The organism is Paraburkholderia humisilvae (assembly GCF_902859855.1).
GTDB classification, from domain to species: Bacteria; Pseudomonadota; Gammaproteobacteria; order Burkholderiales; family Burkholderiaceae; genus Paraburkholderia; species Paraburkholderia humisilvae.
This window is the reverse complement of sequence record NZ_CADIKH010000054.1, coordinates 1-43,106: the sequence shown is the minus strand read 5'-3', so window position 1 is coordinate 43,106 and position 43,106 is coordinate 1. Positions and strand designations below refer to the sequence as shown.

The following is a 43,106-nucleotide window of genomic DNA, read 5'->3' as shown; positions in this document are numbered from 1 at the left end:
GCCCAATAAACCTTGACATGAAGCAGACAGGAAAGCCGGGTGCGGGAAAACCGCACGCCCGGTTTGACGTGGCGGGAGCTGGAAACGTGACCATGGCAGCCGGACTGAGGTCCAACCGCGAAAGCGGTGGAGAGACCACCGGAGCCTACCGTGCGCGCGCCAGTTCTCGACCCTACCTTCGGGGGCTCCGCTGCCGAGAGGCAGTGGGGCTACCCACTCATTTGTGTGTTCTTAATGCTGAGCAGATCGGAAACCGCACCGCCACGCTGCGCCGCGAGAAGTTTTGCCGCGGCTCAGCGTGGCGGCTAACCCTATGTGTCAGGCGATGCGGGGGTCTTCGTGTCCTGGCGCCAGCAGCTTAACCAGTTCGGCGGCCAGTGCCGGGTGATGCACGATGCTGGTGTGCGTCGCGTCGAGGTCGTAGCCATGCAGCCGGCCGGCGGTGTGCGGCGCCCATGTCATGTGCCGACGTGGGTCCGCTGTGTTGCGCAACGCGCGCCACAGATGCAGATCGGAGGCGATGCGCGGCAGAGCGTGGTGCACCATCAGTTCGACATGCAATGCGTCGACGTCGAACGCAGCGCCGAGCAGCGATGGCTCGGCGCGCGCGAACAACGCTGGATCGAGTGCAGCAGCCTCATCGTTGCTGCGGCGAGGCTCGGGGCCCTCGTCGCGATGCGTGGCGGTATCGACCATGCCGACGAACGACACGTGTTCGCCGCGTCGCTCCAGCAATTCGGCGATCGCGATCGCCAGCCTCCCGCCGAACGACCAGCCGAGCAACGCGTAGCCCTGAGACGGCTGCCATGCCGCGATGCACGCGGCGTAGTGCGCGGCGAGCGCTTCGAAGGTCGCGCCGCGCCACGGTGCGCCGCGCAGGGCGGGCGCCTGTAGCGCAATAAGCGTGATGCGGCCGTTCAGCGCCTGAGCGAGCGTGCGGTACTCACCGACCATGCCGTAGCCGGGGTGCAGGCAGAACAGCGTGGCGGGCGCATCGAGCGCGTTCAGCGGGATGGCGGGCAATAGCAGCGTTTCGCGTGAGGGCGTGGTGAGTGGGTCGTGTGAGCTGTGAGCATTGTGTAAGGCATGCGTGGTCGGCGTGCCATAACGCTCGCTCGACTTGTCTGCATCGGCTGGGACGCTGTGGCGCCGCGAGAGCCAATTCGAAAGTGCTTCGCATGACGGCACCGGCAAGCTCGCTTCGAAAGACGCCCGCGACACCCAACTGGCCGCGACCGTGTCGTCACGAGCGAGCGCTTCGAGCGCGGCCGGCACCGGCGCGAGCCGCACGGTGCCGTCAGCCTGTCCGGACCCGGCTACTGACGGCTCGGCGTCACGCAGATGGTCAAGCAGCGCCTGAAGCGTGCGCTCGAACGAGCTGGCGAGCCGTTCGGCAAGCGCATCCGGGATGAACTGTGGCGCGTAGTCCCACGTGATCACCAGCGAGTCCGCAATTATCCAGCTGTTGATATCGAGCGCACGATCTGGCATGCGCGCGTGCAACGCGATAGCCGCACCGGAGGATTCGTTTGTGAAACCGAAGCGGCTCGTGTTATTGAAAGTCTGGTCAAACCGGCCCAGATAGTTGAAGCCGATTTCCGCAACGGGCAACACCGCGAGCGCTGCACGGCTCGCAGCATCTGCACATTGTTCGAGCAATCCCCAGCCGAAGCCGCGCTGCGGCACACTGGCGACACGCGCATGCACACATTGCAAGAGTGCCGCAGGTTCCGCCGCGCACGGCAGCGCAAGCGGGTATTGCGTGGTGAACCAGCCGACCGTGCGGCTCATGTCAACGCTGTCGAGTACATCCTCGCGGCCGTGGGCTTCGAGCTCGACCAGCACTTCGTCGCGCGCCGTGATGGTGCCGATCGCACTCGTGAGCGCGGCAAGCAGCACTTCGTCGACGCGCATCCGGTAAGCGCGCGGTGCTTCGCGCAGCAGCGTCGCGGTCAATTGCGGCGACAGGTTTGTGCGTAACGTCTTTTGGACCTCGGCATGCGGCTTGAGCGGCGGAAAAAGCGGGCCATCGCGCAATGAAGGTGCGTCGAGCGCGGTCTGCCACCACGCAAGTTCAGCGATGCGTGCGGATGATTTCGCGTAACGATGTAGTGCGCGCACCCATGTGCGCCACGGTGTCGATGCGGCAGGCAGCGTGACGGGCTCGTTGCGTGCGGCCTGTTCGTACGCTTTCTGCAGCTCGTCGAGCAGGACCCGCCATGACACGCCGTCCACTGACAGGTGGTGAATCGCCACCAGCAGACGTGTGTCGCCCTGCGCCGTCTCGAAGTAACCGACCCGCCACAGCGGACCTCGCCCAATGTCCAGGCTCGACTGGATGCGCTCGCACGCGGCTTCCAGTTCTTCCAGCGAGGTGAGGCATTCGTGGCGTACCAGTTGTTCCGCTTCGCCTGCTTCTGCCGCTGCCAGCCCCTGCTTCCAGCCGTCCGCTTCCTTTATGAACCGCAAACGCAATGCATCGTGACGCGCTGCGATCGCCTGCACTGCATGCTCAAGTGCTTTCACCTGCAGCGGCCCGCGTACCTTCAGCAGCACCGCCTGGTTCCAGTGCGACTCGCCTTCCGGGTAGCGTGCAAAGAACTGCTGCTGGATCGGCGTGAGTGGCAGTGCCGCACCATCGTCATGTGCCTCATCCGAGCCGGCTTCCAGCTGCTGCGCGCGTTGTGCCTGGCCAGCCACCGTCGGGTGCTCGAACACCTGCGCCGGCGTCAGCTTCAGGCCCACTTCCCGTGCCCGCGCGATGATCTGCAGGCTCTGGATCGAATCGCCTCCGGCTTCGAAGAAGTTGTCCGTCACGCCGAGATCGCTGCGCCCCAGTACCGCGGACCAGATCGACAGCAGCTGTGCCTCGGTTTCGTTCGACGGTTCAACCCGTTCGCGTTCCCTTTGCTGTGGCTGCGGCAATCCCCCGCGGTCCAGCTTGCCGTTGGGCATCAACGGCAGACGTTCGAGCCACGTCAGCGTCGAGGGCACCATGTACGCTGGCAGCTTCTGCTCCAGCCGCCGCTGCAGCGACGGCACGTCCAGCTCGTTCGCGCTGCCCGCCACGTACGCTGCCAGCCGCTGCTTCGCTCCTTCACCCTTGACGATCACCGCCGCCTCGCGCACCCCGCTGCCCTGGCGCAGCACCGCCTCGATCTCGCCCAGCTCGATACGCTGTCCGCGCAGTTTCACCTGCTGGTCCAGCCGCCCGAGAAACTCCACCGTACCGTCCTCGCGCATACGGCATAGATCGCCACTGCGGTACTGGCGCGCGCCCGGGCCGCCCTGCGGGTCCGGTACGAAACGTTCTGCCGTCAGCCCCGCGCGGCCCAGATAGCCGCGTGCAACCGTCGGCCCGCCAATGCACAGTTCACCCACACCACCAGCAGGTGCCTCGTCGCCGAAGGCATCGAGCACCCGTGCGCTGCGACCCGGGTAAGGCACGCCGATCGGGACCGTCACCTCATGTACGTCCTGCGCCCCGGTACGCCGGTACAGGGCCGCGACCGTCGTCTCGGTCGGTCCGTACAGGTTGTCCAGTGCGATGTCCGACAGGGCGCCCGCGCGCCAGTGCGCGAGCGCATCGCCTGGCAGCGCCTCGCCGCCCACCGTCACCTGGCGCAACGCCAGTGCCGAGCGCGGCGGGGCGTGACGCTGCCACTGCTGCCACAGCGCGGTCGGAATCCGGGCAAACGTCACCCGGCGGCTGACCAGACGCTCGCTCAGGCTTTGCAGGTCCCACGGTGCTTCGCCGCGCATTTCCACCGTCGCGCCCGTGAGCAGCGCCGGCAGCGTTTCATGCAGGGCCACGTCGAAGTTGATCGTCGATGAGTGCAGTACTGTGTCAGCTGCACTAATGCCGTAGGTAGTGAGGAAGTCCTGCAGGTGGGTCCACAGTGCACCGTGGCTGACCGCTACGCCCTTGGGTTTGCCTGTCGACCCCGACGTGTACAGCACGTAGGCCAGCTGGTCGGGGTGCAGCGGCGCCGGGGAGAAACGCGTATCGCCCGGCGCACACCGCGCATCGTGCGGCTGCTGCGCGCCATTCACATCGATCACCTCACAACCGGCCAGCACATCCGACAAACCATCCGCGCTTTGCGCATCGGCCAGCACCTGCACGATGCCCGCGTCTTCGATCATCTGTGTGAGGCGTGCTGCCGGGTACGACGGATCAAGTGGCACGAATGCGCCGCCCGAGCGGATCACCCCCAGCAACGCCGCGATCATCGCCGGCCCCCGGCGCACGCATAGCCCCACGCGCCGCTCTGCGCACACACCATGCGATACGAGCCGCGCCGCCAGTACCGTTGCCCACGCATCGAGCTGCGCATAGCTCAGCGACTCATCCTCACAACGCAGTGCCGTCGCCTCTGGCGTACGCCACGCCTGCTCAACAAGCCCCGCCCCCAGCGACGCAAACCCATACTCCCGAGCCACCTGCCCCTCGCGCCCCGCCAGCACCAGCTCCCCAACCCGCTTCCTTCCATCCTCAGCCAGTTGCCTCAGCAACGATTCATACTGCGCCGCGATTCGCTCCACCGTCGCCGTATTGAACACGTCCTTCGCATGGTTGAACATCAGCCTCAGCCCGCGCCCATCGTCGACGACGTTCAGCACCAGATCGAACCGCGCAGTCTGCGTGCCGCCCTCCTCGGCTTCGACGATGAGACCTGGCATCGTCACGTCCGCTGCGCGTGTCGCATGCTCGAGGTTGAACATCACCTGGAACAGCGGCGAGCGGCCGAGATCGCGCTCGACCTCGAGCGTGTCGAGCACGCGCCCGAACGGCACTGCCTGATGCGCGTGCGCTTCGAGAACACGCTGGTGCAAACCGGCCAGCAATGCGTCAAAGCGCAACGCGCCATCGACGTCCGCCTCCAGCACCAGCGTATTCGCGAAATAGCCAATCAACGCCTCGGTCTCACGGCGCTGACGTCCCGCCGACGGCACGCCGATGCGCACCGTCGTCTGCCCGCCATAGCGATACAACAGTGCGGCATGCACGCCGAGCAGCACGGTGAAAAGCGTCGTACGCTGCGCGCGCGCGAATTCGCGCAAACGGGCGGCGAGCGCTGCGCCGATGTCGCGCTGGCAGCGACCGCCTTCGATGCCACGTACCGCGCCGCGCGGCCGGTCGAGCGGCAATTCGAGCGCCGGCCGCGCCACGCCAAGCCGCGCGCGCCAGTATGCTAGATCGTCATCGGCTACGGCGTCGAACCACTCCGCCTGCCACGCGGCGACGTCGCCGAAATGAAGCTCGAGCGGCAGCAATGCATCCGCGGGCCTGGCACCTTCGCCTGCTAGCGCAGCGCGATACAAGGTCGCAAGCTCACGCAACAGCAGCGCCTGTGACCAGCCATCCGACACGATGTGGTGCGTGACGAGCTGCAGCACGTGAAGCTGAGCACCAAGCGAGATCAGCTCGACCCGTAGCAGCGGTCCGCGCTCCAGATCGAACGGCTCGCGCGCAGTACTGCGCAATGTGTCGCGCAACCGCGCGGCATCGTCCAGCGAGCGCTCGCGCCACGCATAGCGAGCCTCTTCAGCGATCCGCTGGACTGGCACGCCGCGCGTTTCGACAAAGCACGCACGCAGTGCACCGTGCCGCGCAACCAGCGCATCGAGCGCGCTGCGCAGCGCACGCACGTGGAGTTGACCGGTGACACGCATGGCACGCGCGAGATGGTATGCAGGATTGTGCGGCGCAAGCTTCCACAAAAACCACAGCCGTTCCTGTGCCGGGGCGAGCGGGTACGTGTGCGCGCCCTCTTGCAGCAAAGGCACGATCGGTAAGCGCGCAGGATCGATGCCCTGGTCGCGCGCCTTGTCGCGAAAACGCTGGCGGCGCTCGGCGGGCAGCGCCGCGTATTTGCGGGCGATCGCAAGCGCGTGCTGGGCCGCGGCGTTGTCGATGGCGGGTTGAGTGGTGCCGGCGGCGCCGTGCGGCGCGACGGGGAACTCGACGCTCCGTGGCGAACCCGACCGCGCCGTTGCCTCCATTGACGATGTCGCCGCTGCCATGCGTGGCGTTGAAGTCTCAACCGCGGAAGCGGCCTCAGACACCGTCGCCGTTACAAACGCAGGCACCGCAACCTCACCCGAATCCGCGGCAGCCGTTCCATTCGCCTCTTCCTGCGAGGCGCTCGCCAACCTGTCGTCAATTCGCATTCGTCAACTCACAATCATTTGCACGGACCAGACCGTATTCCGGCACGCGCGCACAACCCCCGTCGCCGTCGCCGCCCGTAATCTGGTGTGATCTATCAGTCCAGCTCATCGAACAGCCCGTCCAATGCCTGAAGTTCGTCGCCATTTCGCTCGCCGCGCGTCGCAGCGCCATCGGCATCGCGCGCCAATGCGGCCGCGAGTGATGCCGGCGTCGGCGCATCGAACAGCATCGCGATGGCGACCTTGTAGCCGAGCCGCTCCGACAGCCGCGCGCTCAGGCGCACCGCCGTCAGCGAATGGCCGCCAAGCGCAAAGAAGTCGTCGTGCGCGCCAATCCGGGCGAGGCCGAGCAACTCGCCGAACAACTGTGCGACGAGTGTCTCGGTCGCCCCCGATGGCTCGACCCACGCGATTTCGTCGGCAGCAGGCACTTCGCAGCGCGCGAGCGCATTGCGATCGAGCTTGCCGTTTGCGGTGCGTGGCAACGCCGTCAACGCATACAGCGCGCCCGGCACCATGTACGTGGGCAAACGCGCGGCGAGCGTTTGCCGCCAGCCAGTCGGCACAGCCCCCACCTGACCGGCGCTGTCACCGGCGACCACCACATAGCCGACCAGCCGTGTCTGTACCTCGCCCGTTCCGTGAACGACTGCAACAGCTGCATCGGCGACGCCGACGCAGCCGCGCAGCGCGGTCTCGATCTCGCCGAGTTCGATACGGTAACCGCGCAGCTTGACCTGCTGATCGATGCGGCCGAGGCACTCGAACGCGCCATCGGGCAATTCGCGGGCAAGGTCGCCCGTGCGATACATGCGTGCGCCCGGCGGCCCATACGGATCGGGCACGAAACGCTCGGCGCTCAGCCCCGGCCGGCCGAGGTAGCCGCGCGCGAGATTGACGCCGCCAATGCACAGCTCGCCGGTGCCGCCCGCCGGCGTCAACGCGCCGCTTGCATCGACGATGCGCAGCGCGTTCGCGTGCAGCGCGCGACCGATCGTGACCGGTGCGCCTTCAGAAATTTTCATGCAGGCCGACCAGATCGTCGTCTCGGTCGGCCCGTACAGGTTCCAGAGGGCGACGTCGCGCCCGGTGAGTTGCTGCGCGAGGTCAGCCGGTAACGCCTCACCGCCCGCGAAGCCTGTCATCTGCCCGCGTGCCGGGCCACGCCAGCCGGATTCGACCAGCAGACGCCAGGCGCTCGGCGTCGCCTGCATCACGGTTGCGCCGCTCGTGTCGATCAGCCGCGCAAGCGCGGTGCCGTCGGTCGCGGTGGCGGCATCGGCCAGTTCGACGGTGGCGCCTTTGATCAACGGCAGACAGAACTCGAGTAGTGAGATGTCGAACGACGCAGTGGTTACCGATAACAGCACATCGTCTTCGGCCAGTCCCGGCGCAATGCCGACGCTGTCGAGCAGACGCGCGAGCGCACCGTGAGAGACCGCGACGCCTTTGGGCTTGCCGGTCGAACCGGATGTGTAGATCACGTAGGCGAGCTGTGCTTCGCTGACGGCATGCACGGACCACACGTCCTGGGCGGCGGACACAGTGTGCGAGGCGTTTGACATGTTTGACGCGTCTGCGAAACTTGCAATGTCCAGTTCGTCCGCGGCCCCTGCAGTACGCACCGCGTGCGCCGTATCGACAGCATTTGCGGCATTGCTCGCTGTCGCCTCCCCCGCGTCGATCACCACGCGCCCCACCAGCGCCTCTGCCAACCGCGCGCGTCCATCCGCATCGGCAATCACACGCGTGATGCCGGCATCGTCGAGCATGTCGGCCAGACGCGCCGCCGGAAACGCCGGATCGAGCGGCACATAAGCCGCGCCGCTGCGCCACACGCCAAGCATCGAGGCCAGTAGCGCCGGCGAGCGCCGCATGGACACGCCGATGCGTTCCTCTCGCTGCACACCGCTATCGTGCAAACGCGCACCGATACGCGCCGCCCAGCGCGCGAGCGTCCCGTAGTCGAACGCCTCGCCGTGTTGACGCAGCGCGATACGCGCCGGTGAGCGTATCGCCATATCGGCAAACCGCTGGTGGCATGCGCGGAACGCGGCATCGGGCAACGCCGCAGCGCGCGCCGCATCCGCCCGCACCGCAAGTTCGCCGACGCAGTGCACCGCGTGCTCGCCCTCTGCTGCCATGGCGGCGAGCAGGGTCACGTATTGCCGCTGCAGCCTTTCGACCTGCTGTTGCGACAAACGCCGCTGATCCCAGCCCCATTGCAGTTCGAGCCGCGCTGCCGGCAGAATCGTCAGCGTCAACGGATAGTGCGTGCGCTCCGCGTTGGCGACACCGTCGACGCGCACGCCCTGCTCCGCGTCCCGCGCCGGCCGCGCCGCCACCGGATAGTTTTCGAACACGATCAGACTGTCGAACAGCGCATCGCCGCTGCGGCCGGCCCACTGCTGCAGCGCCGCCAGCGGGGTGTGTTCGACCTCACGCATCTGCGTGTTGTACGTCTGCAATTCGCCAAGCCATTCCGGTACCGTGGCAGCGCCGGGCACGCGCAGCAACACCGGCAGGCTGTTGATGAACAGGCCAAACATGTCCTCGGCGCCCACGAGCGACGCCGGCCGCCCCGACACCGTCACACCGAACGCGACCGCTGGCTTGCCGGATAGCCGGGCCAGCAGCACGGCCCACGCACCTTGCATCAGCGTGTTGAGCGTCACGCGATAGCGCCGCGCGGCTTGCCGCACCTGCGTGTCGAGCGCAGTATCGAGCGTCAGCGAAAGTTTCGGCGGTGCGAGTTTCGGCAGGACATCGGCCGGCATGTCGAGCGGCGCGGCAAGACTCGCGGTCAGCGTGCCGGCGTCGGCGGCGGCAGCGAGGCGCGCCCGCCACCAGTCGCGTGTATCGGGTTGCCGCGCCAGCCACTCGACGTAGCGGCGATACGGCGGCGCCACGCTTGCCGCAACCCGCGCTGCAGGGCCGCGCACGCCGAGCGCCTGCTCGTAATGATCGAACACTTCCGCGAGCAGCCGCGAGCCGCTCCAGCCGTCGGTCAGCACGTGATGATGCGTGCGCACCATGTCGAAACGGCCATCCGGGCGACGGAACACGTTGACCCGCATCAGCGGTGCCTGCGACGTATCGACGCCCGCAGCCAGATCGGCCGCGCGCCATCGAGCGAGGCGCGTGTCGTAATCAGGCGCGTCGTGCCAGTCGTGCACCGAGAATGGCAATACCGCGTCGCGCTCGACGATCTGCAAAGCGTGGTCGCCATGCCGCCATTCGAAGCGCGTGCGCAGCATCTCGTGCCGCGCCAGCGCGGCCTGCCATGCGTTACGCAGCGCACCGGCATCGAACGGACCGGCGAGTGTCAGCTGCAACTGGTTCACGTAGACGCCTTCACCGCACTGCCGTTCGCTGTGGTAAAGCAGCCCTTGCTGCAACGGGGTAGCCGGATAGATATCCGCGATGCGGCCGAGCGGCAGCGCGAGCGCGCGCAATTGCGTGTCGTCGAGGCCGGCGAGCGGGAAATCCGATGCGCTTGCACCTGGCGGCGCCGCAACGCAATGCGCGAGCAGCGCGCCGACCTCGCGGTCGAATGCGGCAACGAGGCGCTCCACCGTCTCACGGTCGACGCGCGCCGGATCGAAGCGCCAGCGCAGCAGCAGTCGATCGCCGGTGATCAGGCCGTTCAGATCGAGGGCGTAGTCGAGCCGTGCGTCCGCGCCCTGGCTTTGGCCCAGCGCTTCGTTGCTGAACGCGAAGCGGGCATCGGAATCGAGCGCCTGGTCGAAACGGCCGAGATAGTTGAAGCTGACGGCGGGCCAGCGCTGCGTGCGGCTCGCGTCGAGTAGCCCCCAGTGCAGGCCCTTGTACGGCACTGCGCGCAGGCGCGTCTTGACGGCGACCAGCGCGTCGCCGGGCAAGGCGGGCGCGGCGGGTAGCGCGACCGGAAAGCGTGTGGTGAACCAGCCGACCGTGCAGCTCAGGTCGACGTCGTCGAGCACGCTCTCGCGGCCATGGCCTTCGAGATCGACGGCTACTTCCGATGCGCCGCTCCATGCGCCGAGCGCCTGCGCGAGCGCAGCGAGCAGCAACTCATCGACGCGTGTGCGATACGCGTGCGATGTGTTGTGCAGCAGGTCGCGCGTGCGCGAAGCGTCGAGTGTCCATTCGACTGTGCCGCTGTCGGTAAAGCGCGTGTGCGCTGCTGCGCGCAGTGGCAGATCGGGGACGGCATCAAGTGTGGCCAACGCGCATTGCCACCATGATGCTTCGGCCTGCACCTTGTCTGATTTCGCGTAACGATGTAGTGCGCGCACCCATGTGCGCCACGGTGTCGATGCGGCAGGCAGCGTGACGGGCTCGTTGCGTGCGGCCTGTTCGTACGCTTTCTGCAGCTCGTCGAGCAGGACCCGCCATGACACGCCGTCCACTGACAGGTGGTGAATCGCCACCAGCAGACGTGTGTCGCCCTGCGCCGTCTCGAAGTAACCGACCCGCCACAGCGGACCTCGCCCAATGTCCAGGCTCGACTGGATGCGCTCGCACGCGGCTTCCAGTTCTTCCAGCGAGGTGAGGCATTCGTGGCGTACCAGTTGTTCCGCTTCGCCTGCTTCTGCCGCTGCCAGCCCCTGCTTCCAGCCGTCCGCTTCCTTTATGAACCGCAAACGCAATGCATCGTGACGCGCTGCGATCGCCTGCACTGCATGCTCAAGTGCTTTCACCTGCAGCGGCCCGCGTACCTTCAGCAGCACCGCCTGGTTCCAGTGCGACTCGCCTTCCGGGTAGCGTGCAAAGAACTGCTGCTGGATCGGCGTGAGTGGCAGTGCCGCACCATCGTCATGTGCCTCATCCGAGCCGGCTTCCAGCTGCTGCGCGCGTTGTGCCTGGCCAGCCACCGTCGGGTGCTCGAACACCTGCGCCGGCGTCAGCTTCAGGCCCACTTCCCGTGCCCGCGCGATGATCTGCAGGCTCTGGATCGAATCGCCTCCGGCTTCGAAGAAGTTGTCCGTCACGCCGAGATCGCTGCGCCCCAGTACCGCGGACCAGATCGACAGCAGCTGTGCCTCGGTTTCGTTCGACGGTTCAACCCGTTCGCGTTCCCTTTGCTGTGGCTGCGGCAATCCCCCGCGGTCCAGCTTGCCGTTGGGCATCAACGGCAGACGTTCGAGCCACGTCAGCGTCGAGGGCACCATGTACGCTGGCAGCTTCTGCTCCAGCCGCCGCTGCAGCGACGGCACGTCCAGCTCGTTCGCGCTGCCCGCCACGTACGCTGCCAGCCGCTGCTTCGCTCCTTCACCCTTGACGATCACCGCCGCCTCGCGCACCCCGCTGCCCTGGCGCAGCACCGCCTCGATCTCGCCCAGCTCGATACGCTGTCCGCGCAGTTTCACCTGCTGGTCCAGCCGCCCGAGAAACTCCACCGTACCGTCCTCGCGCATACGGCATAGATCGCCACTGCGGTACTGGCGCGCGCCCGGGCCGCCCTGCGGGTCCGGTACGAAACGTTCTGCCGTCAGCCCCGCGCGGCCCAGATAGCCGCGTGCAACCGTCGGCCCGCCAATGCACAGTTCACCCACACCACCAGCAGGTGCCTCGTCGCCGAAGGCATCGAGCACCCGTGCGCTGCGACCCGGGTAAGGCACGCCGATCGGGACCGTCACCTCATGTACGTCCTGCGCCCCGGTACGCCGGTACAGGGCCGCGACCGTCGTCTCGGTCGGTCCGTACAGGTTGTCCAGTGCGATGTCCGACAGGGCGCCCGCGCGCCAGTGCGCGAGCGCATCGCCTGGCAGCGCCTCGCCGCCCACCGTCACCTGGCGCAACGCCAGTGCCGAGCGCGGCGGGGCGTGACGCTGCCACTGCTGCCACAGCGCGGTCGGAATCCGGGCAAACGTCACCCGGCGGCTGACCAGACGCTCGCTCAGGCTTTGCAGGTCCCACGGTGCTTCGCCGCGCATTTCCACCGTCGCGCCCGTGAGCAGCGCCGGCAGCGTTTCATGCAGGGCCACGTCGAAGTTGATCGTCGATGAGTGCAGTACTGTGTCAGCTGCACTAATGCCGTAGGTAGTGAGGAAGTCCTGCAGGTGGGTCCACAGTGCACCGTGGCTGACCGCTACGCCCTTGGGTTTGCCTGTCGACCCCGACGTGTACAGCACGTAGGCCAGCTGGTCGGGGTGCAGCGGCGCCGGGGAGAAACGCGTATCGCCCGGCGCACACCGCGCATCGTGCGGCTGCTGCGCGCCATTCACATCGATCACCTCACAACCGGCCAGCACATCCGACAAACCATCCGCGCTTTGCGCATCGGCCAGCACCTGCACGATGCCCGCGTCTTCGATCATCTGTGTGAGGCGTGCTGCCGGGTACGACGGATCAAGTGGCACGAATGCGCCGCCCGAGCGGATCACCCCCAGCAACGCCGCGATCATCGCCGGCCCCCGGCGCACGCATAGCCCCACGCGCCGCTCTGCGCACACACCATGCGATACGAGCCGCGCCGCCAGTACCGTTGCCCACGCATCGAGCTGCGCATAGCTCAGCGACTCATCCTCACAACGCAGTGCCGTCGCCTCTGGCGTACGCCACGCCTGCTCAACAAGCCCCGCCCCCAGCGACGCAAACCCATACTCCCGAGCCACCTGCCCCTCGCGCCCCGCCAGCACCAGCTCCCCAACCCGCTTCCTTCCATCCTCAGCCAGTTGCCTCAGCAACGATTCATACTGCGCCGCGATTCGCTCCACCGTCGCGCGATCGATCCGCTCGCCATTCCATGCCCATTCAAGCGCCAGCGCCTGCCCACGCGGAATGATCGCCAGCGCGAGCGGGTAATGCGTGGGATCCACCGAATCCACTGCGGCGACCTTGATCCCCGTATCGTCATCGCGCGCCGCATCGGCCGGATAGTTCTCGAACACGATAAGGCTGTCGAACAACGCGTCGCCGCTGCGGCCGACCCACTGCTGCACCTGCGCCAGCGGCGTGCATTCGTGCTGCCGCAACTCCATCAGTTCGCGTTGCACGTCGCGCAGCCAGGCGCCGATCTCCGCGCGCGCATCGACGTCGACCCACACCGGCAGCGTATTGATGAACAGCCCCAGCATCCGCTCGACACCCGGCAACTGCGCGGGCCTGCCGGCGAGCGTCGTCCCGTAGGCGACGCCGCGCCGGTGTCCATAGCGTGCCAGCAGCACGGCCCAGGCACCTTGCATCAACGTATTGAGCGTCACTTGATGGCGCCGCGCCGCCGCATTCAACCCCTCGGCAAGCGCCGCATCGAGCCGATGCCGCCGCGCGTGCGCGCCGGGTTCTGCACCGCGCGGCTCAGCGAGGCTGGCAGTCAGCGTCGCGGGATCGTCCAGACGCGCGGCACGCTTGCGCCACCAGGCTTCGGTCGTGGCGTCGCCCGCCGCGGCGCGTATCCATTCGACGTAACGCCGGTACGGCGGCACCGGCTCGAACTGCGCCACCGCGCCGCCGATGCGTGCGCGGTAGTCGCGCAGAATCTCGCCGAACAATTGCGTCACGCTCCAGCCATCGAGCAGCAGATGATGATGCGTCCACACCAGATCTGCATGCTGCGCGTCGCGCACGAACAACGCGATGCGCATCAGCGGCGCCGCATCGAGCGCGATGCCCGCCGCGAGATCGCGCTCGCGCCAGTCGGCGAGGCGTGCATCGTAGTCGGTCGCGGCGGACCGGTCGTACGTGTCGAACGGCACGGTGAGCGTGCGTTGCACGATCTGCAGGGCGTTGCCGCCGTGCTGCCACGCAAAGCGTGTGCGCAGAATCGCATGGCGCTCCAGTGCGGCTTGCCATGCGCCACGCAACGCGTCGACATCGAGCGTGCCGGTCAGCGTCACGCATATCTGGTTCAGATAGGCGCGCTCGCCGGGCTGCGCCGCAAGTGTGTGGTACAGCAGACCGCTTTGCAGCGGCGTGGCCGGATAGACGTCCTCGATATGCTCGAGCGTCAAACCGAGCGCGCGCCACAAGTCCGACGAAGCAGCCTCGCTAGCGACGCTGACCGGTGCTTGCGGAGCACCGGCCGTAGTGGATCGCCTCTGCGTGTGTGCCAGCGCCGCGCGCGCCAGTTGCTCGACGCTTGGCGCTTCGAACACTATACGCGGCGTCAGATGCAGACCCGCATCGCGCGCCTTCGCGACGACTTGCAAACTCAGGATCGAATCGCCGCCGACCGCGAAGAAATTGTCGGTCACGCCGATGTCGTCACGCCGCAGCACGGTACGCCAGATCGCGAGCAGCGTAGCTTCGTCAGGGGTTGAAGCCGGGATGGCGCCCGCAGTGCGCGTTGCCGTTGCCGGCGATGGCAACGCGCGGCGGTCGAGCTTGCCGTTTGGTGTCAGCGGCAGGCGCTCGAGTTCGACGTACGCCGATGGAACCATGTGCGCAGGCAGCCGCGTGTTCAGCCATGCCTGCCAGCGCGATGTGTCTTCGCGACCTGCACCCCCTGCTGTCGCCACGTACGCGATGAGTCGCCCCGCACCTTCGTCGACCACCACGGCCGCATCGCTCACGTCCGCATGCGCGAGCAGCGCCGCCCGAATCTCGCCCGGCTCGATGCGGAAACCGCGGATCTTCACCTGCTGGTCGTTGCGTCCCAGATACTCCAGGTCGCCATCCGGCAGACGGCGCGCCAGATCTCCCGACCGGTACAGCCGGGCGCCGGGCGCGCCATACGGGTCCGGTATGAAACGCTCTGCCGTCAGCCCCGGGCGCCCCAGATAGCCGCGCGCCAGACCTGCGCCGCCGACGTACAGTTCACCTACCGCGCCAGCCGGCACACGGTTCAGATCACCGTCCAGCACGTGCAGTGTCAGGTCGGCCAGCGGCGCGCCAATCACGCTGCGCGTGTCGGCAAGTGCTGCTTCGTCGAGCGCACGGTACGTCACGTGCACCGTCGTCTCGGTAATGCCGTACATGTTCACCAGTGCCGGCAGCACGCCGAGCGCTTTCGCGCCCTCAGCCCAGCGCGCCAGCGCCGCCGGCTCCAGACGCTCGCCACCGAAGATCACCGTACGCAGCGACGTCAGCGTGTTGTCGCGATCTGCCTGCGCCAGTTGCACGAATGCCGACGGTGTCTGGTTCAGCACCGTCACCTGCTCGCGCATCAGCAGCGCGTGAAATGCCGATGGTTCACGGGCCGTCCAGTGCGGCACGATCACGAGGCGTCCACCATGCACCAGCGCGCCGAACAGCTCCCATACGGAAAAATCGAATGCGTACGAGTGGAACAGCGTCCACACGTCATCTTCATTGAACGCGAACTGCGTGCGTGTCGCATCGAACAGCCGCGCCACATTTGCGTGCGTCACGCCCACGCCCTTCGGCTCACCCGTCGAACCCGACGTATAGATCACATACGCAAGCTGCTCCGCATGCGGCCGCACGAAGTCATCGTGCAATGCCGCAGCGGGCTCTTCGCGTAACGCTGCAACGTCGAGCGTCGCGCGGCCTGCAAACAGTTCCGCATGCTGCGCGAGGCTCGCTGCATCGACGACAATCGGACCGAGCTGCGCGTCATCGACCCCATGCGCGAGCTGTTGCGGCGGATACGAAGGGTCCAGCGGCACATATGCCGCACCCGCGCGCAGCACGCCGAGCAGCGCAGCGACCAGCGCCGCCGAACGGTTCATCGATACACCGACGCGCATCCCCGGCGTGACGCCCTGCCGCCGCAGCGCATGCGCGATCGCCAGCGACCATGTATCGAGCTGCGCATACGTTACGTGCGCGTCGCCATCGGCAATCGCCATGGCCTTGCCGCGCTGCGCTGCCTGCGCGACGAAGCGCGACACCACGTCGCGCGGCGCGGGCCACGTCTGCACCGCGCGTGGCGCTGCCTCTGCACGATTCTCCGGCAACTCGAACGAAGCGAGCTGCGTATCAGGCGCCACGCTCCACTGCTCGAGCAACCCGGTAAAGTTGCCGGCCAGCCGCGCGAGCGTCGCGGTATCGAATATGTCGACCGCGTAGGTGAAGTTCAGATCAAGCCCGGCGTCCGCTGTTTCGGCGAAATTCAGCATCAGGTCGAATTGCGCCTCGCCGGTCTCCACCGGCTGCACCGTCACACGCAGCGCGTCGCCGAACGACGCGTGCAAATCGTGGCGCTGCTGCTGGCTGACCAGCACCTGGAACAGCGGCGTCTGCGTCAGATCACGCTCGACCTGCAGCGCCTTGACGACGCCGGCAAACGGCACGTCCTGATGGGCATGCGCGTCGAGCAGCCGTTCGCGCACGGCATCGATAAGTTGCGCCGCGCGCATCTCGCCATGCGGCGCGGTGCGCAGCACGACCGTGTTGACGAAGAAGCCAGCCACTTGCGCCGCACCCGGCCAATCGCGGCCGGCGAGCGGCACGCCAATGCGGATGTCGCGCTGCCCGGTGTAGCGGTACAGCAGCGCGTCGAAGGCGGCGACCAGCGTGATGAACAGCGTCGCGCCCCGCGCGCGGGCGAGGGCACGCAGCGCGTCGACGGTGGCGGCCGGCACATGCACGCCGAGGCGCGCGCCCGGCGCGTGACGCGCCCCGCTGCGGGTACGGTCGAACGGCAGCGCGAGCACCGGCATCTGCGCATCGCCGGTAGCGAGTTCTGCACGCCACCAGGCGAGTTGCGCCGCTTCGCGCTCGGGCGTCAAATGTGCGATGCGAGCCTCGATCAGCGTGCGATAGGCATCCGCCGATGCCGCCGCCAGTGCGGCTTCGTCGCCGCGCTGCACGCCGGCTGCGAACTGCCGGTACAGACGTGAAAAATCGTCGAATAGCAGGCCGATCGATGCGTCGTCGCTGACGATGTGATGCAGCACAAGGTGCAGCACATGAAGATGGTCGGCGACGCGGATCAGTGTCGCGCGCACCGGCAGCTCGGCTTCGAGCGCGAAGGGTGCGCGCACGAGGCCGGCTAGCGATTCGGCAAGCTGTGCCTCGAAATCGCCGTCGGCATAGTCGTGCGGCAGATCGACGAGCTGGATCGCGGCGCGGCTTGCCGCATCGATACGTTGAAACGGAACGCCCGCCGTTTCGCCAAAACGCATCCGCAATACCGGATGGCGCGCGCTGAGTGCTGCGAAAGCATCGCGCAGCGCGTCGACGTCGAGCGTGCCGGCGAAACGCAACGCGCCGTTCACGTGATATGCGGCGCTGTGCGGATCCATCTTCCACAGGAACCACAAGCTGGTTTGCGATGCGGATAGAGGCATCGGCGTGGCCCACGCGATGGGCGCCGATGCGGCAGGCGCGCGCGCGGCCGCCTCCAGATCTGAGCCCGTGTTATCGGCGAGGTGTGCGCCACGCAGCGTTGCGGCGAAATCGGCTAACACCGGGTGTTCGAAGACCGTGCGCAGCGTAGGCGCATTGCCGAGTGCGCTGCGCACGGCCGAGATCATGCGGACCGCGAGCAGCGACTGGCCTCCTAGCAGGAAGAAATCGTCGCGCACGCCGACGCGCTCGACGCCGAGGACTTGCTGCCAGATTGCAGCGAGCGTCGTCTCCGTTTCGTTACGTGGGGCGACGAATGCGGCATGTGCGGAGGTGGACGTTGCCGGCGATGGCAACGCGCGGCGGTCGAGCTTGCCGTTTGGTGTCAGCGGCAGGCGCTCGAGTTCGACGTACGCCGATGGAACCATGTGCGCAGGCAGCCGCGTGTTCAGCCATGCCTGCCAGCGCGATGTGTCTTCGCGACCTGCACCCCCTGCTGTCGCCACGTACGCGATGAGTCGCCCCGCACCTTCGTCGACCACCACGGCCGCATCGCTCACGTCCGCATGCGCGAGCAGCGCCGCCCGAATCTCGCCCGGCTCGATGCGGAAACCGCGGATCTTCACCTGCTGGTCGTTGCGTCCCAGATACTCCAGGTCGCCATCCGGCAGACGGCGCGCCAGATCTCCCGACCGGTACAGCCGGGCGCCGGGCGCGCCATACGGGTCCGGTATGAAACGCTCTGCCGTCAGCCCCGGGCGCCCCAGATAGCCGCGCGCCAGACCTGCGCCGCCGACGTACAGTTCACCTACCGCGCCAGCCGGCACACGGTTCAGATCACCGTCCAGCACGTGCAGTGTCAGGTCGGCCAGCGGCGCGCCAATCACGCTGCGCGTGTCGGCAAGTGCTGCTTCGTCGAGCGCACGGTACGTCACGTGCACCGTCGTCTCGGTAATGCCGTACATGTTCACCAGTGCCGGCAGCACGCCGAGCGCTTTCGCGCCCTCAGCCCAGCGCGCCAGCGCCGCCGGCTCCAGACGCTCGCCACCGAAGATCACCGTACGCAGCGACGTCAGCGTGTTGTCGCGATCTGCCTGCGCCAGTTGCACGAATGCCGACGGTGTCTGGTTCAGCACCGTCACCTGCTCGCGCATCAGCAGCGCGTGAAATGCCGATGGTTCACGGGCCGTCCAGTGCGGCACGATCACGAGGCGTCCACCATGCACCAGCGCGCCGAACAGCTCCCATACGGAAAAATCGAATGCGTACGAGTGGAACAGCGTCCACACGTCATCTTCATTGAACGCGAACTGCGTGCGTGTCGCATCGAACAGCCGCGCCACATTTGCGTGCGTCACGCCCACGCCCTTCGGCTCACCCGTCGAACCCGACGTATAGATCACATACGCAAGCTGCTCCGCATGCGGCCGCACGAAGTCATCGTGCAATGCGGCTATTTCTTCGTCCGCAACGGCTACATCGTCGTGCGCAGCCAGTACTTGCGCATCCAGCAACGCCATTCCTGGCAACAGCGCTTCGAAGCGCTCGCGTTGATCCGGCTCGACGATCAGCGCGTCGAGTCGTGCGTCGAGCGCGATGTGACGCAGGCGATCGTCCGGGTAGGCCGGATCGAGCGGCACATACGCAGCACCCGCGCGCAACACACCGAGAATCGTAGCGACCAGCGCGGGCGTGCGCGCCAGTGCAATACCGATGCAGCCTTCGCCGCTACGCGCCAACGCCGCCCGACAGGCGCGTGCGATTCGTGCCGAACGCCGACCAAGCTCACGATACGTCAACGAAGACGACATGCCGTCATCGCCGGCAAACGAGACCGCAAGGGCGTCGGGTCGCGCGGCAATCTGCGCGTCGATGCGCTCTGTCACGGACTTGTACTCGTGCTCAAACGATGCAGTTGCGTTGCTGGCGGGTTGTTGCGCTGTCGCGTCTTCGGCAGCAGCGAGATCGCGCAGCCGCGCACGCGGAGTGCCGGGCGCGGTCAGGGCCTGTACGAGTCGGTCCAGCATCTGTTCGAAATGCGCGGCCAGCAGTGTGGCGTCTTTCGCGGCGACACGCGTCGTATCGAGACACCATTCAAAGCACAGTGCGCCGCGTTTGTCGCGATGCGGCGCAATCACCAGCATCAGCGGCAGATGCGAGCGGTTGTGTGCTTCGATCGCGCGCAACGCGAGCCCGCTGCGGCTTGCATCGAGCGCTTCGTCGAGCGGAAAGTTTTGGAACACGATCAAGCTGTCAAACAGCGCATCGCCGCTGCGCCCAGCCCATTGCTGAAGACTCGCGAGCGGCGTGTGTTCGACCTCTCGCAACTCCGCATTGCGCCGCTGCAGTTCGGCTAGCCATGCCGTGACCGGCAGCGACGGCCCGACGTCGATCCACAACGGCAAGCTGTTGATGAACAGACCGACGGTGGCCTGCGCGTCGGGCAAATCGACTGGACGCCCCGCCACGGTCGTGCCAAACAGCACCTGGCGACGCCCGGAGAAATGCGCCAATGCAAGCGCCCAGGCGCCTTGCACCAGCGTGTTGAGCGTCACCTGCGCGCGTTGCGCGGCACGCCGCAGTTGTGCGGCACGTGGCTCGTCGAGTTCACGGACGATGACTTCGGGCTCGTATGAGGTTGCGGATTCGGTATGCTTTGCGCGCGACGGCGTGCCCAGTCCACCGCCGAGCGCATCGCTGAGAAGCGCAGGTTCGTCGAGTGTTGCAAGACGCGCGTGCCAGAATGCAGCGGTGTCAGGCTGCCGCCGCAGCCAGCGCACATAGTCGGCGTACTGCGGGCCCGGCGTCGCATCCGGCGTGCGGCCCGCGGCCAGCTCTGCGTATGCGCGCGCCACTTCGGCGATCACCTGTGCGGTGCTCCAGCCATCGGTCAGCGCGTGATGGTGCGTCCACAGCACGTCGTACGCGCCGTCGGGACGCTCGAATACGTCCACGCGCATCAGCGGTGCGACGCCCGAGTCGAAACCGCGTTCGACGAGGCACGCACGCTGCTGCGCGAAGGCTGCTTCATAGGCGTCGGCTGGCACGGACAGCGGCTCACGGATGTCGAACGGCATCGTCGCAGCGCGCTCGACCACTTGCAGCGGTTCGCCGCCGGCCGGCCACACGAAGCGCGTGCGCAGCACCGGATGCCGCGCGATCACCGCATTCCACGCGCCGCGTAGCGTGCCGAGCCGCAAGTTGTCGACGGTCAGACGCAGTTGCGAGACGTATGAGCCCGGTGCATCGCCGAGCATGCCGTGAAACAACAGGCCCTGCTGCATGGGGGTAGCCGGGTAAACGGCTTCTGCCGCGTTGCGCGCGACGTTGGCGGCGGAAAAACATGCGTCTTCGTCGAAGGTGTCGGCGGGTTCTGATGTCGGGGGCGCTGTTTGTACGAGCGCGGTGTCGGCTGTGGCAGCCGAGTCTGCTGCGGCGACTTGCTTGGCCGCAGCCATTACCCCGCCCGTTATCGTCGCACTCGCGACCGGCGCTATCGCTACCGCAACGCGTGCGGCTGCCCCGATCGTCGGGTAGTCGAACATCTGCCTGGGCGTCAACTTGAGCCCCGCACGACGCGCCTTGCCGATGATCTGCAAGCTCAGGATCGAATCGCCGCCAATTTCGAAAAAGTTGTCGGTCACCGAGATTGCGTCGCGCTTGAGCACCTGCTGCCAGACCGCCAGCAACGCGCGTTCGGCGTCGTTGCCCGGCGCGCCGTGTGCCTGCGCGGAGGACGCTGCGCCGGCATTCGGCGCTGGCAGCGCCGCGCGGTCGATCTTGCCGTTCGAGGTGAGCGGCAGAGCCGCCAGCACCTGCAGCGATGCCGGCACCATGTAGTCGGGCAACTCGGCGACGAGTTGCGCGCGCAGTGCGGCCAGATCGACCGGCGCGTCCGACGTAATCCATGCGGCGAGGCGCAACGGTGCATCGGGCACGTCGGCATATGCGGCCACCACCGCATCGCGTACGCCATGGTGGGCGCGCAGTCGTGCGGCGATCTCCTCCGGTTCGACGCGAAAGCCGCGGATTTTGACCTGGTCGTCGAGACGGCCGAGAAACGCAAATTCGCCGTTCGGCAAACGCCGGCTCTTGTCGCCGGTGCGATAGCGCCGTGTGCCGTGACCATCCGGATCGGGTACGAAACGCTCGGCGGTCAGCGCGGGTTGATTCAGGTATCCGTACGCGACGCTCGGACCGCCGATGCACAGTTCGCCGGCCATGCCCCTAGGTACGGTGTTGCCGTCGGCGTCGACGATTTTTGCGTCGACGTGCGCGAGCGGCGTGCCGAGCAGCAGTGTGGCGGCGCTGGTTGCGTCGCTCGCACGAGCTGCACTACTCCCACCGTCGACACCCGTTGCGAGCACCCCCACCGCCGTTTCAGTCGGCCCATAGTGGTTGACGATCCGACATTGCGGTCGCAACTGCGCGACCGTCTGTGCCAACCGCGTCGGCGCAGCCTCACCGCCAAGCACAAGGCAGCGGCGCGGCAACGTGTGTTGCGGCGATTGCCCCTGCATCAGCGCATCCAGATGGCTTGGCACGACCTTCAGCAGATCAATCGCGTGGGTATCCATATATGCAGCGAACGCGTCGGGATCGGCGGCAAGTTGCGCGTCGATGGCGTGCAGCGTCCAGCCGTGCCACAGCGCGCCGAACAACGCCGTGTGGCCGAGATCCGCAGCCGGTGTCGAAATCCACGCCGCACTCGCGATGCCGTCCGGCAGGCGCTGCGCGACGCCGCGCAGATACGCGCTGAGCGCAGCGTGGCTCACCATCACACCCTTGGGCCGGCCGCTCGAGCCCGACGTGTAGATCACATACGCCGGCCACACGAAATGATCGCGGCCTGACGGCGCCTGCGGCACCGCCTCCGTTTTGGCGTGGTGCGGCGGTGTCTCGTCCGCTGCGCGCGAGGCACGCGGATCGAATGTGACCATGCCGGCCGGCAGCCGGTCGAGCGCCACCGCATCGGCGGCGACCATGACGCGCGCGCCGCAATCGTCGGCTTGCCAGCGCAGACGCGCAACCGGCAGCGCCGGGTCGAGCGGCACATAGCACGCGCGCACGCGCCACGCGGCTAGCAGACTCGCGACCAGCGCCGCACCGCGCGGCAATGCGAGCGCCACCCGGTCGCCGGGTTGCACGCCGCGCTCGACCAGCGCGGCGGCAAGCCGACTCGACCAGTCCCACAGGTCGCGCCAGGACAGCGGACCGTCGCGATCGATCAGCGCATCCGAATCAGGACGCTCGGCAACAAAACAGGCGACGCGGGCAGGCAGGTAGTCGGTATCGAATTGAATGTCTTGCATGGTTCTCGTGATCCGGTGCGTCTCGGTGATGCTCGCGGCGGCGGCATGCCGCCTGCGGGCTCGATGTGATGGCTGGCGCTGGTCAGGCCGCGCAAGCGCCGGCAGCTCGCGGGGTGTCGCGCGCTGCAGTGTCGCTGTTGCGTGTTTCGCTCTTACATGCGTCGTCGTCGCGTGCTTCGCTCAGCGTGAATTGGCCGATCGCGCGCTGAGGCGTCGCAGCAGCCTCAGCAATCAGTTCGACGTAATGCCGCGCCAGTTGCGCGATGAAGCCTTCGTCGTACAAAGCGGCGGCGTAAGCGAACACGCAGTCGAGGCCGCCCAAGCGGTTGCGCGATACGTCGAGCGCGAGCTCGAAGCGCGCGTCGCTGGCATCCGCGTTGGTGAGCGTGGCGCGCACACCGTCGAGCTCCCGCTCAACGTCGAGCGCGTCGTGCATCACGAATTTGATCTGTGCCAACGGCGTACCGCCCAGCGGCGTGCTTCCGGCCGACGATGCAGCGTCGCGGCGCACTGTGCGCAGCGCAGCGACCACACGGTCGAACGGCACATCTGCATTGCCCTGCGCATCAATGCTGTCATCGCGCACTGCACGCAGCAGCGCTGCAAACGGCTGCGCGCCCTTCACCGATGCACGCATCGCGAGCGTATTGACAAAAAAGCCGATCAGGCCTTCGGTCTCGGGCCGATCGCGACCGGCGACCGGCACCGCCACGACGATGTCCTGTGCCCCGCTGTAGCGATACAGCACCGCATCGAATGCGGCGAGCAGCACCATAAACAGCGTCGCCTGCCCGGCTCGCGCGAGAGCGTCGAGCCGACCCGCCAGCGCGGCGGAAATTGGCACGCACACCCGCCCCGCGTGCGGCTCGAACGGACTGTTGCGATCACGCAGCGCCGGCAGGTCGAGCGGCATGTCGTAGCCCGCGAGCCGCGCACGCCACCAGGCGAGCTGTGCGTCGAGCGCGGCGCGGCCGTCTGCGGCCAAGCGTTCGCGCTGCCACGCCGCGTAGTCGGCGTACTGGATAGGCAGCGGCAAGAGCGCCGGCGTCTCGCCGCGTCGTGCCGCGCGATAGCCCGCCGCGAATTCGCGCAGCAGCACGTCGAACGACCAGCCATCCGCGACGATATGATGCATGACCAGATGCAGCAGATGGCGCTCGAGCCCGAGCGTAACGAGCGTCGCACGCATGAGCGGCCCGTGCGTCAAGTCGAAGGGTGCACGTGCGAGCCGATGCAATTGCACGTCGCATTCCGCCGGGCTCAGGTGTTGCGCGTCGATGCAGTCCCAGTGCCAGGCGTCTTTTGCCTGCGTAAGCGGAACGATGACCTGGCGGGGCTCGTCGTCGATTTCGACAAAACGTGTGCGCAACATCTCGTGGCGTCCGACCAGCATGTCGAGCGCCGCGTGCACTGCCTGCGTATCGAGCGCCCCCCCGAGCGAACCTTCAAGCGACAGCGCCGCCGCGAGGTTGTACGCGGGGCTGTCGGGTTCGAGGCGCCACAGCACCCAGAGTCGTTCCTGCGGCAGCGACAGCGGTGCGTCCGCTGCGGCGCGGCGCACTGGCGCCAGGACCGACCGTCGCGCGCTCAATGGCTCTGCTTGCCGCGTATCAAGCGCAGCGCCGAGCAGAGCGGGCGTCGGATGGCTGAACAGCAGGCCGAGCGGGACGTCGATGGCCAGTGCCGCGCGCAACCGCCAGGCCACCTTCACCGCCAGCAGCGAGCGACCGCCGAGGGTAAAAAAGTCTTCCGATGGCGCGGGCAGCGGTACGTCAAGCATGTCGCGCCAGATTTCAGCGATGATGCGGGAAGTGGGAGTATGGGGCGACTCTTCGAGTGCACACTGCGTTTGCGGTGCGCCGCGCGCCGCCCCGGTGTACGACATCGCCGGAACATTTGCGTCAAACGTCGGTTGCGCTTCGCGTGCCTCCGGCGCGTGCGCATCGCGTACCGCGAACGGCACCAGCGCGCCACTTCGCCACGCGTCGAAACAGGCACTGCGCTGCAATTTCCCGCTCGACGTACGCGGCAAATCTCCAGGCTCCAGCAGCAGCACAAGATCGACCTCGTAACGAAACGCTTCACCTAGCGCCGCCGCAATCGCCGCGACAATCTCGCCTGGCGCGATCTGCCGCGCCCTGCCGCGCGGCACCTCGGCCGCGATCCCGATCGCCTCGGCGCCGTCGCCGGCTTCAACCGGAAACGCCGCAATCCGCCCGCGCCTCAACCATTCGATGCGATCCGCGAGCAGCGCCTCCAGATCCTGCGGGTAAACGTTCTCCCCGCGCAGCACGATCATGTCCTTGTGGCGGCCGCAGATGAACAGCCCGCCACCATCGATGAAACCAAGATCGCCGGTACGCAGCCAGCGCCCCGCAAAACCGGGGACATCGTCGACGAACGCAGCAGACGTCGCCTGCCGATTGTGCCAATAGCCTTGCGCGATGCTCGGGCCACTGCACCACACCTCGCCGACGCGGCCATCGGCAAGCCGCGCACCGGTATGCGGATCGACGATCGCCAGCGAATGCCGCGCCGCCGGCACGCCGCAGCCGACCACCTGCTTCGCGTCGGCGTCACCGGCCGGCGGCAACGCGAGCGGCATCGAAGCCGCCAGCGCGGACGCCGAAAAGCTCCGCTCAGGCGCGCCCGCGCCGATCGTCACGCCGGTGACGAACAGCGTCGCCTCCGCGAGCCCATAACACGGATACAGCGCGCCGCTATCGAACCCATGTGCGGCAAAGCGCGCGGCAAACTGCTCGAAGGTACGCTGCCGAATCGGCTCCGAGCCGCAGAACGCCACCCGCAACGACGCCAGATCGAGCCCTTCGAGTTGCGCATCGCGCACGCGTTCCGCGCACAACCGAAACGCGAAATCGGGCCCGCCGGTGATCGTCGCGCGCTCGCGTGCGACGCCGGCCAACCAGCGCGCCGGCCGCTCGAGGAAGTGCAGCGGCGCCATCAGCGTCAACGGAAAACCGCACAGCACCGGCATCAGCACGCCGTTGATCAGCCCCATGTCGTGATACAGCGGCAGCCACGAGAACATCCGGCCATCGACGCGACAATCCATCGAGCGCGCCATCGCATCGATGTTTTCGCACAGGTTCGCGTGACTCACCATTACGCCCTTGGGCGCCGACGTCGACCCCGACGTGTACTGCAGAAAAGCAATCGCATCGCCTGGCGCGGCGCCGATGCAAAAGCCTTCGCCCTCGTCGGCGTCGTGCGCCACGCCAGCCGACGGCGACACTTGCGCGATGCGCTGCGTACCGGCATCGAACGCGATCGCATCTGCCCAGGCGCGCGATGCATCGTCGAGCACCGCGGCACACGCACCGCAATCCTGCGCGATGCGGCTCAGTCGCTCAGCGTGAGCGCTCGACTGTGCCTGGGGCGGATACGCGGGCACCGCAATCATCCCCGCATACTGGCACGCGAAAAACGCCACGATGTAATCGAGCCCGCTCGGCAACAGCAGCAGCACGCGTTCGCAAGCACCACCGTGCTGACGCAACACTGCAGCAAGGCGTCGCGCGCGCGCATCGAGTTCGGCATAAGTCAGGTGCAGCGCAGCCGTCTCGCCGTCAGCCAAAAAACGCACCGCTACTGCGTGCGGCCGCTGCACTGCGTACAAGCGCGTCACCGAGACCAGATCACCTGCGGGCGTGCAGGCCAGCGGCGCGAGCGCCGTTGCAGCGGCGCCCCCGGCCTGACTCTGAGCGCCGGCGTGACGCTCGATCCCGATCACAGTCATCCCTTCTCTCCTGAGATTCGCCGCACGCTCAGTGCAGCCGCCGTCACTGTCCTTGCGATCTGTGCAGTGCCGACAATGAACCGCCTACGTCGCTTAAGCGCCACCGGCGGCATGAACATCGTCATTGCGGGGAACGTGAGTCGTCTTTGCCGATCGCTCCCGGTTGTCTCGTCGTGTTGCGTCAGATGTGCGGCGCGCTGCGCCGCCGGGCGTTACTTCATCACGCGAAGCTGATCGGCAAGCCGCCACGCCCAAGCCGCGCTGCTGACTAGGGCTGTCTACCGCCCGCTCCGCGAAACGCTGCAGGTCGGTCAATTGCAGTGCTTCATCGACCTTGTCCGCATCGACGCCGGTAAACCGGCCCAGTGCGCCATGCCATGGATAGCGGCCGAACGCGACGAGCTCGCGCACGTTCATGCCGTTAGCGACCGGCGGCTGTTGCGGCAGATACGCGACGCGGCGCGCGAACGAGCGGTTATCCCAGTCGGACAGCGCTCGGCCCGCAAAGCGCAGCGTACCGGCCGCCGGTGGCTGCTGACGCGCGAGCAGCTTGAGCAGCGTCGATTTGCCCGAGCCGTTATGGCCGATCAGGCCGCACACGTGTGCTTGCGGTAGCGTCAGCGTGAGCGGATGCAGCAAGGTACGCCCGTAGGCGAACGACACACCGTCGAGTTCGTACATCGGTTCGGCAGGTGCCACAGGCAACGCGGCAGAAGACAGATTGGTGTTCATGTGTGAGCAAAAATCCCGTGAATCAGGCGGACGCGAGGCCAGCCGGATGCGTCGATGGCGCAGCGCCCGGACCGGTCCAGTCAGCGCCCAGGCCCTGTTCGACAACCTGCCCGAAATCGAGCTTGATAAAGCGGTCGGCCAGATGGAAATAGCGGTCGTCGTGCGTAATCACCAGTACGGTTTTGCCCTTTGCTTTCAGCGCGGGCAGCAGACGCCGGTAAAAGGCTTCCTTGAACAGCGGATCCTGGTCGGCCGCCCATTCGTCGAACACGTAGAACAGCCGATCCTCCAGATACGCGACCAGCAGCGCAAGCCGCTTGCGCTGGCCTTGCGACAGATCGAGTGTCGAGAACGCACCGTCTTTCACGCTGATCTTGTGGTCGAGCTGCAGCTCGACGAGCAACTGCTGCGCGAGCGCATCGAGCCCCTCGGTGCGCAGGCCAAGCAGGCTCTCGAACAGGAAGAAGTCGCTGAACACCACCGAGAAATGCTGGCGGTACGTGTCGCGCGCGGCTTCGTCGACCGGCTTGCCATCAAGCAGAACGTGGCCGCTTTCGGGTACATACAGGCCCACCAGCATCTTGGCGAGGGTGGTTTTTCCGCTGCCGTTACCGCCAATCAGATAGACGAGTTCGCCGGGCCGGAACGTCAGGTCGATCGGCCCAAGCGAGAACACCTCGTTTTCCTTTTCACGGAAGTAACGATGCGTCGCGCCCTCCAGCCCGATAGTCTGGAACGTCCGTGCGGGCTGCCCCACGCGGGTGTTTTCGGGCAGCAGTTCAGCGTTGACCTGCTCGATGCGCTCGAGCGCGACGCGCGCCGACGTAATACCCGGAATCGACGCAAGTACCGCTTCGATTGGCATGATCATGTAGACGAACACGATCGCATAGCCCGACATCACGCGCGAATCGGTCTGGATGTAGCGCGCGAACACAAACAGCGTAAGCCCGATAAACGCGAACAGAATGAAGTTACCCCAGCTCGATGCAGCTGCATACAGCATGTAACCGCGCGTACGCTGCACGCGCACGGCCTCGACGCCCGTTCCGAGCGTCTCGTCGACGAATGCGCGCTTGCGCTCGCGGTGCAGCTTTAGCTCCTTCGCACCGTCGAACAGCGCGAGGAAATATTTGACCAGGTCGTCTTCACGCTTGCGCGATGCACGCAGATGAAACATCGCACGCGTATGCGCATAGCGAACACCGACCATGCCAAGCACGATCGTGAGCACCGCCACCGCGAAAATCGCCAGCGACAGGTAGCCCAGATAGATCAGGCAGCCGACGATCACTGCGCTTTGCATCGCGAGCGCCGGCAGGCCGACGAAGAACACGACGATCGTGTCGAGATCCTGCGTAAGAACCGCCAGCGACTTTGCGGCGCCCTGCTTCTCCAGATGCGCGAATGCCGCGTCACCAATACGGCGGATCGTGCGCATGCGCAGCGTGGCCTTCGCCTTCTGGCCGAGCCACATGAACAGCGACTGCGCCAGCGTGCGCGACGCGAGCGCGACGATACCGACCGCGAGGAACTGCCAGCCCAGTCGTGCAAGCCCGGACGGCGGCGCGAACAGCGCCTGATTGATGAGCGCAAGCAGCGCCGCATTGCCGAGACCGCCGACGAGGCTGGCCGCGAATGCGGCGACGAGCGCCCAGCGGGACTTACTGACCAGATGCAAAAGTAGCGACATGAGTTTCCTTTACTGGCGGCGGCCGTACGTACCGGTCATGCGCAGCAATTCATCGCGACGGATGGCGCAAAGCCTTGCAGCGCGCGCCGCACGTCACGCTGCACCGCCGTCCGTGCGACCTTCCGGGCCGTCCGCATAGACGAAGGCCTGTTGCGTTATGCCGTGCGGGCGCGTCTCGTGCGGTTGGTTCTGGCTGTGTTCGTGCGCGGCGCCGGCCGGCTGCTGCTGTAGTTGCGCCTGTTGCTGTGCTTGTAGTTGCGCTTGCTGCTACGGCCGCTGCTGAAGATGCTGCGCACCGCGCGGTGGCGTTGCTGCGCGCCCTTCGCGCGCCTGCCGGCGGCGCGTCAAAAACGGGCAGCGGTCGTCGGCCGGCAGATTCACATCGTCCAGAAAATATTGCTTCCATTCGAGATTGCCTGGATCTCCGTAAAAGCCCAGATCGGGATGCGCAGGAATTTTGTCCCACGTATCGAGCCGTCTGCGCACCTGGCTACGCGCCTCGCGGCCGATTACCTTGTTCGTTATCGTATCGACGAACACCGCGCGCGGCTGGAACAGCAGCACCATGCCGGGCCCGAGATTGCGGCTGTGGCGCGCGCGAAACGACGGGCACGCGCATACCACGAACATCTGCAGGCCCGCATATGAAAACTCCCACGCTTCGTCCGACGGGTCCGGCTGCGCGTCGGCCGCCGGGTCAGGGTCGACGTCGTGCAGTTGCTGCAGGATCTGCCAGAACAACGTGCGATACGCGTCATGCGCAAGTGGCTCGCGGTCCGGCTCGAAGAACACCGCAATGTTGTTGCGGTGATACGCGGGCTGCGACGCCAGCTCGGCGAAGGTTTGCATCGTCGCCGGCAGATCGTGCGTGTCCTCGCCGTTCACGAACGCGTAGAACATCTCGCCGCGCCGCTCTGCCATCGTGCCGAAAAAACACGGATACGCGGCATCGAGCACCTGCTCGCGCAGCGTCGCATACGATGTATCGAGCCACGCCGGGACCGCAACGGCGGCACCGGTTGCGCGCCCGGCAATGATACGGCTTTTCCAGTCACTTGCCACTAACCGTTCGGAATGCAAATCAAGTTCCGAAGCCGTCGCGCCGACCCTCATTACGCCATTGCCTGCTTGCATCATTCGCTCCCTCTTCCTGTGTCAGGGTTGCGCGCGCCGTGCGCGCGAGCCATCCCGAGCCGTGCAGCCGGGGATGTTCGATCTGTTGTCGTGGGGAAGAGGCACTTGCTTCGATGTAGGTCGACCTTGCATCGCGCTGCGCCTCGAATCGTGCATCGGGACTGCCGTTGCGGCGTCTTGTGGCCTCCTGCAGGTTCGTCAGGCCGCAGCCGGCGCCGGCTGCTCTAGTTCGGCAACCAGCGCGCGCACCCATTCGTCGGGAATAATCGGCTGGTGATACGTGCATATTCCGGACACCACCGTCGAGCCATGTAGACGACCATCCGGAATCAGCACCATGTCGCCCTTGCTCATCTGGAGCTGCATGCCGACGTTGCCCCAGAACAGCATGTCGCCGTCCTCGATCATGACCAGCCGATGGTCGTTATGCACATGTGTGGTCGAACACATTTCGTGCGGCTCGACAAAGGTCTCGCGATCGATGCCGGGGCACTCGGCGTCGATACGTGCGCTGATTCGCTGCGCGAATTCGACGTAGCGGCGAATCGACGACAGCCAGCGCAACTGTTCGCCTAGGTCCCAGCGGCCTCGCCCGGCGAGCCGCTCGCCGGCCACCTGGCCTTCGAGACATTGCGCCAACGCCGTGCTGCCGTGTCGGTCCGCGATGCTGCGCAACGCATTCGCAAAGCGTGCCGCGAGTGCCTGCTTTTGTGCCTCCGCGTCGCGCGGCTCGGCGCTGTCCGGCCGCAGATGCGCGCAGGCACGCTCGAGCGCGACACCAAACGCGAGCGCCTCAGCTTGCGCCGCAAAGGTAGCCCCGGTCAGACCGAATGCGCGATCCGGGCGGCGTGCCAATGCGTGCAGCAAGTTGCATTTCGCGAGGCTGGTGGGGAGGTAGAACTGCCAGTACGCATGCTGTTCGCGCGTCAATTCGCAAAACGTGGCAATGCGTTGCAGCAGCGCTTCGGCGGCGGGCTCGCCGTGCAGTGCGGGGCGCGCAGCTGTCGGCAGAAAATCGAAGAAACCGCTTGCAGCTGCCTGCGCCAGCGCGCGGCGTTTCGACGGCGCGAGGCACCAGCGCTGTACTAACGCAAAGCGCAGGCCCTCCTCGAGGTAATCGTTGCGCATCAGCCGTGCGAAAGTCTGTTCCCAGAACGCGGTTTCGTCGTCGACGATGCGCGTGAGACGCGCACATGCGGTATCGACGTCGATGGCCGGCGTCGCGCCACCCGCCAGATAGCTGAATGCATACGCTTCGAGAAACGGCGCGATCTGCGCACCGAGCACTTGGGTGGCGTCGCTATGGAAGTTCGCGAACTGGCGCCATGCGTCGACATCGTTGCGCGGCACGCGTAACACACCTAGCTCGTAGATCGACAGCAGTGTGCGGTTCGACGCAAGTGCCGGCAGCCGGCTGACGTTATGTTCGCGCACCGGCTTCTGGAACTTCAGAAATTCAAGGTCTTCCGGCCGCAGCGGCCGACGATGATAGTCACCGTCGAGCACCAGTTCTTCGACCGTCGCGCTGCGAAACGGCTCGGCCCCCGCAAACTGCCTGATCAGCGACACGTACTGCGCGCTTTGCCCTTCGAATGGCGCAAAATCGAACAATGGTGAGAGAGCCTGCGTCATGATCGATATTCCTTGCGTTTGAATTGCGTTGCTATCGCGGTTCAAGTGCTTCATGCATGTCGTGCACGCCGCTTTCGTTATGCTCGTCGCACGCGTGATGTGACCTACGCGGTCATCGCGACCAGCACGCGGCGCTTGCCGTCGAACGGCGCGCGTCCGTGCGACATCATTACGTTGTCGAGCACCATCAGGTCTGCTGCACGCCAGTCGAATGCCAGCATCGTGTCCCGATAGACCGCGCGTATCTCGTCGAGCATCGCGCTGCTGATCGGCGAGCCGTCGCCGAAATACGCGTTGCGCGGCAGGCTTTCCTCATCCACCGCTTCGAGCAGCGCTTCGCGCGTGTCGGGCGGCAGGCCCGACACGTGAAACAGATGCGCCTGGTTGAACCAGACCGCTTCGCCCGTTGCCGGATGACGCCACTCGGACTGGCAGATCTGGCGTGTGCGCAGCACGTCACCGTCATCGAGCCATTCGAATGCGATGTCGTGCGCGCGGCAGTAGCGCTCCACTTCATCACGCGCTTCGGTGCCAAACACGCTTTGCCACGGCACATCGAGACCGTTGCCATAGTTGCGCACGTACATCACCTGCTTGCGCGAGAACAACTCGCGCAGCGCCGGTTCGAGCCGTCGATACACCAGCCGGCTATCCGCCACCGGTGTCGCTCCGCCTTGCCGCGCGGCCACATCGCAGTAGAAAAAAATCGAAGCGGGCCACGTGCGCGTGTACGACTGCTCGTTATGCTGATCGATCCACTGCGACGCCGGGTATTCGGTCGACGAGTACACGTTTTTTTCAACCCGGCTGCGTGGCGTCGAGCCGAATTCGTAAGCGAGCAACGGCTGACCGAAGGCCGCTGCAAAGCGGTCGAAGCCTTCGACGCCCAGCGCATCGAAGCCGCGCAACAGCACGCCACCATAGCGGCGCCGCGCCCGCTGGACGAGTTCGCGCAACTGCCCTGCGTCCGCTGCCGTAGCTTCGCCTGCGGCCGGACTCAGCACCAGCAGCGCAGTGCCGTTTTGCTCCAGCACTTCCGTGTAGCACGTGCTTGCGGCGTCGTTGATCATTGCGTGCATGGCCGATACCCTGTCAAGTCCAGTTCCGCCCGGCAGCTGTGCACAACACCGAGCGCGTGCGTCATCGTTTCGATCACCGCCGGTGCGTGCGTGTTGACGAAAAAGTGTCCGGCGTCAAAGCGCCGCACCGTGCACGTTGCATCGGTATGCGCGCTCCATCCGGCAACCGCAGATGCGTCCGCAGTCGCAGCGTCGCGATTGCCGACAAACACGTCGACCGGACAACCGAGCCGCCACGAAGCGTGCAACTCGCGACGCGAGCGCAGAAAATGCGGATATGTCCCGCTCAAATGAAAATCGGCGCGTAACACCGGCCACATGAAATCCATAAAATCGGTATCCTCCAGCAGCTCTTCCGGTGTTCCACCGAGTTCACGCAAGCGCGCCGCCATCTCGTCCACGCCGCAGTCGATCCAGTGTTCGTCCAGCTTCCTCAATTCCGGTGCAATACACGCCGATGCGCCGAACCACAACGGCTTGCGCCCATCGCGCGCTTCGAGCGCACACAGCAGTTCGAAGCCCACCAGCGCGCCGAGGCTATGGCCGAATAGTGCGAACGGCATGCGGCCATCCAGTTCGGACAGGCACTGATCGGCCAGTGTGTCGATCAACGCCGGCCATTGCGTCAGCGCCGGCGTGGTGATGCGCGTGCCGCGGCCAGGCAGATCGAGCGGATGAAGCTGTATTGCCGATGCAAGATGCGGCAGCCACTGCCGGTAAAGCAACGCACTGCCGCCGGCGTGCGCGAGACAAATTAGAGTGACGGGTTCGTCGTCGAGTACGCGAACCGGAACTTGCGCGGACGACTGCGCCAATGCTGAGCCCGCCATTCGTCAGCCGCGGGGTTCGGCTTCTGCGGCCATTGCCTCGCGCAAGCTCAGCGGGCGCATGTCGATCCACACTTCGTCGATGTAGTCGAGACACTCCGCCTTCTTGCCGGATTTACCCGCATCACGCCAGCCCGCGGGCATCGGTTTGTAGTCGGGCCAAATGGAGTACTGCTCTTCGTGATTGATTACCACGCGAAATACCGTGTCTTCGTCGCCCCAACTCATCGATCACTCCAGTTCAATGATGTGCACATGCTTCGGATTACGGATTGATGAAGGTGCTTTGCACTGCGCCGCAGTTCTTCCAATCCGTCAAGCAAACGAAATAGACCTCTCAAATGAGGATTATTGTTTTTAGGCGACAAAGCTAGAGGCAGAATTTGTCTTTGTCAAGGCATTTTGTTTAACGTGGCCGATAGCGTGCGTGACTGACTATTTTTTTACTCATTCTGCATCTTTAAAGCTTCGCATAGCATATTGATTCGACAAAATTGATAAACAGCATAACAACTGATTACGCCATTTATGCGATTTTTTCGTGCGCGCATTGTGGTTTGATGACGGCCGACGAGCCAAATATGGAGATGAAATCTTAAGGTTGGGATGGCTAATTCCTACGACCGCTTTGCAATGCCAATACAATTGCGCGTCACTCAGAGGAAGCTTCAGAATCCGGACAATAGAGCACGTTAAGCGGCAAAGCCCGGTGGTTATTGGCCTTGGGTGTTACCGTGCGGTGAATGCGTTGTTCATTTGTCGTGCCCGCTCGATATCGTCGCCATGCGGGTACATCGAAGTCGTGGCGATCGACGCGTGGCGCAGGTTGTCGCACACCAGGGTAAGTTCCGCTCCGCGCTAGGGGCGTGACTTGCATGGCTATGGCGCATCCAGTTTCGGCTTGAAGGCGTAGTTTTTCAGCGACGGCCGGATGGTCGGACTGGATCACGTGGGCAGCCTGCTCGAAAAAGCCCCGCGTGATGTGCCACAGGCGCCTGCCGACGATACCTGCATCGCTGTCCTCTCCAAGACTGGCACCCAGCGTTGCGGGGTAACCGGCAACCGCCGCTGAATCAGGTACTGGTCTAGCGCACAAAGGGCCAGCGACGGCAGCGCGATTCTTGCACGTTTGCCGCGTTTACCTATCACGCACAGCTCTGGTGCAAATTGCGACGTGAAAACAGTTAAGGTGTTGACTGAACGAACTGATGGTCGTCGATGAGTAAGCTGAAGAGTCTTGACGAGTTGTTTGATGGACCATACTTTGATGCCGAGATCATCATTCTGCGTGTCCGCTGGTACCTGCGCTACAAACTCAGTCTGCGAGAGCTTGTCGAGATGATGGCTGAACGCGGATTGTCACTCGCACACACGACGATCCTGCGCAGGGTAGCAACGCCATGCGCCGGAATTCATCAAGCGCTGGAATCGTTTTGGCACACCTACGGGACAGTCGTGGCGTGTCGACGAGACCTACCTGAAGATTCGTGGCAAGTGGGCGTATCTCTACAGGGCGGTTGATCGGGCTCTGGGCAGACGGTGGACTTCATGCTGCGCGCGCAGCGCGACGTGAAGGCGGCCAAAGCCTTCTTCAGCAAGGCCATCAAACATCAAGGCCAACCGCCGGAGACGATCACGCTCGATGGTGACGCAGCCTCGCACCGCGGGGTGCGCGAAATGAAAGTCGACGGCCTGCTGCCGGAGGATACCGCGATACGATCCTCGAAGTATTTGAATAACCTGATCGAACAGGATCATCGTAACGTCAAGTCCAGAACGAACGTCATGCTCGGGTTCAAACTTTTCGGGAACGCTGCGAGCGCGATTTCAGGGATCGAGCGCATTCGCAAAGGACAAGTTCGTCTTGCCAGCTTGCGACTCAAGGATACGGCGCGCCCGCTGTCTGGAATGTCGTCCTCTCTTCTCAATAAGACATCCTATCTATAAAACATAAGATCGCCCCGTCCGGCGATTTGCACCAGAACCCTTTTTTGATCAGTATGTCAAGCTATTAGTCTTATGAGGGGCCGGCAGCAGAAATGTGATCCCATCATCGTTACGCCTCTATTTCGACGCTTAACACATGCTGCAGCTTTGAACCTCTTTATTGAGAAAATGCGATGGCTTATTCGTTTCGTGTGGTATCCGCGGTTTCGCTGTTCATCATCGTTGCCGTCCCAACCGCGCTGAACGCATGCAGCGGGTCGTCCATTGACGTAGCCTCAACCGCACAGGTTACCGCCTATCGTGCAGACATTCGCCGGACCCAGGATGGCATCCCGCATATTAAGGCCGGTGACTGGGGCAGTCTTGGCTACGGCTATGGCTATGCACAGGCTCAGGACGACCTCTGCACGCTTGCCGACGGGTTTACTACATGGCGCGGCGAGCGCTCCGCCTACTTCGGTGCCGACGCGCGACCGATGTCAGCGGCGACGTTCGGACGGCCACGCAATCTGGATCTCGATTTCTTCATCCACTTCACCGTCGACGATGCCGCAGTGGCGCGCTTTCGCGCGACCCAATCGGCGCAATTGCGGAATCTCGTCACGGGGTTTGCCGATGGCTACAACCGCTATATCGACGACCTGAATCGCGGGCGCTTTCCTGGCGCACACACGGAATGCGCGGGCAAGCCGTGGGTGAAACCAGTATCGGCCGACGATCTTTACCGGCGGCTCATCTCCGCCAACCTTGCGGGCGGGGCGATGCACTTCATCGAAGGGATGGTGCATGCGCGGCCACCTGTCGCGGCGCCAACGGTTACCACGGGTATGCTGCCGCCCCGACTATGGAGCGATGCCAATGTACACGGCACAGCGGCCGGCAATCTGGTCGCCGTGAGGTCGGGGGATGAATCGCAAGGTGATGTCGCGCGGCTCGCAGTCGGTGGCCATGCCGGCATCGGCAGCAATGCGTTCGCGTTCGGCGGAGCCTCGACCCACGACGGTCACAGCCTGCTGTTCGGCAACCCGCACTGGTTCTGGCGGGGCCCGGACCGCCTCTATCAGGCGCAATTGACGATTCCCGGCCAGATCGACGTTGCCGGTGCGTCGTTCCTTGCCTCACCTGTGATCATGCTTGGTTTCAATCGCGACATCGCGTGGACGCACACGACCTCGAGCGCGCGTCGCTTCGGCCTGTTCGAGCTGAAACTCGTGCCCGAAGCACCAACCCGCTACGTGTATGATGGCCGCGAGGAAACGCTGGACGCAGTGCCGGTTACCGTGCAGGTGCGCGATCCTGCGACCGGTGAACTCGAGCCGGTCACGCGTGTTCTGTATCGCTCGCGTTTCGGGCCGATCGTGGATCTGTCGTCGATGTCGCCCGCACTCGGCTGGAGCGCGATGCATGCGTTTGCGCTGCGCGACGTGAACGCGGACAACACACGGGCGTTCGAGAATTTCCTCGCGTGGGGCCAGGCCCGCTCGCTCGATGACTTCATCGCGATCCAGAAGCGTCTCGTGGCGATGCCGTGGGTCAACACGTTTGCGATTGGTCGCAACGATCCGCGGGTCTGGTTCGCCGATATCGGCGCAATGCCGGACGTGCCGGACACGCTCGCTGCAGCCTGCACAACGCCGATGGGCCATGCGCTTGATGTGCGCATGCCAGGAGTACCGGTGCTCGACGGCTCACGTTCCGCATGTATGTGGCCGGGTAACGGCTCACTTGGCGATACGCTGCCCGTCGCAGCGATGCCGAGCCTGCTGCGGCACGATTACGTAGGGAATTTCAACGGCAGTTACTGGCTCACGAATCCACAGGCGCCGCTCACGGGTTTTGCACAGATCACGGGGCAGACAAGTGAGCCCCAATCGCTGCGCACGCGGCTCGGTCACGCGCTCGCGGCGCAATTGATGGCGCAACCCGGCGGCATCACGCGCGATGCACTGGAGCGGACAGTGCTCTCCAGTACGTCAATGTCCGAGCAGCTCTTCCGGCAACCGTTGCTTGATGGGCTGTGCGCGCCAGGAACAAGCGCGCAGGCCACGCAGAGCGTCGATCTGGGCGAAGCGTGCAACGTGCTGCGGACATGGGACGGTGTTGCGAACATCGGGTCACGCGGAGCGAACCTGTGGGGCCAGTTCTGGCGCCACGCGCAGGACATACCGGCAGCGCAGCTCTACACGGTACCGTTCGATCCGGCCCGACCACTCACTACGCCCGCCGGCCTGAATACTGCCAACCCCGCGATCAGCGAGGCGCTAGGTGCGGCCGTGGTGGATATGCGAAATAATGGCTTCGCGCTCGATTCGACGCGCGGCGAACTGCTCTACACGCAGCGCGGTAGCGTCAGGATTCCGCTATACGGCGGCTGCGATCCGGAGGGTTACTTCACGGTAGCCTGCGCACAGCATCCGCTTACAAGGCAGGGCTATCCGCTCGAAGCTGACGCGCATGCCAACAGTTATGTGCAGGTAGTTAGCTTCGGGACGGACGGTCCTGAGGCGGATACGTTACTGTCGTATTCGGAATCGGACGATCCCGCTTCGCCGCACTTCTCGGACGCGACGCTCAGTTATTCGAAGAAGGCGTGGGCGAGGTTCCCATTCACCGAGCAGGCGATTCACGAGGCGCCCGGCGTGAAGCAAACGACGCTGAGTGGGCCTCGAACAGGCAGGTAGGATACGGCAAAAAGTCCTGCGCCTTTCTCCAGCTCTGATGTGATGGACGACTCCCGCTAAGTGGCAAGAGATTGTGTCAAAGTGGGACAAGCCGTGATATCCACGGCAAAGGAGGCGTTCATCATGAACATAGCGACTGTTGGACTGGACCTGGCCAAAAACGTGCTGCAGGTTCACGCCGTCATCAAGGAGCTGGTGTGGAAATTCCGTATCAACCTGCGCGTCGGGCTGACGCAAGGAGCGTAGCCGAGGTCTTCATCGCGTTTCTGAAGCTGGGCCTTACCTCGTTCGGTGGCCCGATCGCACATCTGGGCTACTTCCGGCGTGAATTCGTCGAGCGACGTCGATGGCTCGATGATGAGGCATACAGCGATCTCGTCGCGCTCTGCCAGTTTCTGCCCGGCCCCGCGAGCAGCAAGGTCGGTTTTTCGCTGGGACTGATGCAAGCCGGCGGGTTCGGCGCGCTGGCGGCATGGTTAGCGTTCACCCTGCCATCGGCGCTGCTGCTGATCGCCTTCGCGTACCTCACGCCCGATCTGCACGGACCGGTGGGTCGGGGGTTGACGCACGGACTGAAACTCGTGGCGGTGGTGGTAGTTGCCCAGGCGGTCTGGGATATGGCCCGGAAACTCTGTCCGGACAAGACGCGCGCCGGCATCGGCCTGACCGCACTCGTGATCACCTGTGTGCTTACCACCGGCTATGCACAGCTGATAGTGATCGCACTGGGTGCGGTATTGGGCCTGATGCTCTGCCGCGTCCCGACGCGGCGCGGCTCCAGTCCGGATGGGCGATCCCCCACCCGGTCGGCTGGGCGGCGCTGGTGGTGTTTTTCCTGTTGCTAGTGGGCTCGCCCTTCATGTGCCCTTTGGGCGGACAAGCCTATGCCGTGTTCGACGCCTTCTATCGGTCTGGCGCACTGGTGTTCCACTGGTGTTCGGCGGCGGCCACGTCGTGCTTCCGCTGCTGCAGCCGCAAACGGTCGCACCCGGATGGATGCTCCGGGCGATTTTTTTGCGGGTTATGGGGCCGCGCAGGCGGTGCCAGGACCGCTTTTTTCGCTGGCGGCCTATCTGGGCTGGATGATGCAGTCCGCCCCAAAGGGACTCGCCGGCGCGGCGCTGGCGCTTGTGGCTATCTTTCTTCCGGGCTTGCTGTTGCTTATTGGGGGCGCTACCTCACTGGCAATCGCTGCGGCAGCGCCGTTCGATGGGCGCCGCACTGCATGGGTGTCGACGCGGCTGTCGTCGGACTGCTAGGCGCTGCGCTCTACAATCCGCTGTGGACGAGTGCCGTGCTTTCGCCGGCCGATTTCGGCATCGCGGCAGCCGGTTTTTTCTGCTCACCCGATGGCGCGTGCCGCCTTTGGCGATCGTGCTTCTGTGTGCACTCGCGGGGCTGGGTGAAGCATTGATTCAGTTGTCGGCGCGGGAGCCTGGTCGGTCGACCAGGCTTTACACCAAACGTTGCTCTTGCGGCGAAACCGACCCAGATAGGACACACGCTGCATTCTTGCTGCTGACGCGGTGGAAACCCGCCTCTCGCCATCGTCACACTTTGCGCACTTGCGGAAATCGCTGAGGTCTTCCTGCGTTGAGGCGGGGATCGTCACATGCCAGACATCCCGGGCTCATCTGGAGTAACTACGCCAGACGGGCCCACCACCTCGACAATCCCCATCATGCCCCTGTCCTCGTGATCGACCGCATGGCAGTGGTACACGAAACGGCCGGCTATCACCGGGTCAGTAAACGGGATCACCACCTTGAGCGAACTCGATCCAAGATCGGTCGCCGGCGGAATGGAATAAGTGTCGTGCAAGCTGTCCCTGCGCTGCGCTACGCCATTCACTTCCGTCACGAGAAAGGCGGTCTGGTGAATATGAAAACTGTGGTACTGCTCGTCCGTGTTGACGATGGTCCACTCTTCGGTGTCACCTAGTCGTACAGTCTGGTCGACGCGGCTCTCGTCCATCGTGCGACCATCGATCATAAACATGCTCCGGTCGGGCGTGCGCGAATAGTCGAGCGTCCGGCGACGCGCGATCGTCGCGCTGCGCACGTCTTCAAGCCATCTGGGTCCGCGGACCTTCTGATTTAGCACGTGGTCTTCAATCGGTGAAGTCGGCATCGCGGGACCGGAAGACACGACCGTCGCGATCTGCTGAACGGGCTCCGGTGGTAGCCATGCTTCGTTCTGGAAGGATATTGTGCGCATCGCGTACTCGCCCGCTGGCGGGCCGATGAAGACAATGTCGTATCGCTGGCCCGGACCCATGAAGAACTCAGTGGTTCGCCGTGGTTTCGACAGAACGTGACCGTCGGTGGCAACAACATAAAACGGCAGGCCCTCAAGAGCAAATTTCATGAACAGCGTGGCGCCAATGTGCGCTATGCGCCAGAATTGAAGCTCCCCGGGCCTGGTCGAAACCACGGGATTGATCTGGCCATTGATCGAAACGACCTCGCGTCCTGCGTGTTCCACATGCTTGATGAGAAGGAGGCGCTCGGGCATTCCTTTCAGAATCGGGAAGCGCTCTTCCATGCCTTCTACGATAAGTCCGCCAGACATACCACCGAGTATCTGGGGCGTCACCACGCCGTGCGCGTGCGGGTGGTACCAGAACATCCCCGGCCCCTGCCGGTCATGCGCCGGAATACTCACCAGATAATCAAAGGTGCCGCCGGGCGGAACATGAATGAACACGTTGTCGCTATGGCCACGCGGCGACACGCTCATCCCGTGAAAATGAAGATTGCTTGGCTCGTCTGGAAGGTGATTGTTAAATCTGATTTTCATCACGTCACCCAGTCTGACGCGCAATACCGGTGGGATGTATTCACCGTTGTACAGTCGCCCTGGAAAAGAGAACGAACCAAGCTGCACTTCACCTGTGGCAGCAGTGAGCGTCGTCTCAAGCGTACCATTCTTGCTGCGTGTCTGCGGTGGCTCAAGCAGTGCGTCCCCAAGCCGCGTTTGCGCCTGGACAGATGCACTCAATATTGCGCTTCCTGTCACAACTTCAGCGGTAGCTCGCAAGACGCCGGGAAGCAGCGCAGCTTTGCCTGTGCGCCCAAGGAGCGCAAGAAAATTCCGGCGCTGCCGGTTCAGTAAATTCCTGTACACAGATTTCCAACCCTCAACTATTGAACCAGAACGAGCCTGCGTTCGCACCCCGCCAACCGGTGACAACACGTGTGCGGTATTTAGTCGTTTGTTGTTAGCTTAACCTTAGCTTCGCATGGAGGTGAACGCCCGAACAGATGCTCTATAGATTGTATTGGCTGAGCAGGGGAAACCACGCTGTTCAGTTTCAAGCCGAATGCGGTCAAATTGTCGTCGCCAAATATCGCCATACCCATCCCCGAGGCGTTGTCGTGTGCTGATTATATAGCCACGTTTCGACCAATCTGACGCCGGGCAGCAGGTCCGGCCGGCGGGAAATTGTCGGCGATCTAGCCTGCGACGTCGAGAGGCTGTCTGTGGCCGATCCCTGCCGGATGATGCCGCGACTACATTAAGGATGGCTCTGCAAATGGATTGCTGGTTATTCGCGTTGGCCGTTCGGCTCTGGTGCAAATAGTTTCGGTGAATCGGTTAAAGTAGCCGGCCATCAAACTGGTAGCCGGTGATGAGCAAGCGAAAAGGTCTGGAGGGGCTGTTCGGTGGACGGCATTTTGATCGGGAGATCATCATTCTGTGTGTACGCTGGTATTTGCGCTACAAGCTTAGCCTGCGGGATCTGGTCGAGATGATGGCAGAGCGCGGTTTGTCACTCGCGCACACGACGATCATGCGTTGGGTTCAACGTTACACGCCCGAATTCGTCAAACGGTGGAATCGTTTTAGCTCGCCCACGGGACAGTCGTGGCGTGTCGACGAAACCTGCCTGAAGATCCGCGGCAAGTGGGTCTACCTCTATCGTGCGGTAGATCGGGCCGGCCAGACGGTAGACTTCATGCTGCGCGCAAAACGTGACGTAGCAGCAGCAAAAGCATTTTTCAACAAGGCCATCAAGCACCAGGGGCAGCCACCGAAAAGCATCACACTCGATGGCTATGCGGCCTCGCACCGGGCCGTGCGCGAGATGAAGGTCGACGGCTTGCTGCCTGCCGGCACCGAGGTCAGATCCTCGAAGTATCTGAATAACCTGATCGAGCAAGACCATCGAAACATCAAGTCCCGGACGAAGGTCATGCCGGGTTTCAAGCGGTTTAGAGGCGCCACGACTACGATTTCAGGCATCGAGTTGATGCATCGCATTCGCAAGGGGCAATTCAATGTCGCGACGCCCGACCTCAAAGACACCGCTACGCCGACCGTCTGGAACGCGGTCCTCTTTGCTCAATAAGTCATCCTGTCAAAATTAGTTTCCTTGACTGTTTCCGCCATTTGCACCAGAGCCGTGCGACACGTGTCGCCGTCCGCCGAGCGTTAATCGGCAAGCAGTATGGATGGCAAAGTTCTTTCTTGTCTTGTCACACATTCGATGACCAATGTGTCGGTGGTCGAGGCTGTGACCTGTTGTACGGTCAACAGTTGCCTACCTGGACATGCGCGATGGGTAACCGTCGGGTGTGAAGCTCCGGGGACAATGTACTTCTCGAAAGAAGATTCACCTCGGCGACGAGGAAGGAGTCGACACTGCCAGCAGCCGTGCGGTGTGAAGGCCAGGCAAGTTCCGCACGCACAACGTAAAGTGAACGGTTGTGTCGCGATAACGGTGGGAGGATGAGTGACAGGTTAAAATGAAAAGGACTACTTACATGATCAGCGAATAGAACTGAGCGGCGGGAGTTCTGTTTGCGTCGTCGTGCATCTGCCCTTTGCGGATCATGTGCATGTATATGAACGCCTCCCGTTTGCGAAGCAATTTCGCATGCTTTGACGTCCAGGATCGGCTGCGGCTGTATATACGGCCTTACTGCAAAACGGACGCAGCGGGCCCCTATGAAATTCGCTG

The 43,106-nt window shown here is 64.6% G+C and carries 13 protein-coding genes and 4 pseudogenes; 5 read left to right on the top strand and 12 right to left on the bottom strand.

Going from position 1 to position 43,106, the window contains the following annotated elements:
• Positions 1 to 318 precede the first annotated feature (318 nt).
• The 11 genes and pseudogenes from HV796_RS33120 to HV796_RS44345 all read right to left on the bottom strand — a co-directional run.
• Positions 319 to 6,006, bottom strand: a complete 5,688-nt coding sequence (locus HV796_RS33120) for a non-ribosomal peptide synthetase (protein WP_175232115.1) — start codon at positions 6,004 to 6,006, stop codon at positions 319 to 321.
• 263 nt (positions 6,007 to 6,269) lie between these two features.
• On the bottom strand, positions 6,270 to 22,661 hold the full coding sequence (locus HV796_RS33115) for a non-ribosomal peptide synthetase (RefSeq protein ID WP_175232114.1): 16,392 nt from the start codon (positions 22,659 to 22,661) through the stop codon (positions 6,270 to 6,272).
• 82 nt (positions 22,662 to 22,743) lie between these two features.
• Positions 22,744 to 26,418, bottom strand: coding sequence for a condensation domain-containing protein (locus tag HV796_RS33110; protein ID WP_175232113.1), 3,675 nt, complete (start codon positions 26,416 to 26,418; stop codon positions 22,744 to 22,746).
• A 267-nt stretch (positions 26,419 to 26,685) separates the two neighbouring features.
• Positions 26,686 to 27,150 (bottom strand): annotated as a pseudogene (locus tag HV796_RS33105) (ATP-binding cassette domain-containing protein); the annotation flags it as partial.
• A gap of 22 nt (positions 27,151 to 27,172) precedes the next feature.
• Positions 27,173 to 28,843: a cyclic peptide export ABC transporter gene (locus HV796_RS33100; RefSeq protein WP_175232111.1), complete on the bottom strand. Its 1,671-nt coding sequence runs from the start codon at positions 28,841 to 28,843 to the stop codon at positions 27,173 to 27,175.
• Positions 28,844 to 29,110: 267 nt separating this feature from the next.
• Entirely contained in the window at positions 29,111 to 29,977 is an 867-nt protein-coding gene (locus HV796_RS33095; RefSeq protein ID WP_377692173.1) for a YqcI/YcgG family protein, read from the bottom strand.
• Between the two features lie 198 nt (positions 29,978 to 30,175).
• A complete protein-coding gene (locus HV796_RS33090; RefSeq protein WP_175232110.1) occupies positions 30,176 to 31,609 on the bottom strand; it encodes a cupin domain-containing protein in 1,434 nt (477 codons plus the stop codon).
• Positions 31,610 to 31,713: 104 nt separating this feature from the next.
• Positions 31,714 to 32,688, bottom strand: a complete 975-nt coding sequence (locus HV796_RS33085) for a TauD/TfdA family dioxygenase (RefSeq protein ID WP_246356162.1) — start codon at positions 32,686 to 32,688, stop codon at positions 31,714 to 31,716.
• Entirely contained in the window at positions 32,676 to 33,518 is an 843-nt protein-coding gene (locus HV796_RS33080; protein WP_175232109.1) for a thioesterase II family protein, read from the bottom strand. Before HV796_RS33080 ends, HV796_RS33085 begins: the two co-directional genes overlap by 13 nt.
• Before the next feature lie 3 nt (positions 33,519 to 33,521).
• Complete coding sequence (locus HV796_RS33075; RefSeq protein ID WP_175232108.1) at positions 33,522 to 33,743, bottom strand: MbtH family protein; 222 nt, start codon at positions 33,741 to 33,743, stop codon at positions 33,522 to 33,524.
• 501 nt (positions 33,744 to 34,244) lie between these two features.
• Positions 34,245 to 34,670 (bottom strand): annotated as a pseudogene (locus HV796_RS44345) (integrase); the annotation flags it as partial.
• A 63-nt stretch (positions 34,671 to 34,733) separates the two neighbouring features.
• Between HV796_RS44345 and HV796_RS45955 the strand changes: the two are divergent.
• The 4 genes and pseudogenes from HV796_RS45955 to chrA all read left to right on the top strand — a co-directional run.
• Positions 34,734 to 35,446 (top strand): annotated as a pseudogene (locus HV796_RS45955) (IS6 family transposase).
• 189 nt (positions 35,447 to 35,635) lie between these two features.
• Complete coding sequence (locus tag HV796_RS33065; protein ID WP_175232107.1) at positions 35,636 to 38,143, top strand: penicillin acylase family protein; 2,508 nt, start codon at positions 35,636 to 35,638, stop codon at positions 38,141 to 38,143.
• 123 nt (positions 38,144 to 38,266) lie between these two features.
• Positions 38,267 to 38,389, top strand: coding sequence for a hypothetical protein (locus HV796_RS45500; RefSeq protein ID WP_281369916.1), 123 nt, complete (start codon positions 38,267 to 38,269; stop codon positions 38,387 to 38,389).
• Positions 38,341 to 39,541 (top strand): annotated as a pseudogene (gene chrA, locus HV796_RS45950) (chromate efflux transporter); the annotation flags it as partial. The gene HV796_RS45500 and the pseudogene chrA, both read left to right, overlap by 49 nt.
• 210 nt (positions 39,542 to 39,751) lie before the next feature.
• Here chrA and HV796_RS33055 read toward each other — a convergent pair.
• Positions 39,752 to 41,143, bottom strand: coding sequence for a multicopper oxidase family protein (locus tag HV796_RS33055; protein ID WP_217478053.1), 1,392 nt, complete (start codon positions 41,141 to 41,143; stop codon positions 39,752 to 39,754).
• Between the two features lie 631 nt (positions 41,144 to 41,774).
• Between HV796_RS33055 and HV796_RS33050 the strand changes: the two genes are divergently transcribed.
• The gene (locus HV796_RS33050) at positions 41,775 to 42,494 is read left to right on the top strand and encodes an IS6 family transposase (RefSeq protein ID WP_175232116.1); all 720 of its coding nucleotides are present in this window, start codon (positions 41,775 to 41,777) and stop codon (positions 42,492 to 42,494) included.
• Positions 42,495 to 43,106 lie beyond the last annotated feature (612 nt).

Bases quoted from the DNA above. Each gene is read 5' to 3' on its own strand.
- HV796_RS33120 (WP_175232115.1), bottom strand. From the start codon at position 6,006: ATGGAGGCAACGGCGCGGTCGGGTTCGCCACGGAGCGTCGAGTTCCCC.
- HV796_RS33075 (WP_175232108.1), bottom strand. From the start codon at position 33,743: ATGAGTTGGGGCGACGAAGACACGGTATTTCGCGTGGTAATCAATCAC.
- HV796_RS33115 (WP_175232114.1), bottom strand. From the start codon at position 22,661: ATGCAAGACATTCAATTCGATACCGACTACCTGCCTGCCCGCGTCGCC.
- HV796_RS33095 (WP_377692173.1), bottom strand. From the start codon at position 29,977: ATGCAAGCAGGCAATGGCGTAATGAGGGTCGGCGCGACGGCTTCGGAA.
- HV796_RS33065 (WP_175232107.1), top strand. From the start codon at position 35,636: ATGGCTTATTCGTTTCGTGTGGTATCCGCGGTTTCGCTGTTCATCATC.
- HV796_RS33090 (WP_175232110.1), bottom strand. From the start codon at position 31,609: ATGACGCAGGCTCTCTCACCATTGTTCGATTTTGCGCCATTCGAAGGG.
- HV796_RS45500 (WP_281369916.1), top strand. From the start codon at position 38,267: ATGAACATAGCGACTGTTGGACTGGACCTGGCCAAAAACGTGCTGCAG.
- HV796_RS33085 (WP_246356162.1), bottom strand. From the start codon at position 32,688: ATGCACGCAATGATCAACGACGCCGCAAGCACGTGCTACACGGAAGTG.
- HV796_RS33080 (WP_175232109.1), bottom strand. From the start codon at position 33,518: ATGGCGGGCTCAGCATTGGCGCAGTCGTCCGCGCAAGTTCCGGTTCGC.
- HV796_RS33100 (WP_175232111.1), bottom strand. From the start codon at position 28,843: ATGTCGCTACTTTTGCATCTGGTCAGTAAGTCCCGCTGGGCGCTCGTC.
- HV796_RS33110 (WP_175232113.1), bottom strand. From the start codon at position 26,418: ATGACTGTGATCGGGATCGAGCGTCACGCCGGCGCTCAGAGTCAGGCC.
- HV796_RS33050 (WP_175232116.1), top strand. From the start codon at position 41,775: ATGAGCAAGCGAAAAGGTCTGGAGGGGCTGTTCGGTGGACGGCATTTT.